General features: G+C 41.5%; 47 protein-coding genes, 1 pseudogene and 1 riboswitch. Of the genes and pseudogenes, 7 read left to right on the forward strand and 41 right to left on the reverse strand.

Translation table 11 applies throughout. From position 1 onward, the window contains the following. Positions 1 to 120: 120 nt before the first annotated feature. The 23 genes from UB32_RS04700 to UB32_RS04810 form a co-directional block, all read right to left on the reverse strand. The gene (locus UB32_RS04700) at positions 121 to 819 is read right to left on the reverse strand and encodes a polysaccharide deacetylase family protein (protein ID WP_044391645.1); all 699 of its coding nucleotides are present in this window, start codon (positions 817 to 819) and stop codon (positions 121 to 123) included. Then, complete coding sequence (locus UB32_RS20680; protein ID WP_277813876.1) at positions 804 to 935, reverse strand: hypothetical protein; 132 nt, start codon at positions 933 to 935, stop codon at positions 804 to 806. The genes UB32_RS04700 and UB32_RS20680 overlap by 16 nt, the downstream gene beginning before the upstream one ends. A gap of 16 nt (positions 936 to 951) precedes the next feature. Beyond that, the gene (locus UB32_RS04705; protein WP_044391647.1) at positions 952 to 2124 is read right to left on the reverse strand and encodes an MGDG synthase family glycosyltransferase; all 1173 of its coding nucleotides are present in this window, start codon (positions 2122 to 2124) and stop codon (positions 952 to 954) included. A 202-nt stretch (positions 2125 to 2326) separates the two neighbouring features. After that, positions 2327 to 2926, reverse strand: a complete 600-nt coding sequence (locus UB32_RS04710) for a DedA family protein (RefSeq protein ID WP_044391649.1) — start codon at positions 2924 to 2926, stop codon at positions 2327 to 2329. A gap of 111 nt (positions 2927 to 3037) precedes the next feature. Next, on the reverse strand, positions 3038 to 4447 hold the full coding sequence (locus UB32_RS04715) for a HAMP domain-containing sensor histidine kinase (RefSeq protein ID WP_044391651.1): 1410 nt from the start codon (positions 4445 to 4447) through the stop codon (positions 3038 to 3040). Next, complete coding sequence (locus tag UB32_RS04720; protein ID WP_044391652.1) at positions 4444 to 5118, reverse strand: response regulator transcription factor; 675 nt, start codon at positions 5116 to 5118, stop codon at positions 4444 to 4446. The genes UB32_RS04715 and UB32_RS04720 overlap by 4 nt, the downstream gene beginning before the upstream one ends. Positions 5119 to 5284: 166 nt before the next feature. Beyond that, positions 5285 to 5959, reverse strand: coding sequence for a PepSY domain-containing protein (locus tag UB32_RS04725; RefSeq protein WP_044391654.1), 675 nt, complete (start codon positions 5957 to 5959; stop codon positions 5285 to 5287). 92 nt (positions 5960 to 6051) lie between these two features. Continuing rightward, complete coding sequence (locus tag UB32_RS04730; protein ID WP_044391658.1) at positions 6052 to 6273, reverse strand: aspartyl-phosphate phosphatase Spo0E family protein; 222 nt, start codon at positions 6271 to 6273, stop codon at positions 6052 to 6054. After that, positions 6266 to 6805 carry a hypothetical protein gene (locus UB32_RS04735; RefSeq protein WP_044391659.1) on the reverse strand — a complete coding sequence of 180 codons (540 nt, stop codon included), beginning with the start codon at positions 6803 to 6805 and terminating at the stop codon, positions 6266 to 6268. Before UB32_RS04735 ends, UB32_RS04730 begins: the two co-directional genes overlap by 8 nt. 1 nt (position 6806) lies before the next feature. Then, entirely contained in the window at positions 6807 to 7562 is a 756-nt protein-coding gene (locus UB32_RS04740; protein ID WP_044391660.1) for an ABC transporter permease, read from the reverse strand. Beyond that, positions 7562 to 8320, reverse strand: coding sequence for an ABC transporter ATP-binding protein (locus UB32_RS04745; RefSeq protein WP_052806953.1), 759 nt, complete (start codon positions 8318 to 8320; stop codon positions 7562 to 7564). Before UB32_RS04745 ends, UB32_RS04740 begins: the two co-directional genes overlap by 1 nt. Before the next feature lie 520 nt (positions 8321 to 8840). Further along, positions 8841 to 9650, reverse strand: coding sequence for an undecaprenyl-diphosphate phosphatase (locus tag UB32_RS04750; protein ID WP_044391718.1), 810 nt, complete (start codon positions 9648 to 9650; stop codon positions 8841 to 8843). Positions 9651 to 9677: 27 nt separating this feature from the next. Further along, positions 9678 to 10295 carry a DedA family protein gene (locus UB32_RS04755; RefSeq protein ID WP_044391661.1) on the reverse strand — a complete coding sequence of 206 codons (618 nt, stop codon included), beginning with the start codon at positions 10293 to 10295 and terminating at the stop codon, positions 9678 to 9680. Between the two features lie 193 nt (positions 10296 to 10488). After that, a complete protein-coding gene (locus tag UB32_RS04760; RefSeq protein WP_044391662.1) occupies positions 10489 to 11139 on the reverse strand; it encodes a phosphatase PAP2 family protein in 651 nt (216 codons plus the stop codon). 181 nt (positions 11140 to 11320) lie between these two features. Continuing rightward, positions 11321 to 12211: an acyl-ACP desaturase gene (locus UB32_RS04765; protein ID WP_044391664.1), complete on the reverse strand. Its 891-nt coding sequence runs from the start codon at positions 12209 to 12211 to the stop codon at positions 11321 to 11323. A gap of 231 nt (positions 12212 to 12442) precedes the next feature. Next, positions 12443 to 13438, reverse strand: a complete 996-nt coding sequence (locus UB32_RS04770) for a histidinol phosphate phosphatase domain-containing protein (protein ID WP_044391666.1) — start codon at positions 13436 to 13438, stop codon at positions 12443 to 12445. Further along, positions 13410 to 14225, reverse strand: a complete 816-nt coding sequence (locus UB32_RS04775) for a DeoR/GlpR family DNA-binding transcription regulator (protein ID WP_044391668.1) — start codon at positions 14223 to 14225, stop codon at positions 13410 to 13412. The genes UB32_RS04770 and UB32_RS04775 overlap by 29 nt, the downstream gene beginning before the upstream one ends. 31 nt (positions 14226 to 14256) lie before the next feature. After that, positions 14257 to 15273 (reverse strand): ABC transporter ATP-binding protein, encoded by a 1017-nt coding sequence (locus tag UB32_RS04780; protein WP_044391670.1) that lies wholly within the window; start codon positions 15271 to 15273, stop codon positions 14257 to 14259. Then, a complete protein-coding gene (locus UB32_RS04785; RefSeq protein ID WP_044391671.1) occupies positions 15270 to 16160 on the reverse strand; it encodes an ABC transporter permease in 891 nt (296 codons plus the stop codon). The genes UB32_RS04780 and UB32_RS04785 overlap by 4 nt, the downstream gene beginning before the upstream one ends. Further along, entirely contained in the window at positions 16157 to 17005 is an 849-nt protein-coding gene (locus UB32_RS04790; protein ID WP_241768422.1) for an ABC transporter permease, read from the reverse strand. The genes UB32_RS04785 and UB32_RS04790 overlap by 4 nt, the downstream gene beginning before the upstream one ends. Then, positions 16983 to 17840 carry an alkaline phosphatase family protein gene (locus UB32_RS04795; protein ID WP_044391672.1) on the reverse strand — a complete coding sequence of 286 codons (858 nt, stop codon included), beginning with the start codon at positions 17838 to 17840 and terminating at the stop codon, positions 16983 to 16985. The genes UB32_RS04790 and UB32_RS04795 overlap by 23 nt, the downstream gene beginning before the upstream one ends. Then, complete coding sequence (locus UB32_RS04800) at positions 17830 to 18918, reverse strand: ABC transporter substrate-binding protein (RefSeq protein ID WP_044391673.1); 1089 nt, start codon at positions 18916 to 18918, stop codon at positions 17830 to 17832. Before UB32_RS04800 ends, UB32_RS04795 begins: the two co-directional genes overlap by 11 nt. 346 nt (positions 18919 to 19264) lie before the next feature. Then, entirely contained in the window at positions 19265 to 19462 is a 198-nt protein-coding gene (locus UB32_RS04810; RefSeq protein WP_044391676.1) for a hypothetical protein, read from the reverse strand. 132 nt (positions 19463 to 19594) lie between these two features. Between UB32_RS04810 and UB32_RS04815 the strand changes: the two genes are divergently transcribed. Beyond that, complete coding sequence (locus UB32_RS04815; protein WP_044391677.1) at positions 19595 to 20224, forward strand: TetR/AcrR family transcriptional regulator; 630 nt, start codon at positions 19595 to 19597, stop codon at positions 20222 to 20224. Continuing rightward, on the forward strand, positions 20221 to 20631 hold the full coding sequence (locus UB32_RS04820; protein WP_044391678.1) for a Spx/MgsR family RNA polymerase-binding regulatory protein: 411 nt from the start codon (positions 20221 to 20223) through the stop codon (positions 20629 to 20631). Before UB32_RS04815 ends, UB32_RS04820 begins: the two co-directional genes overlap by 4 nt. 150 nt (positions 20632 to 20781) lie before the next feature. Here the strand turns inward: UB32_RS04820 and UB32_RS04825 are convergent, their stop codons facing one another. Together UB32_RS04825 and UB32_RS04830 are read right to left on the reverse strand one after the other, a co-directional pair. Further along, positions 20782 to 21345, reverse strand: a complete 564-nt coding sequence (locus UB32_RS04825) for a Uma2 family endonuclease (RefSeq protein ID WP_044391679.1) — start codon at positions 21343 to 21345, stop codon at positions 20782 to 20784. 225 nt (positions 21346 to 21570) lie between these two features. Further along, the gene (locus tag UB32_RS04830) at positions 21571 to 22557 is read right to left on the reverse strand and encodes a c-type cytochrome (protein ID WP_052806954.1); all 987 of its coding nucleotides are present in this window, start codon (positions 22555 to 22557) and stop codon (positions 21571 to 21573) included. A gap of 104 nt (positions 22558 to 22661) precedes the next feature. Here UB32_RS04830 and UB32_RS19320 point away from each other — a divergent pair. Both UB32_RS19320 and UB32_RS04835 read left to right on the forward strand, forming a co-directional pair. Beyond that, a pseudogene (locus tag UB32_RS19320) lies at positions 22662 to 22862 on the forward strand (PadR family transcriptional regulator); the annotation flags it as partial. 11 nt (positions 22863 to 22873) lie between these two features. Beyond that, positions 22874 to 23299, forward strand: a complete 426-nt coding sequence (locus UB32_RS04835) for a hypothetical protein (RefSeq protein ID WP_084221719.1) — start codon at positions 22874 to 22876, stop codon at positions 23297 to 23299. A gap of 167 nt (positions 23300 to 23466) precedes the next feature. Here the strand turns inward: UB32_RS04835 and UB32_RS04840 are convergent, their stop codons facing one another. The 6 genes from UB32_RS04840 to UB32_RS04865 form a co-directional block, all read right to left on the reverse strand. Beyond that, positions 23467 to 24168: a SurA N-terminal domain-containing protein gene (locus UB32_RS04840; protein WP_044391681.1), complete on the reverse strand. Its 702-nt coding sequence runs from the start codon at positions 24166 to 24168 to the stop codon at positions 23467 to 23469. Positions 24169 to 24350: 182 nt separating this feature from the next. Next, complete coding sequence (locus UB32_RS04845) at positions 24351 to 25361, reverse strand: DUF3231 family protein (protein WP_044391682.1); 1011 nt, start codon at positions 25359 to 25361, stop codon at positions 24351 to 24353. Between the two features lie 139 nt (positions 25362 to 25500). Then, on the reverse strand, positions 25501 to 25719 hold the full coding sequence (locus tag UB32_RS04850) for a hypothetical protein (protein WP_044391683.1): 219 nt from the start codon (positions 25717 to 25719) through the stop codon (positions 25501 to 25503). A gap of 587 nt (positions 25720 to 26306) precedes the next feature. Next, positions 26307 to 28370 carry a DUF4179 domain-containing protein gene (locus UB32_RS04855; protein WP_044391684.1) on the reverse strand — a complete coding sequence of 688 codons (2064 nt, stop codon included), beginning with the start codon at positions 28368 to 28370 and terminating at the stop codon, positions 26307 to 26309. A 67-nt stretch (positions 28371 to 28437) separates the two neighbouring features. Continuing rightward, positions 28438 to 29541, reverse strand: a complete 1104-nt coding sequence (locus tag UB32_RS04860; protein ID WP_044391686.1) for an AI-2E family transporter — start codon at positions 29539 to 29541, stop codon at positions 28438 to 28440. A gap of 269 nt (positions 29542 to 29810) precedes the next feature. After that, complete coding sequence (locus tag UB32_RS04865; RefSeq protein ID WP_044391688.1) at positions 29811 to 30338, reverse strand: YceI family protein; 528 nt, start codon at positions 30336 to 30338, stop codon at positions 29811 to 29813. A gap of 280 nt (positions 30339 to 30618) precedes the next feature. On the opposite strand from UB32_RS04865, the gene UB32_RS04870 reads away from it, so the two are divergent. After that, positions 30619 to 31428, forward strand: coding sequence for an N-acetylmuramoyl-L-alanine amidase (locus UB32_RS04870; RefSeq protein ID WP_044391690.1), 810 nt, complete (start codon positions 30619 to 30621; stop codon positions 31426 to 31428). A 983-nt stretch (positions 31429 to 32411) separates the two neighbouring features. Further along, positions 32412 to 33497, forward strand: a complete 1086-nt coding sequence (locus UB32_RS18950) for a Gfo/Idh/MocA family protein (protein WP_052806956.1) — start codon at positions 32412 to 32414, stop codon at positions 33495 to 33497. A gap of 81 nt (positions 33498 to 33578) precedes the next feature. On the opposite strand, the gene UB32_RS04885 is transcribed toward UB32_RS18950, so the two are convergent. The 4 genes from UB32_RS04885 to UB32_RS04900 form a co-directional block, all read right to left on the reverse strand. Next, positions 33579 to 35039 (reverse strand): protein adenylyltransferase SelO, encoded by a 1461-nt coding sequence (locus UB32_RS04885; RefSeq protein WP_044391695.1) that lies wholly within the window; start codon positions 35037 to 35039, stop codon positions 33579 to 33581. A 166-nt stretch (positions 35040 to 35205) separates the two neighbouring features. Beyond that, entirely contained in the window at positions 35206 to 35487 is a 282-nt protein-coding gene (locus UB32_RS04890) for a GNAT family N-acetyltransferase (RefSeq protein ID WP_044391697.1), read from the reverse strand. 105 nt (positions 35488 to 35592) lie between these two features. Beyond that, on the reverse strand, positions 35593 to 36123 hold the full coding sequence (locus UB32_RS04895) for a CBO0543 family protein (protein ID WP_044391699.1): 531 nt from the start codon (positions 36121 to 36123) through the stop codon (positions 35593 to 35595). A 335-nt stretch (positions 36124 to 36458) separates the two neighbouring features. Next, positions 36459 to 36950 carry a DUF1456 family protein gene (locus tag UB32_RS04900; protein ID WP_198528161.1) on the reverse strand — a complete coding sequence of 164 codons (492 nt, stop codon included), beginning with the start codon at positions 36948 to 36950 and terminating at the stop codon, positions 36459 to 36461. Between the two features lie 301 nt (positions 36951 to 37251). Here UB32_RS04900 and UB32_RS04905 point away from each other — a divergent pair, with 301 nt between their 5' ends. Beyond that, on the forward strand, positions 37252 to 38565 hold the full coding sequence (locus UB32_RS04905) for an MFS transporter (RefSeq protein WP_044391702.1): 1314 nt from the start codon (positions 37252 to 37254) through the stop codon (positions 38563 to 38565). 160 nt (positions 38566 to 38725) lie between these two features. On the opposite strand, the gene UB32_RS20845 is transcribed toward UB32_RS04905, so the two are convergent. The 6 genes from UB32_RS20845 to sstT all read right to left on the reverse strand — a co-directional run bounded on the left by UB32_RS20845 (position 38726) and on the right by sstT (position 44962). Further along, positions 38726 to 38929 (reverse strand): HepT-like ribonuclease domain-containing protein, encoded by a 204-nt coding sequence (locus tag UB32_RS20845; protein ID WP_198528162.1) that lies wholly within the window; start codon positions 38927 to 38929, stop codon positions 38726 to 38728. A 105-nt stretch (positions 38930 to 39034) separates the two neighbouring features. Beyond that, a complete protein-coding gene (locus UB32_RS04915) occupies positions 39035 to 39322 on the reverse strand; it encodes a nucleotidyltransferase family protein (RefSeq protein WP_044391705.1) in 288 nt (95 codons plus the stop codon). A 161-nt stretch (positions 39323 to 39483) separates the two neighbouring features. Further along, entirely contained in the window at positions 39484 to 40521 is a 1038-nt protein-coding gene (locus UB32_RS04920; RefSeq protein WP_044391708.1) for a ribonucleotide-diphosphate reductase subunit beta, read from the reverse strand. An 18-nt stretch (positions 40522 to 40539) separates the two neighbouring features. Next, positions 40540 to 42771, reverse strand: coding sequence for a ribonucleoside-diphosphate reductase subunit alpha (locus UB32_RS04925; RefSeq protein ID WP_044391711.1), 2232 nt, complete (start codon positions 42769 to 42771; stop codon positions 40540 to 40542). After that, positions 42749 to 43258 carry an acyl-CoA thioesterase gene (locus UB32_RS04930; protein WP_044391712.1) on the reverse strand — a complete coding sequence of 170 codons (510 nt, stop codon included), beginning with the start codon at positions 43256 to 43258 and terminating at the stop codon, positions 42749 to 42751. The genes UB32_RS04925 and UB32_RS04930 overlap by 23 nt, the downstream gene beginning before the upstream one ends. A gap of 163 nt (positions 43259 to 43421) precedes the next feature. Next, a riboswitch (cobalamin riboswitch) is annotated at positions 43422 to 43606 on the reverse strand. Between the two features lie 117 nt (positions 43607 to 43723). Continuing rightward, positions 43724 to 44962, reverse strand: coding sequence for a serine/threonine transporter SstT (sstT, locus tag UB32_RS04935; protein ID WP_044391714.1), 1239 nt, complete (start codon positions 44960 to 44962; stop codon positions 43724 to 43726). Between the last annotated feature and the right edge of the window lie 156 nt (positions 44963 to 45118).

A 45118-nucleotide genomic window follows, 5' to 3' on the forward strand; every position in this document is an offset into this window, starting at 1 on the left:
TAATTATACGCTAAAAAATTTTATCGGACAGACTCCCTAGGCGCTGAAGCTGGACAATTTTCAAAGTAAATTCATACTTAAACCACAAAAAAAGAGCAAAGGGTCTGTCCCCCCTGCTCCTCACCTTTTCAGCAATTCATCGATGCGAACGGATTTAAATCCTTTTTCCTTCACTTGTTTTAATACATCCTTCAAGGCATTTATCGTATTCCTCGGTGCATCTAACTCTGCTCCTGGGGTATCCCCGCTGTCGTGTAGCAGGATGATGTCTCCTGCTTTTATATTCGCTAATAGACGGTTTTTAATCTTTTCACTGCCACCAGAGGTACGCCAATCCTCCACGATAACGGACCAAAGAATAATCTGATAGGTCCCTCTTCGGAAAAAATCAAAAAGAGTAAGCATTCCCCATGGCGGACGGTAATAAACCGGTCTTTCCCCTGTAATCTTTTCAATAACCCTCGCTGTGTCCTCGAGTCCCCGACGAACCGTCCAAGGGAACATCAACCAGTTCGAATGATGCAAAAAATTGTGGATTCCGATTAAGTGGCCTTCCTGATGCATGCGCCTAATCAATTCAGGCTGCTTCTCTGCTTTCGAGCCGACTACAAAGAAGGTCGCTTTCACCTCGTTTTTCTTTAGTAAATCTAGCAGGATCGGCGTATAAATCGGATCTGGCCCATCATCAAATGTGAAGGCAATTTTTGATGGATCTTTGCCTCGTTTCACTACCCTTAACCCTAACCAACGGGAAAGGAGATACGGGATCACAGTATAGAGTAAAACAAGCACCATTATTGCGATCAGAAGGGAATCCATACGAACTCCCTCACTTCATTCATCATTGGCTCATAAGCCGTCGACAGCTGATCCACAGCCTTGCTGATCTCAGCTCCACGCGAATCAGTATGTCCTTCACCTAATAGACCATTCATTTTTTATCCCCCTGTACTACGCTCTTGCTAAATGGTATACATCGGATTGTTCATCCAGCCTTAAAGGCATAAGCGCTTGTTGATTCACAATTCCTGTTATCAATTCGGCAATCTGCATTGGTCCGTCAATTTCGATTCCATCTTGATAGCTTTGGATGGACTGTTCCCATTCCTTCATTTTAATAGGATCCTTCAAGACACTCTGAATTTCTTGTTCAAAGGATTTTTTATCGTTTAGCCTAAATACCAGACCCTTTTTCGTTAAATACTGCAGATTGATTTCTTCCTGTCCTGGAAGAACGGATTGAACAAAAATAGGCAACCCTTTTTGAAGTGCTTCACTTACCGTAACGCCCCCAGGCTTTGTGATGATAGCATCCATATCTTCATATAATTCGTTCATTTCCGCCCTTGATGAAAGATAAGGCAAAGGCTTAATATGATCTACATTCCATGAAAGAATCTCATCGTATAGTTTTTGATTATTTCCACATAAAACATAGTAATCTGTTTGCGTGGATGCCTTTGACTCTTCCAAAAGATTCCCGATTTCTCCCAGTCCATTATTTCCGCCAGAAATCAAAATTTTGGTCCTTTCCGCTTGATTTTGCGACCAAGTTTTCTTAGTAATTTCCTCGTGGATCGGAATACCGGTGACAATCATTCTTTGTTCCGAAATACCATATTTTTTACCGAATTCTGCCTTAAGGTCCTTGCTTGGCAGAAAATGATAGTCAATTTCACGTCTTCCCCAAACACTATTGATGAAAAAATCTGTATACACATTCATAACTGGCACATCACATTTTCTCTTTCTTTTTAACTGGCTTAAAAGATATGATGGGAAACCATGTGTACAAACAATTAAATCCGGTTGCTCTTCTGTGATCAGCTGCTCCATTTTTTTCAAAAGGAAAAAATAATACCATTTAAAAGATTGTTTGTTTGTGGACGCAGCATAGAACAATTTCTTGTAAGCAAAATCGTAAGTTTCTGGAGCATAACGAATCCATTTTAAATAACTGCTCGTAATCATTTTTTCTAGCGCTGGATTGGCGTAACTTAAAATGTCCATTTTTTTTACTATCACGTCATTTGATTGCATTGTAACAATATCCATTAAAGCCTCGGCAACTTGATGATGACCTGACCTCATTTGCAAAAAAGGCAAGAATAGTATTTTTTTCATACCTGTTTCATCTCCTGTTCAATAGGACTTTCCATAGAACTTTTCCCTAATAATGCAGTAGCTATTTTTCCATTTGCTAATCTGTGTTTCACAATATAAAGATAACAAATTAGGATTAAAATTTGGCTATTACAAGAATGAAATAATTTTCATCAAGACAAAAAAAGCAATTGGATTAGCCGTCCTAGAGGCTGCGTAACAATCATTCCTTTGCTTGCCTTTTTCTCTTGATTAAAAAACTGCCAAAAACGTAAAGCAAAAACAGGAAGAAAAGAAAAAGCCCAAAATACGGTACAATTTTTGGATCAATATGGAAAGTACTCCCTGCATAATAGCCTGCTAAAATAAATGGTAGCGTCCATAAAATAGTTCCTAACGTGCAATACACGAGGTACTGCAAAAATGAAAAGTTAGAAAGTCCTGCAAAGTAGGGACTGATTTGCCTGATCCCAGGCATGTAGAATCCAAATAAGATCGTTTTGCGGACATTTTTCCGATATTTGTTTTTTACTTTTTCCATGCGTTCTTCGGTGATGCCAACGTATTTCCCGTATTTAAGCAGAAAAGAACTGCCAATGTATTTTCCAATAGCATAAGCAGAAAGCATGCCAATAAACGCCCCGAAAAAAGCCGACAAACTTGCCGGTATGAATGCCAAATTGTGATGGTAAATTAAGATGCCAATTAAAAACAGCAATGACTCCTCCGGCGCCGGAATGCCAATAATTCCTAAAAATAAAAAGCCAAAAATAATCAAATAGCCATATAGATCAAGATAATGTAAAAGCGTATTAATATTCATATTCCCTCGTAATGTAAATTATTTGTGCACGCTTGAGGTGCCATTTCATCATTCCCTATTTAGTTAGGCATTAGTACCAAAATAGCCCATTTTCTGTTCTTCCTAATGGAGTCAAGAAGAACCATTCAGCGGGAATGTAATTTGCACCTTTGTCCATTTCCCGTAAACACTATCGATTTCTAACGTTCCTTGATATAGATCCAATAATCTTTTTGCAATCGCTAGTCCTAACCCGTTTCCACCATGCTTCCTGCTTCTTGCCTTATCCACACGATAAAAGCGATTCATCACAAAAGGCAATTCCTCTTCGGGGATGCCCTCTCCATAATCCTTTACCTCAATCTTCAATTGTCTGTTCGTATGACTTACATGAATCTGGATGAGCTTTTGTTCTGTTGAATACTTAGTGGCATTGTCTAATAGAATAATCATGATCTGTTCTAGATGACTCTTCAGGATTTTTATCGCAAAATCAGCCTCCACGTCAATCGTCGAGGAGATCGTAAAATTATGGTTTATTGTTTGAAAATTTTCGACAATATCTTCCATAACCATCCTAATATTAAGTTTTTCCAATGAGCTCTGACTGATTGTCGATTCTTCTGCTCTTGAGAGAGTCAGTAATTCTGAAACAAGGTGAATCAGTCTGTTTGTTTCATTTAAACTCAAATCAATTGAGCGTTCCAACACTTCAGGATTATCCTTCCCCCAACGATTGATGAGCGATAAATGTCCATGTATGATCGTTAACGGTGTTTTTAATTCATGAGAGGCATCTTCAACAAATTGTTGTTGTTGCTGAAATGATTTTTCGAGGTTATCCATCAGTTCATTGAACATGACTCCTAACTCCGTCATTTCATCTCGTTGCTTGTTTATCATGACCCTTTCCTTCAGCCCATTTTCTTTGATTCTCTTCATGGTTCGGATCATTGAATTAATTGGCTTAAGGAGTTGAAAGGAAATAAGTCTGCCGCCAATCAAACTAAGCAGAATCGCGCCCACACCTGCTATCAGGACTAACATAAATATTTGATTGATCAAACTTTCAAAGTTCTCTAAATTACGAATGATTTCGACTGTCCCTTTAAAGCCATTTACCTCAATTGGCTCCCGCAGAATCAATAAACGGTCTCCTTTTGGCGAAAATTCCAGCAGTTCTTCTTTCGCTACATGTTTCGGGTCTACCCAACCTTGTGGTACCTCGTCTGATATTGTAAAAAGCGGTGTATTGTTTTCCTGGACAATTCGAATCATTTGATATTTCTCGTTGAGCACATCTAAATAGTGTTCACTTTCCGAAACATTCCCTTTAAAATTCGAATCCTGTATATACGCGACTACCTCATCCATCTTTTTTTGAATGGTTTGTTTTTCTTGCTTTACTACCCAGTTCTGGATAACATAATACTGCAAAATATTATAAGAAAAAAATAAAAATAGCATTAAAAGGGCTGCCCATAAGGTTAATTTCCATTTGATATTCATGTTTTTTGGAAGGAAATCTTTTGCGTTTCTCATTCTCTCATCACATACCCCATCCCTCTCATCGTTTGAATATAATTTTCTTTATCGTCAGAGTCGAGTTTATTTCTAAGATGTCTTACGTAAACATCCACGACATTGGTTTCAATTTCAGCATCATAACCCCAAATATTTTCCAGAAGCACTTCCCTTGTTAAGACCCGATTAATATTTTTCAAAAACATAAACAATAAATCATATTCTTTTTTCGTTAATTCAATCAATTGTTCGCCTTTTTTTAGTAGTCTTGATTCTATATTTAATTCTAAATCTTTAAATGTTAACAGCAGGGTCGGCAAATCATTCCGTTTTTCCTCCCGTCTCATAATGACTCTAATTCTCGCTAACAATTCTTCAATCGCAAACGGTTTTGGGATATAATCATCCGCGCCGCTGTCGAGTCCCATTACCCGATCCATTACGCTGTCTCTTGCCGTGATCATAATAATGGGAATATCCTTCACTGCCTTTAATCTACGGCAAACTTCAATTCCGTTTAGCTTTGGCAGCATCAAGTCCAAAAGGATCAGATCCCAATTTTTTTCTAATGCAAGCTCAAGGCCCTCTCTCCCATCAAAAGCTGCTGTTACATTGTATCCTTCATGCGTTAATTCAAGGACGATAAATTCCGATAATGCTTCTTCATCTTCAATCACTAAAATATCCAAATTCGCGACCTCCAAATGTTTATATATCCCGTTCAACTTGATAAAATATCACTATTATCTTAAACCAAAAAGCAAATATATGATACAATACCCATAAAATTGAAATAAATACTAGTAAAAAATCCTACTTGCAAAAGCAAGTAGGATCTATTTGCATTTTCAAATTTTACTCTTCTTCACTGCCACTTTCGGATTCGTTTTCATCATCCGTACCGACATTTAGGACTTTTCCTGTTTTGGCGTCCACTTTTACATCATGGGCTTTTCCTTGATCGTCTGTTATTTCTACACCATATACAGCTGTGCCGTTTTCATCTTGTAGCTCGGTATTGGTTACTTTGCCTGGTACTTCTTTTAATGCAATTGCGTTACTCTCGTCAGCAGTGATTTTCGCTGATTTTGCTAATTGTTGTTGCTCTTGTTGATCGGCAGCTTCACTTTCTTTGCCTTCTTTCTCTGCCTTCTCTCCTTTTTCGCCTTCGCCTTCTTCTTTATCATCTGCCTCTACTTTTAGAACTTTACCTGTTTTGGCATCGACTTTTACATCCTGTTGCTTTCCTTGGTTATCAGTAACACTTACGCCATAAACAACTGTACCGTTCTCATCTTCAAGCTCGGTGTTAGTTGCTTTTCCAGCAACGTCTTTTAGTGCGGCAGAAATTGCTTCTTGCTTAGTGATAGTTGCTTCTTTTGCCAATTGCTGTTGCTCTTGTTGGCCTGTTACCTCTACACTATTACTGTCATTGCTTGATGCAAATGCAGAAGAGTTAACTAGAGAGCCTGCTACTCCTCCACCTACGATCGCTGCTGCTAATGCTGGTACAAGAAACTTTTTCTTCATTTTTTACTTCCTCCTCGTATTATCTAAACTGTGGTACATCTTTATCTTAGGCTTCCACCATGAAGTAAGTCTGAATGGAATTTAAAATTAACTTAATCTTTAGGTGAAAAAATTTTCATTTTTTGTTTTTTCTTCATAAGCTGATGGATGATGATGTCTAACTCTTCACTTATTTGCAGCGCCTCTTTGCTTCTTAACCCGTATTTCTGTACTGCGTCGTTTAACTTCTGTTGCGTTTCTGCCATCCGTTTTTCGATTGTATCTTCTCGTACGCTTTTCTCTTTTCCCAGAGACTTTCCTTCTTTCTTAAGCAATTCTCCTCTTTTTCGTTTTTCTAAAATTCATCCCCACCAAAATCAAAATGAGTAGTGGTGTTCCGATTGATACAACTTGTATAATCGTCGGATTTATTTTTGTATTCCCCATAATTTCAATAGGAATTCCATTGCTTGAATAGACATCGAAACTATGAGCACTTGTAGCTGTTACGTATAAATAATAATTACTCGTATAGACGAAGCGAATGGGGAGCGAGATTTCCTTTGTTTCGCCTGGTTTTAATTCTTTCACTTGCTGCGGTTGATCTGCACTGTAGTCTTCTAGATTAACCGTCCATTTTTTGCCCATATCGGCCATTGTGATATAGACGACCATATCTTTTATCGATTGGCTCGTATGGTTCGTAATTTGTGCTTTCACGGTTGTTTCTTTCCCTGGGTAATCCTTCACCTGCTGAGGAGAGATTACTTTCACCTCTACATTTGGTTGTGCCATCGCCATTGCACTTTGCCCAGTTATGACAAATCCCAGAAGGATCGCCAGAACGATTCCTGCTTTTTTTAACAAATTACTCCCCTCCTAAAAAGTCCATTTTTTTACTTGCATAGAATAAGCAAATGATCGAAATGACCAAGAAACCCAAAACAGGCAGGCTATCCAGAAAAATCGTCAAGAAACTTAATTTATTTACGAGCCAATCCTTTAAAGTCAGCATACTTGCGGAAACAGGACTCGACAGATCGATTACATGGGCAAAGCCTGATTTCTTCATTGTTGTCGACAGAAACATCGGGATCGCGGTGACCAGAAACAGAATGATCGACAGCAGCGTTGCATTTTTACTTGAAGAAATCCATGTGGAAAACGCTAATGACAGCAGTGAAAAACTGATAACTAGCGGCAATCCAATTAGATACAAATAGGCTAAAATTGTAGGCAGCATATTCGTTCCATATGTCAAGGCATAGAAATAGGGCAGCGAGATTGCAGAGATGATCAACCAAAATACCAAAATACCAATTACCTTAGAAAGGATTATTTCCACCTTAGATAAAGGGGTTAATAATAGACTTTCTAACGTTCCCTGCTCTCTTTCCCCAGAAACCATGGTTGATCCTAATATAATAGAGACTAAAATACTGATCCCAATCAACGCTTTCATAAAAGTCATGTTTACTTCGACTTGAGCGAGTAAACTTAGTTCCTTCACCGAGACGAAACTATAGGTCAACCCACTGAAAAGAATGGCAATGGCAAAGAAAATCCAAACGCCTTTTCGGGAAAAGACATGCTCCCTTATTTCCTTTTTTATTAAACTGGACATTAGATGTTCCCCCCAACTTCATCCGTTGTTAAACTGAAGAAGATATCCTCTAATGTAGGATTCTCATTCTTTAAAATTAAGCGATAGCCATCGATTAATTCTTCTAAATACCCTTCTTCCAGCAGTTTTCCTTGTTTGACTATCGCTACACGATTGCAAATTTCTGAGATTTCTTTTAATAAATGGGAAGTGATAAAAACAGTTACATTTTGTTCTTGATTTAATCTTGTAATAATCGATTGAATATCCTTTTGCCCTTGTGGGTCCAGACCTAATGTTGGCTCATCCAGAAAGATAATCGATGGTTCGTGGACAATCGTTTTCGCAATCCCGATCCGCTGCCGCATCCCTCGAGAATATTGCCCAATTAGAATATCTGCTTTCCCGGCCATTCCCACCCAGTCAAGAACCTCTTCCACCCTTGACTTCCTCCGTGTCTTTTCAACGCCATAAAGTTCAGCAAATAAGTGTAAATACTCTCGGCCGGTCATCCAATTATAGTAACCATGAGATTCCGGCAAAACCCCAATCAATTTGCTTACTGATCCATTTTCACTTTTCACGACTTTTCCTTCAATGGTTACCGATCCATTACTAGGTTCTATTAACCCATTTAACATGCGAATGGTCGTCGTTTTCCCTGCTCCATTTGGGCCAAGGAATCCATAAATATCTCCTTTATTCACTTGAAGATTCAAAGAGTCAACAGCGACAAAGCCATTGTCATATTGTTTTGTTAAGTTTGTTGCCTTAATCATTCCAAACCCTCCTCGTATACCAACTTTTTAAGTACAGATATACAATAGAGAATGACTATGAATCTCTCCCGAAGATTAAAAAAACACAAATTAAAATTTCCATGAAAAATTTTTCATAATTGAAACAAACGGTGGATGAAATCAATATGGGGAACTAAATAGAAGGAATTATATAAACTTATAAACGAACGCAAAGCCTGTCAAAACCTGTCCATCGTTGGTTCCTGTTCGGACTACTTTTCGCCTCTTCACCCTAAACCTGTCCGAAGTTGGCGCTTGTTCGGACTGCTTTCACCTTTTCACCCAAAACCTGTCCGAAGTTGGCGCTTGTTCGGACCCATTCGGAAACCGAGTGGAAGATTCAAGCCATTTAATAGTCACAAAAAGCTTAGGGATATCCCTAAGCTTTTTGTATGTGATTGATATGGTGAATTTATTTGTGAATTGCACTAAGAAACGATTCTTTTGATCGTTGACTTTTTGTACCACCTCACAAGTAATCCAGTGGTGTGTCTGTTATTTACCCAAATAGAACGACTGCGGTTCCAACGACAAAGCAATAGATGGAAAAGTATCCTAGTTTTCCTTGTTTCATAATATTTATAAACCACTTTAATGAAAAATAAGAAGCAATTAACGAGGCAATAAAAGCTAGTGTATAGGGAAGAAAGAGTTCTCCTATTCTTGGGTCGTGAATTAAATCGGAAAGCGACAGGATCATCCCGCCTACACTAACAGGTATATAAAGGAAAAAGGAAAATCTAAGAGCTGTCTCACGTTTGGTTCCTAACGCCATGGCGGATACGATGGTTGCACCTGACCGGCTGATACCCGGAATTAATGCCACAGCTTGAGATAAACCAATAAGAATCGAATCTTTGAGTGTTAATTCACCATCATCTTTCCTACCCTTCAGATTTCGAATGAACCAAAGGGCAATACCGGTTATGATTAAAGTGAAGCCAATGACCTTTACACCTTTAAAAACAGCTGCAATTTGGTCTTGGAATAAAATGCCAATAATTCCAGCGGGTATCGTAGCAACGATCAGATACACAACAAAATAAAAATCTTTTTTCATGCTTTCTGTTTTATCTGAAGCGAACAAATACGAAACACTATTGGTTGTTAATTGAATCAAGTCCGCCCGGTAAATGTACAATACAGCGAGTAACGAAGCAAAATTGACCAGCACTTCAAAGCTTAATCCTGAAATTTGCAAGCCAAAAAAATGCTCAAATAATACTAAATGTCCACTTGAAGAGACAGGAATTGGCTCCGTTATTCCCTGAACGAATCCCAAAAACACATATTTCACTAGTTCAATCATATTCACTGAATCCACTTACGTTCACTCCTAATCGTTGCTGTTCTTCGTTTTCTTTTTTATATACATCACTACTAAAATTAGGAACAACACAGCGAGGATTGCATAGGCAATATTTGAATAGATGTTCATATAATTGACAATATCATGCCAGGATGAACCAACAGCTGCACCCACTTGAACCAAAACGATATTCCAAATCATTGTTCCCACTGTTGTAAGTAGGAAAAACAGCCAAAAATTCATCCGTGCCATACCAGCTGGAATCGAGATTAAACTTCGAATTAGCGGGATAAATCTGCAAAAGAAAACCGTCCAAACGCCATACCGGTCAAACCAAGATTGCGCCTTATAAAGATCTTTTCTGGTAAGACGCAAAAAATGGCCCCATTTGTCGACGATTTTTTCGAGTCGATTAACATTAATCAGCATGCCAATAGCATATAGAACAACTGCCCCTGCTACTGATCCTATAGTCGAGGCAATCACGACTCCTAGAACACTCATACTTGTGGTCGTGGTCATGAAACCGCCGAAAGTAAGGATGACCTCAGATGGGATCGGAGGAAAGATGTTTTCCAGCATTATTAAGAGAAAAATCCCAAAATACCCATAATTATTCATAATATCGATGATCCAATTTTCCATAAAATTCTCCTTTTGTAAAAAATTAAGATAATCCTAAAACAAATTCCTCTATTAAAGTACCAAAAACGGATGAAAACATTATGTTACGATCATTAAAATTTTTTCATAAAAAATTCTGCGCCTACTTATTTGGAAAAGCATTTATCTATCCTTTGCCATCCTACCATGAATTTCACAACAAATCACTTTTTTATTAGGAACTTTTTTCCCATTGTCTTTCTTTGTACGATTGGAAGAACCATATCGCTACAGTTAGCCATGCCGCACTAGCAAAGTAACCTCCGATAATATCGCTCGGATAGTGTACCCCCAGATAAATGCGGCTCATCCCTATAAAAAGAATAAACATACTGCTTCCTATAATAAGGCTAATTCGTCCGATAGATTTCGGGATATGCCGCCAAAAAACAAAGGTTAAAATACCATAAACTGCAAAAGCGCTCATAGCATGTCCGCTTGGAAAACTATACCCGCCAACATCAATTAACAAATGAATGTCTGGCCGCGCACGATGAAACAGGAGTTTTAACAGCAAATTAATGACTTGTGTTCCGACGATAACTGCTGCTACCAAAAAAATTTCGGTCCGGGATTTCAGGACCCTGTAAAAAATAAAAGACACGATAAGAAATATCACCAATACAACAGGGAACGAACCGATAAACGTAAATAACTTCATGATCGAAGTAAGTGCAGGTGTTTCAAAACCCCGGATAAAGGAAATCAACGCTTGATCAAATTCAGCTACCTTACCAACGCCAATTAGAACCGCGATAAAACTAAACCCAATTAGGGAAATAAACCCTATGACAAGAGCGCTAATTACATGCCCTTTTTCTTTCATCCAATTAACTCCTTTCATGATAAAGTAAAATTCTGTTTTCATATTATCAAGAGTAACAATGGAGAATGAAAATTTAAAGATGGAAGGGTTAAAAAATTTTCACAATCTTTTCTTGTATCCCACTTCCAACACTATTATCGCCACTGCAAAAAACCAGCGGAGCACCCCGCTGGTTTCCTGCTCATTTTGTTCTATAAAACCGGTCTCTTACCTTTTTTAAGCGCGCATGATACCTCAAGATCTCCAGTCTTGCTTTTTCCGCTTCCGGAGCAATCGGACGCAGCTTTTCAATTTCCCAGTAGTCCACAATGACATCAAGCACTTGGTCAAAATACTCGAGTGGTCCATAGTTGGCTTCCTTGGCAATAATAGCCATCCGATCTTCAAAATCAGGCATGATCGCGCCTGGCATTTTGAAATTCATGATCACATGCCCGAGGTGATAACAGTAATTCGGCTCCAATTGCAGATGATATTTAACGACATCGCGGTAAAAAGCGTAATGCAAAGTTTCGTCTTTTGCCAGGCGCCGCAGCAGGCTTGATAAATCCCGATCGTCAGGACCTGCTACCTTTGCGACATTATTATAAAATACCATCGTCGCCAGCTCCTGCAAAGAGGTATACACCATCGTTTCAAATGGCGTGTGGAAATCTGGATTCCAGCCATTTTCAACGGTTTGCTTATGCAGCTGGTGGAGGCGGTCAGGATTGACATTCCTAGTGATTAATAGATAGGTTTCCAGCAGGTTTGAATGCTGGTCCTCTTCTGCTGTCCAGGTGTGTACAAAATCTTTGATGACCGTTAAAGAACCTTTGAATGTCTGGTCTAAATAAGAGGTAAACCACGGCAAATTCACTTCTGTTAGGAGAGCAGTTTCCACGGCAGTGATCACAGAGGCAGGTAATGTCACCTGGCTTTCATCCCATGGAACACGTCTGAAGTCCTGCGCCTTATCCCAAGGCAGAAATTCATGGTAACCCCAGTCGATTTTTTCCGCTCTCTGCTTATGTTCTTCATATAACTCCCTGACCTTTGGTTCAAGTCTGAAATCTAAATGGTTAGTTAGCAAAATACACCCTCCATGAGAATAAAGTTTGTTGTCTTTTCATTTTTATAACTAACTTATAGTACCTGTTACTAATTTCATTCTACCATATTACCACTATAGAAAACTAAGAAAAGGGATTCCGTTAAAGCATTTTAATGGTTCTAGTCAAAATAAGAAGAAAAAAGGCTAGCGAAATCGCTATCCTTTTTGTATCCAGCACTTTTCTATTCTCCTTGCGGAATCGTCTGCACCTTATAGTGGTTTCATGACTCTTTTTCTTTTTTCGAAAGTGGCAATTTCGGTTATCCCCTTTTCCATCAGCATGGTTTTGATTTGATCGGAGTAAATGCCGAGATCGTTTGGAAAATGTGAATCAGAAGACATCGTGAAGCATACACCTTCTTTGACCAGGACATCAAAAAACTGGGGGCTTGGGCACATTTCCTTGACGGGGTAGCGATAATACAAGCCTGGATTGATTTCAGTCCCGACATTGTTTTCAACTAATGCCTTCGCTACTCCTGTATACATTCCTAATAAGGACCCCTCGTTCGGTCGGTGTTTGAATACTTTCATATTATCAAGATGGGCAATAAAATCGAATAACCCGCTTTTTGCTGCCATTTTCACGGTTTCAAAATGACCTTCGTAGAGCTGGATTAAGTCGTGTTCGCAGAATTTTTCTTGAAGCTGGGGATTATCAAAGCCCCAGCCTTGATGAAAATGGACGGATCCGATTACATAGTCAAAGTCATATCCAGCCAACAGGGACTTGAGCTCTGCTTCACCGCCGACAAAATAGTCGGCTTCGATCCCCAGTTTCAATTGTACCCCTTTTGCTTTCCAGGCTTCTTTCTGGGAATGAATAAAACAGACAAATTCATCCAGGTTCCTGACCATCACCTTTTCCAGCCATTCCGCTTGTTTGACGCCAGTTTCACTTGATGATACATCCATGAACCTTCTGAAGTATGCTTCTGTTTCCTTAAATCGGTATAAATGATCGACTATCCCAACTTCTTTTATTCCCTTATTTAAAGCTTCCTGCAGATAAAGGTCCAGCCACCATTTGGACAATTCCCCTTCGGCTAACCTTCTGTTTATTTTTTCGATGCTTTCATATAGCCAGTCTTTAGAGTGCCGCAACTCTTTATTCGGTTCAAAACGCTCGATTGCCTGTAAACTTTTTTCCAAAAAGGAAAAAGAGTAAGGTCCTTCTTCAAGATGGATATGGTAGTCTACCTTCATGATTTCCATCCTTTCTCGAGGATGGATCAACACTGATCCATTCATATCGATTCTGTTGCCAGTCAACTGGCTTTTCTTGATCGCAAATGATATAGGACAGGTTTGAAATCGGTGCTATTTCAAACAGGGATTTTTTATTCAGTTTTGAGGAATCTGTCAGGAGGACGGCTTCGCGGCTTCGCTTCATCATCATCTCTGATACGAGTGATTCCTCGATATCAAAGTCAAACACTGCCTCATGAGTCAGTCCACCACAAGAAAGGAAGCTTTTATTCAAATTAAATCTTCTTAATAATTCAACTGTGTACATTCCTTTAACCGATAGCTGATATGGATTCGTGACACCTGGAAGCATAATCACCTCCGCTGTAATCCTTCCTTCTTCAATTGCCAGATTAAATCGATTGGCTGCACTCAAGGAGTTTGTCACAATCGTCAGGCTATGCACATCTTCCAGCATATCTGCAATATGCACAGTAGTCGTGCCTACATCCACCCCAATCGTATCGCCATCTTGAATCATTCCTGCTGCAATTCTGGCAATTTGTTTCTTTTCTTCAAGATGAAGGGACAGCTTCCTGGCATACACCATCTCTTTCTCCCCTGAGCTGAAAGCTACCGCTCCACCGTGAACCCGACTGACTTTTTCATTCATTTCGAGTTCGGCTAAATCCCTGCGAATAGTTTCCGGCGTTACTTCCAGACAGCTCGCCAATTCTGTCACCCACACTCTTTCCTGTTTTTGCAATTGTTCTAATATAAAGTAATGACGCTGATTTTTATTCATTTCCCTGCCCTCTATCCATCTGTCATTTCTGTTATCCCTCTATCGCGACTATATGATCCCGATGAATATACAATTCTGCATCTTGGTCCAGTTCCCTTTTCTCTAAGTCGCGATTTAACAAATCAACTGTTAGTTGCACTGAACCGGTATTGTAGTAACAGCGAATGGTACTTCCCAATGTAATCGTGTGCTCAAGCTTTCCGTGAAAGCGGATCGCTTCTTCGCCCGGAATTGGTTCAAGACGAATCGTTTCACTGCGGATTGCATATTTGTTGTTTATGCGTTTCGGTGAAAAAGCGGAATCCAACTGCTTCAGCTCATCAGCTGACAAAATATTATAATTCCCGATAAAGGTTGCGACAAACTTGCTTTTCGGCTTGGCATACAGTTCAGAAGGGCTCGCCTGCTGAACGATTTCCCCTTCACTCATGACGAAAATTCGGTCTGATAAAATCATTGCTTCTTCCTGATCATGCGTCACAAAAATCATCGTGATTCCAAGCTTTTTCTGCAGCGCTCGAATATCCATCTGCAGCTGTTTTCTGATTTTCGCATCTAAAGCACTTAAAGGTTCATCTAATAATAACACTTTAGGCTCGATTACTAGGGAACGCGCTAGCGAAACTCGCTGCTGCTGTCCGCCGGATAATTGTTCAGGATAATAATCTGCTTTGTCTTCTAAATTCACCAATTGCAAGACAGCGTTCACTTTTTCCTTGATGACTGATTTGGACAATTTTTTAACCGATAAGCCAAAGGCGATGTTCTCAAAGACGGTCATATTAGGAAATAATGCGTATGATTGAAACACCATCCCTACATTCCGGTCCCTTGGCGCCCGTTCGCTGATTTCCTCTCCGTCCAAATATATTTCTCCCTCCTGAAACGTCTCTAGACCAGCTAGTACACGAAGCAGTGTGGATTTCCCGCAACCACTTGGCCCGAGTAAGGTAATCAATTCTCCTTTTTCAATCGTAAGGGAAATATCTTTCAAAACTTTGCTATCCCCATAGCTAAGAGATACATGATCGATGGCGATAAAGTTCATATTCTCTGCCTCTTTTCTTTTTTGACTCCGATTTTTAAAATAGACACAGATTCTGCAATCGATATTCTGTTCCCAAGAATTTGATGGCGTTTCGATTTCTTTGGCCCTCTTCTATCCGGAGAAGTTAAATACGTAATCACCAGGCTGATCCCAATTAACAGGAGAAAATAAGCGACCATTATCGAGCTTGCCAGGTGGCCGTTCTCATTCATCCTTCTCAGCATATAAATTCTGATTGTTTCATAACGGCCGCCAATCAATAGGTTGGTAAGAACAAATTCGCCAAAAAAGCCGGAAAAGATCAATAAAGTTGTAATCAGCAAGCCAAGCCGTATGTTCGGCAAGATGATTCTGATGAAGGATGTCAATCGGGTGGCCCCAAGAATTTCGGCAGCCTCGATTAATTTTTTCGTTTGGATGCTCTCCAGACTATTGCGGATCCCCTGGTACATAAAGGGCAATGAACCAATAAACAAAGCGCCTACTAGCACCAAATACATCGGAATCACGGTACCGGAATACATCCTGAGCAGTCCCGTAGCTAAAATAACCCCGGGTATCGCATATGGCATGAGAACGAGCCCTTTCATGAATTGATCCACCTTCGGGAAGGACGTATATACGAGAAACACGGTTGGCACCATCACAACGAGAACAACAGCCAATGACGTGAACGTTAAGGCAAAAGACCGGATGACAGCGGCAGCGAAATTTGGATCCTCTATCAGCTGAATAAACCATTTAAAAGTAAAATCATTCGGCAGCATCGTGTTCGACCACTTTGTCGATGTCGCGTAAAAGAAAGTGGAGACAAACGGGAAAAGCATATACAAACCAAATATGGCAAGGATTAGATAACTAGTGTAATGTGTTTTTTTTGCCTTCATGCCAAATCCCTCCTAACCTTCTTCAGCAGCATTTGGGAAAGGGCCAGAATTGCCATCATGATGGCCGCAAACAGGACGGCAAGCGTGCTGCCAATCACCGGCCGTGCATAGATATCGCCTGATACAAGAGCAGCTATCCGGATGGTGACCAGGTTAATATTACTGCCCGTCAAGGCATAAGCTGTTTCATATGTGCCCATGCCATTGGCAAACATAATAATGAAGGTTCCCGCAATACTTGGCATAATATTAGGTAGTCCAACCTTTCTCCAATACGTCACACTTGAAGCCCCCAGCATGTAAGCCGCTTCCTTCCATTCCTTTTTTATTTTTTTCAAGGAAGGATAGATAAAAAGAATCCCGAGCGGTATTTGGAAATACAAGTAGGTGATCGCTAATCCCTGCCATGAATAGAGCTTAAATTCGCCGAACAGCGGGAGGTTTGCCCTTTCGAGAAATAGCGTGAATACCCCTGAATTTCCAAGGAGGATGATAAAAGCAAACGCCAGCGGAACCCCGGCAAAATTCGCGGCCAGATTGATGTATACGGTCAGTTTGTCCTGGAGCTTGTCCGGCAAATTGGTCATCGCGTAAGAGACAATGATCGCCAGTATAAGCCCAGCAATAGCGGAGAATCCAGAAATCAATCCGCTGTTCAGAAAGGACTGCGAATAGAAGGAATTGGTCAAGACTTCGAAATAATTGGCAAAGGTGAATCCTCCTGTGGTTTCGCTCGTAAAACTCGATTTCACCATGATCGCCAAAGGAATCACTAAAAACATCACGGTCATGAGAAAGAACGGCACCAGCAGCAATATCGTTTTACGCGATTGTTTCCTTTTCAAGTGAATCCTCCTCGCTTTTCAACACGCCCCAGTCTAGTTCCTGCATCTTATGCCCCTTTTCAATTCCGAGCATGCTGCAGACAAGCGGAGCTAATTGAAGCTGTTCGACTTCTTTCGAACCAGTATGTGCTCTGATACAATCTGAAAATAGGAATAACGGAACCTCTCGATGTTCCGGCATCGTACCGCCGTGATTCCCGAAATCATCCATTCCATGATCGGAGGTGACGATCAGTTGATAACCCATTTCCTTCCAAATCGGTAGGTAGATCCCTAATATCGTATCGATGCGATTGACCGCTTGACGGTATTGAATCGAATTTCCGCCGTGCTTGTGTCCTTCATCGTCAATATTCATCGAATGCACATACATAAAGTCAGGCTTGTAGGTATGAATGATATGATGAGCATCCTGAAACAGATGGGAATCTGGATAGGTATCATCCGAATAAAAGATCCCATGCTGGATATTCCGGTCCTCATCGTGCTGAATCCGATCCTCAAGCATCGAATACGGCGCCCGATTGTACAGCTCACTTACCCAGTGGTAAGCAGCAGCGCCCGTTTTCATCCCAGCTTCTTTTGCCAGGGAAAAAACACTTTGCTCTTTCGACCTTTGAACGGAATAATTGGTAAAGATTCCAGTTTCATAGGTGGGGACACCTGTCAGCAATACTTCATATAGAGGCCTCGAATTACTAGGCGTTTCAGAGCGCACCTTAAATCGGCTGGCCAATCCTTTTTCCACGAAGTGATTTAAAAATCCTAATTGCTGGATGGCAATGTCGTAACGACAGCCATCCAATGTAATCATGATCACTTTATTATTTGGCATTGACTAACACCTCTTGCTGCCATAACTGTGGTAGCTCAATGGCAGTTTGATCCCATGCACCGTAATCCTTCACTGGCTTTGCATTCTCATATGCCTTAGTTGGCAGCAGCTTAGCCTGAACCTCTTTCGGCAGCGCAACATCACGGATCGGACGGGCATATCCCTTTGCTAGATTAATTTGACCTTTATCTGATAAAATGTACTCTCTCGCTAACTTCGCTGCATTTGGATGCGGAGCATTTTTATTAATAACCGTTGTATATCCGCTTACCACTGACCCATCCGTTGGAATCGTTACTTCAAAGCGCTCAGGATCGATTTGATCACGATAATTCAACCCGTTAAAGTCCCAGATTATTGCTACATCGATTTCCCCTTTTTCTAAGTTCGCTACACTGACGTCCGCTGAAGTCAAGCGGCCGGCTTTGGCAATTCCCTTAAAATATTCTATTCCTGGTTGGATATTTTTTTCATCTCCGCCATTCGCAAGCGCTGCTGCCAGCACCCCAAACTGCGCCTGGGTCGCTTTCGTTACGTCTCCAGCTGAAATGCTATAGTCTCCATTCGCAAGGTCTTTCCAAGAAGTTGGTGCTTTGTCTACATTTTGCTTATCTGTAATGAAAGCAATCGTACCTGTATAACTTAACAGCCAGTCGCCGTTATCATCTTTGGCCCATTCAGGAATCTCATCCCAATAAGAAGTTTTGTATGGCATCGTCAATCCTTTCTTTTCTGCCAACGGCCCAAAGTTAATGCCGACATCGCCAATATCTGCTGTGCCATTCTTACCCTCTGATTCGAATTTCGCCAACTCTTCGGCACTTGACATGTCCGTATCAGTCTGCGTAATTCCGTATTCCGCTTCTATTCCGTTCCATGTATCAATCCAGTTCGCCCATGTATCCGGCATGCCTACAGTCGCGATCTCTCCTTCTGTTTTCGCTTTTTCTGTGATTGTGTCAACCGAATCCTTTTCATTCACATTTGATGCAGTACTCTTCTCCCCGCTTCCACAGCCTGCTAACGCTAGCGAAATCATCCCTATTCCCACTGCTGCCTTAAATTTGGTCCATTTCATGATAATCTCTCCCTGTCTTTGTTTTATTCAGTCTATTGATCGATGATTTTTTTCCTTTTTGGATATTCACAACGCACCTTAGCGGAAACCTATACAGACTGCCTCCTTACGTTTGAAGTGAAAAGCTCGTAAGCAAACCTTTTTGCTTTTTGTTTGTTTTATGTTTGTTTACACCTATTAATCTACTAAACAAATATAAAGCAGACATTGATTGTTCATTAATGTTGCGTAAATGTTTGTTAAGGTTGTTTACATGAATAAAAAAGCCTGATTTCCCGATTATTCTCGAGAAACCAAGCTTTTTCACTATCAATTTAAGCTGGTGAAACATTAGTTTGAGGCATCCCTAAGCACTAGCACCAATTTCCCCGAGTTTCCTATATTCACCAATAAAGACCAAAAATGCACCAATCACCAGAATTGCGGCACCAAGAACAATGATACTTTGGGTAGAATAGCTCTCCACTTGCGCACCTCCATAAATCATTCGCCCAATATCGTATTCTTTGCGCCTTAAGGTTGTGCAGGTCTGTTCATGAGACATATCAGATGCTCCTCTGCTCCAGCCGCTTTCTTAAGAAATATGATGTCGTCATTGACATATGACACAGTGTCATATATTATTTACTTATAAATATATGACATCGTGTCATACCGCTGAACAGAGGTGATGACTATGCCAAAGCAAACGTTTTTTAATTTGCCAGAGCAGAAAAGAAACATGCTTCTGAAAGCAGCTGAAATGGAGTTCACGCGGGTGCCCTTTTTCGAAGCTTCCATCGCGAATATCGTAAAAACTGCGGCTATATCAAGAGGCAGCTTTTACCAATATTTCGAAGATAAAGACGATTTATATTTCTATTTATTAGAAGATAAATTGAAAATGGCCAAAACCTATTTCAGCGTGCTATTGGAAAAACATCAGGGAGATTTAATCGAGGCTCTGATTGAATTGCAAAATTTCTTTTTACTCGCTTTATCGGATGAAGAAGAGAAGCAATTTTTAAAAAATGCCCTGCTGTACACGACACATAGAGTGGAAAGCTCCTTCGCAAGTATCTGGGATACCTATCTAGAACAAGAGGAATTCAAGAAGGTCGGAAAACTGATTGATCAAGACCTTTTGAATATCCATGCAGAAAAAGAATTGCTGCATATCTTCAAAATCGTTTCTGCAATCGCGTTTAACAACCTGATCGAAAAAACCGCAAAGGGTTTATCGGATGAAGAGGCAATCGAATCATTCAAACTTAGCATGAGTTTATTAAAACACGGAATCTACAATTCGGAGGTGCAGGATAAATGACTGTAACGATTTATGGATTAGGATGCAGGTCAACAAAGAAAGCAAGCAAATGGATGATCCATAACCAGGTCCCTTTCGTCGAAAGGAATATGATGGAGGAGCCTCTAACCGTCGGTGAACTTCAGGAGCTATTGCGAATGACAACGGATGGTACCGATGACATTATTTCTAAGAGATCTCTTCCCTATAGGACTCTCGATATTGATTTCGACAAACTTTCCTTAATTGAGTTACTGGAAATTGTCCATCAACATCCACGGTTATTAAAAAGCCCGCTGATCGTGGACAACAAGAAGCTTCAAGTTGGCTATAACGAAGATGAAATCCAACAGTTCCTTCCAAGGAAGATTCGTAAGCGCCGCTGGCTGCAATGGAAAATGGAACACTTATACCCTTCGGAAGGTTAAGCTGGGAACTTTAACTTCAAGGGCAGCGTACAAATGGAAGAATTGGCTCAGCAGGATACAATGAAGAGGATAGCTCAAACGCTATCCTCTTATTGTATACACTAATTGTCTCGGCCTTCGCTTGTTCTAGCGGCACGAACTATCCAAAAATTATGCAAAGATTTTCTCTACATCAACATGGAAATCTTTCATGACAACCGACCTTATAATGCCTTTATCTTTAGCAATGTCATGCAATTTGAATGTATCCTTTTCATCTAAAACATACACTTGGATGGTATGGAGGAGCGGATTCACGATCCAATATTCCTTTACACCAAACTGCATGTAAAGGCTCAGTTTGAAAACCAGATCATGCGATTGATTCGAAGGACTAATAATCTCAATGATTAGTGAAGGAACTCCTACATATCTATTTTCCAGAAATCCTGTTTTGTCGCATATAATAGAAAGATCAGGGATGACAATCCTCGTGCCTTCCATATGATTACTCTTTAGCTCTACATCAAAGGGCGCTTGGAACACCTCGCAATCTGAACCATCAAGCAGATGGAACAACCGAGCATGTAAACGTCCTGAAATTCTTTGATGCTTCGTGGAAGGAGAAGGAGTCATAAAAACCATACCGTCAATATACTCCAGTAGCTGGTCAGAATCTTCTCTATATCGATAAAATTCATCCAGTGAAATATGTCGATCTTCGGGCAAGCTCATGATTTCACCCTCCCTGCTTTTTCATTTCATATATAATATATGCTCTATAAATGATGATTTTTATCAAGCTAACAACCGTTTTCTGATATCTGTCACATCACTTCCATAATACCACAAAATGACAGACAGAGACATAGGAACTAGACAGGTTTTTGAGCTCTTTTAGTCGGTCCCAATAAAAGAAGCAGCCAGGTGTGATTTTGCTCCTAGCTACTTCTTTTCGGATTAATCTGGCTGGATGACATTATCAATCTCAGACCAGTCAAAGGTTCCTGCACGAATCTTTTCGCGGCGCTCTTTGGTAATGATATCTGTCGGTCTGCCACCATTTGGCCAATCTTTATCATGGCCTTCCCAGACCGGGCGATCTTGGGATAGGATGAAGGCTGCCAGATTGGCTGCTTCCGGATCCGTTAAGGTACCACCGTTCGGCGGCATATTATTTTGAATATACCCCGCTATTTTTGACAATCTTCCCATTCCTGCCCCGTCATTGAAGGAGTTTTCTCCCCATAGAGCGGGTCCAACCGTCGCGCCCTTTCCTTCGCCATTTTGGCCGTGACAGGCGACACAGCCTTTTTCGGAATACAGTCTCTCGCCATCCTCGATTTTCGGCAGCGGGATTTCTTTCATTGTGTTCTGCATTCTCCATGGAAGCTCAGTTCCGACTTCAATTCCCTCTGAGATATAAGTCAAATAGGAAATCATCGCCCGCATCTCTTTGCTGTCATTAGGAAGCTTTTTCCCATTCATGCTTCGAACCATACAACCATTCACTCGATCCTCAAGTGTATAAACGACACCTTCCCTCGGCCGATATTGAGGGAATTGGGTGGTCACCCCTACCATCGAGGAAGACTTTGCAAGTCCTGCATCGGCATGGCAGCTGGAACAGGACAATTGATTCCCGATATACCCATCCAGGACCGTATCTGTTTCATGAAATACCTTTTGCCCATACGTAATATATTCAGTCATTGGATTTTTCGGATCGAGGTCGTCCATTGACGGCGGATTATAAGCAGAATCCCCGCCTTCATTTTCTCCCCCTCCCTTTTTACTGTCAGTGGCCTGTTCATTCGTCTTGCCATCGGTATTCTTGCTTTGACTCTCTTCCGGGTCCTTATTGGCATTATTATTGTCATTGCTGCAGGCTACAAATGAAAACACAAGTACCATCATCAAAAAGCTTACCCATATTACCTTCCGCATTTTTTCACCTCCTAAAAATAATCTCATATAGTAGCTTCTTAATTCTTCTGTAAAATTATTCGGCAACCAGCCTTCGAAAAGTTTTTAACCCTTGCATTACAAGATACCGTTTTAGCGAAAGGACGATCTATCCCCTGCTGTTGAGGATGCAAAAGGAAGGTCTCGTGAGCACAACGCTAAGAAAATCCACTGCCGGGCCAAAACGTAAATATTACTCATTGACGGCAAAAGGCGAACAAGAATTGGAACAATTTATCATCAGGTGGACGCAGCTGAGCGCCTCGGTAAACAATGTCTGGCGATAATCATTACTGGCATGAGCATTCTAATTTACGGCTTGTTCTTATTCAAGGTGTTGCCGAAATTCTTTCATTCTAAATGGGGCTATGTTATTTTTTCCGGTGTCTCTATAGCGGTAACCGGATTAATCGTGGTATTCCTGCTCTGGTATAAAGCACAGGAATTCGAACCCAGCTTTGTGGCATCACCCGCCCAGAACAACTGGATCATTGTCCTGTGTGCGGTTATTTTCATCGGTGCCGCACTTTACACCAAAACCTGGTTCACCGTCCTGATTCCTTTATTTATATCCATTGGTCCAATTGCCAACCGATTCATCCCGGAAGAAACACACAATGATTCACTGTACATCACGATCACAATCCTTACCTTTTTACTTGCATCCGCAGTATTAATCGCCATCTTCTTTTACCAGAGAAAAAAAGAGCAAAGGGAGATTTAAGATTTAACAAGGAGCTCAACTAAGTTAAGCTCCTTTTTGTCTTTTGCTAGAAAAACAACAAAGGCTACGATAGCGATAAGAGTCTTTGCTTTACTCATGGCTCCCCCTCCTCTAAACAACATAAAAAAGGGGATAGACTTTATGTCTATCCTCCGGAACTAACCTTCTTATGCCTTATGAATTTTCACTTTATCTTCATTGTCTTTGCGGATCTGCTCGACAAGCTTTGTGGTCTGTTCATCTTTCTTTTGTGCTAGGATTTGCTGTTCAAGTTCTGGTTTGATTTTATCCAGTTCTTCTGGCGTTTGCTTTTGACCTTCTACTTGTTGTTTGTATTGATCATACATTGCCTGAATTTCTTCATCGGATGCTTCTACCTTACCAATCTTGCTGTCGAGGTACTGAATGACGGTCATTTGCTTTTTCAGTTGGGCCATCAGTTCTTTCTCAGTCAATTCATTTTGTTTCAATGCATCTTCATACTGTTTTTCGTCTGCGAAATTGGTTTTGATCTTTTCCAATTCTGCATCGAGTTCTTTTTGTTCAACGGATACGCCATCCTTCTCTGCTGCCTGAAGAAGTAGCTCCGCATTAATCATTTGGTCCAATACAGACTGTTCAAGATCGGCTAGCATCTTGCTATCCATTTGATCTGCCGTCATGCCCTGCTGTTCATATGTCGCTTTCATCGATTCCAGTTCTTTGTCATAGTCCTTTTTGGAAATATCCTTTCCATCTACTGTGGCAACTACATCACCTGTTGTTTCTTTTTCAGCATTCTGTTTTGTACTATCATTATTGCTGCATGCGCCTAGAACCAGGACGGCAATGCTCAATAAAAGAATGCCAGAAAAAATTCGCTTCATCATTAATAAACTCCCCTTTCATTCAACATGTCCGTCATACTATCATATTTTTCTAAGAAATAGAAGTTTTTAGAGGAATTGTTATCAGATTGTAATATCCGAACAGCTTATAAATGGACCTGACGAAAACGTCCTGTGAACCACAATAGAAAGGGACCCAAAATCGATGGCCCCCCTTAACTACCTTACTTTTCCACTTTCATCAACTTGTCCCGATCCTCAAACATCGGAGGCTGCTCGAGCCAGCCTCTTTCAATGATCATCTGGGCTCCATCCTCAGAATAGGCTAAAGATCTTGCCAGAAAACCGCTATACAACGCTCCAACATCTCTTCTCATGCTCATCGACAATGCCATTCCATAAGCAGCTATGCCCAATTGAGATAGAATGCCGACTACAAAAAGCATCAGCTGGTCAGAGTATGGCGCATCTGTTGAATCACTAACGATTGTATCCCAAGACATCGAGCTCGGGACATTGCTTTCCATCATCACATGTTGGCTTCCTCTCAAAATTTTGTCACAAAGCTGGACTCCTGAAAAAAAGTAAGCTTTTAAATCAGGATCCTGTGTTACTTGCGCAAAACCTGTTAAGGTGGATTTTCCGAGCTCATTATGAATGGAGGTCAAATAAAGATGATTGACCTCACTCCCTAAAAGCGGTCGTTTTTTTCCGAACAAGCCTGTCAAAAAATATTGCTTGTCCACAAAATCCACCTTCTTGGGATAGGTCATATAAGGAGGCCGAATGTAAATCCCTTTCTTCTTCATCATCATGATGATTTTGCGATTAAGGACTGCAGCCTGATTGTGGTATTTTTCAAAAAGCGCACGGATATCCTCCCTAGATGAAGTAGCTATAGCACTGGAATGGCTTGTCAAACCAAACTTACTCATATGCTGCATGTACTCCATGTAAAAAATATCAGAAAAAAGGCGCGGAGCAGACAGATTCACGTGCTTTTCCACCGGAAATCCAACTGGCGTGACAATGCCCTCTTTCTGATAAAGTTCGCTGATGTCCTTCAAATGAGAGTCCGCTATTTCAAACGTTAGTTCGAGAAGCGGTATTACTTCTGGATCATCAACCCTTTGAAGAAAATGGGTCAGTATACACTTAACAACATTATCGTTTATATATGTAGCCCATAGATTCGATATTTCCACGCAGGTTAAATGAATATTTCGATCTTCCATCCAATCTCCTCCAGATAGTGCGGCGTAAACCAAGTTTCGTATAAAAATTCATTAAACAATTGACATTACTATTTGTCTAATCCATTCAAATTATGCAGATGGGATCAGGGGGAACTTAAAAAAGCATCCCGAAGGATACTCAAACGTAAATTTTAAGCGGTTCCACACTAATTTTTAAAACAACTGTCGAAGGGTCATGGACGAGGTTTATTTTTTCTACCATATATTCTTTCTTGTTAATCGTAACGGTATTACTTGCTCTCAACGCTGCAATATAGTGTTCCCAATGCTTGACATTGTCACTTAAAAGGCATTTTTCTTTTAGATAATATTCCACCCTGTTCGGTGCACGATTCAACTTTCCCCCTCCTCTCGATAGAGTCAATGTGTGCATGTATTGGCTTGCGAAATAGTGACCGTGCCCTTTCCTGCAAAATCTCTATCTGTTTACATAAAGATAAAGAATCAGAAAGAGAATCAATCCAATCAGGAAAACTGAGCCAAGACTTGCACTGAACACGACATAAACCTTAGTGTGGAGGATGACATGAATAAGTAAAATGAGAAGCAAACCTAAAAGCAAAAAAATGGTTACTTGTAACTTCTTGTTCCTATTCAAATGATCAGCACCTTAAGGTTCTCCATTACCCTAAAATCAACAGTTTCCTTATTCTTATATATTTGCGCACGACAAATTATATACCTATAAGAAAATCTCAATCGCCTTTATAATTGTCGCAACTTCCTAGTGGCAAGCACCTTTCTACTCGCCGTTTCCTTCTCCTGCTTTAGATGGAACTTAATCAGAACGGAGATCGTATGCTAAGTGTATTTATGTGAAAAGGGCTTTTTTATAGCGCTCATTGGCTATTTAATTGAATTGAAATTTTAATTCCCTTTAGTGTTTCTTTCGAGTATTTCGATAATTGTATCCATTTGTCAAACTTATTCTTTTTCCTCTAACAGCTGAACAGGCGCGAGATTCCAATCATCCTTCACATACTTCATGGTGTTGTATCCAATTATTTCGAGTTTCATATCGTTTTTTTCAAATCCTTCGATTCCCAATGTCTGTTCTGTGACAAAATAGCGGGGCTGCTCTATTTTTTCAAAATCGATTGGCCCTGAACGATCGTCGTATTCAACGCCATTTTTATCCATGAGCACTCCGTTAGATTCCATATTGGTGATGCTTGGTTGATCTGTCGAACCTCCTTGAAAACCGAATTGAATCGATTCGTACTCCCGATTTATTAAATCCTTATTGGTTATCACGACATTTGTCCATTGTCCATTTTTGACCTTATCGATGGCAATGTCACTCCCTGCATAGTGAATCATCCGGGGAAATGGTTGAGATCCGCCCAGGTCAATCGTTTTCTGGTCACTGACGGATAAATAAACTGATTCTAACTCCGTTCTTACCTGTTTTGGCTTTTCGCCGTAAACTGGATCGAAGTACGTTTGATATCCAATCCAGTCATTGTCCTGCTGAGTCTGGATAAAGTAACCGCCATACTGGTCAGCCTCCACTTTTTTGTTGTTTACATTTAATGAACGAAAATTCACCATTTCAATTCGCTTCTCTACATCCCGACTATTGATTGCATACTGTAAGATCGTCGTAGTTGGCGCGATTATTAATTTATCAATCCGAATCGGGACTCCTTCGATTTTCTTCTGTTGCTCGATTTTATATTCCTTGGAAGGCTGTTTGGTCGCTGAAAATTCAAACGACCAATTTCCCGTTTTGTTCTCACCGGGCAAAAAACCAAATTTAAGCTCAGGGTCATTGCTCCATTCCTGAATCTTGGTTACCCTTAGCTTGATTAACCCCTCCTCTTTTTTTAGCGGGTTTAGGGAAACCTTACCGTAGTATGTATTTTTCTTGGTTTCGTTGTTCCATCCTGTCCCATTATCACTTAGCGTAGAATACAATGGATACGATTGGGTTTTCATAATCTCAAATTCATTTTCAACGGAAATTCCATCCTCAAAATGGATAAAATATTGTTTGTCTTCTTTTAAAGCATGAATTTCATAAAAAACCAGCGTCCGGATATCATCGGCAACTACCCCGTTGATTTTTATCAATACATCCGCATTTTCTGCTTCCAAGTTTAGCCTTTTACCAAACCCTTGCTGTAAAAAGGGGCGTAATTGCTCATTCTCTTCGGCCACCGCATAATAGACTTTCGGCAGCACACCCGTCATGAAACCAAGAGCGATCACGAATGCAAAAGCACTTGCAGCAAGCACGGCCCATTTTTTTCGTTTTTTGTTCTTCCCTTTTCGCTGTTCCTTTTTTTCTGTCAATTTTTTCTTGATAGGATCGAGAATCTGTGGCGGTACTGTAGGCTCTTGCAGCTCGTCAAACCTGAACATCATTACTTCTTGAAAGCTCGCCAAATCGGCCTGACATGCCGGACAATGATAAAGATGGACCTCAAACTCGATTTTTGCCGGTCGATCCATCGATTTCAACAAGTAATCGATATAATGTGTCTGATACTCTTCACAACCATGATAATCTTTTCCGTAAAGCTCGTTTCGGACGGACTGAATCCCAGCGTATAAATCACCCTTAATTTTCCCCACTGTCATGCCAAGGATCTGCGCTGCCTCCTCAAGAGAAAAGCCTGCAACTTGAGTAAGGATCAGCGCTTCCTTTTCCTCCATTTTCAGGTGGTCAATTGCTTTGTATAGATCCTGACGTGAATCTTCAGGACCTTTTAATCCGTCCTCTCTCGAAAGCTCACGGGCGCTCTGAATAAAATTTGCTGTCATCCACATTTTATGTGAATTATTTCCTTTATACTTTGGCCAATCCTTATGTACCTTCCCAATGAATCGGTAAAACAGTTCCTCCATCTGAAGCTGATTCTGTACGTAGAAACAACCAAGCGTATAAAAATATTGCTTATGCACATCTACCCAATCAACGACAAATTCAATCCCTTTCTCCTGAATCGCTGTCCCCGTAATCGGGTCTAGTTTTTTCAATATCATCCCTATTCCCCCCGGGGACAGAGGCCATTCCACTGTCCCAAAATGCATTGGCAAAGAAGACTATTGTTTATTTAACGTCCACAGACATACTTGCTCGCTTTCTGGCTCGTAAAAATTTTACCAAATTCAAAATGATTGTTTTGATGACTGCATAGGTCGGTACTGCCAATACCATCCCCAGGATTCCGGCCAGATTCCCGGCAGCCAGTAAAATAATGATGATCGTTGCCGGATGGGTATCCAGTGTTTTTCCTAGAATCAGTGGAGATAGCAGATTCCCTTCGATCTGTTGCGCCACTAGTATGACCACAACAACGAGCAACGCCTTCGTCGGGGAATCAAAGAAACCAACCAGCACGGCCGGTGCTCCTCCGATAATCGGACCAACATACGGTATGATATTTGTAAAAGCAACAATGAGCGCCATAATTAGTGCATAGCGCAAATCAATGATCATATAGCCGATAAACGCGAGAATACCCACAACGGAAGCGACAGTAACCTGTCCTTGGATGTAAGCAGAAAGAGTCTCCCCTGTTTCCTTCAGGATTTTCAGCCCCTCTTCACGGTATTCTTTCGGAATGAGCTTAGACACAGCTTGTGGGAAACGATGACCATCCTTGAACATGTAAAACAATAAAAACGGCACGGTCACGAGAATAATCGCGATGTTGGTGACAACGCCAAGAAAACCCATCAGACCATTCGTCAGACTGTTCGGCAACGTATTTGCATATTCAATCAGCCGCTGCTGTACGGAATCAATCGTATTTTGTTGCTCAACCCTGAAGTTTTTAAATTCGGATGAACGAACTATATTATAGAAATAATCCGTCGTCTTGTTAGCTAAATCGGGAAGATCATTTGCAAGCTCGGTTGCCTGTTTGGAAACAGCTGGAACTAGATTTCCGATCGCAAGGACAAGCAGTCCCCCAAATACTACATAAATGATCAAGATCGCAAGTACCCTCGGAACTTTTTTGCGATGCAGAAAGTCGACTACCGGATTCAGCAGAAAATAGAGGAAACCCGTAATCAAAATCGGGAAAAACACCGTCGAGATAAAAACCCCGATCGGTTGAAAGATAAATGAAATCTTCGTAGAAACATAAAGGATAGATGTGATAAGCAAAATCTGAATCAGCCAGAACTGCACTTTTGATTTATTCAATATATGTACCTCTCACCTTAGATTATTTTGGTAAAATTATACCAAGTTTTCATTCTAAAGTATATCAGTGTTTCGAAATATAAGTGGCGGTTGATTTTTAAGTAAGCTCCGGTGGACAGTTTCTCGTTTCTCACCAAACCTGTCAAGATCATCCAAATTCCCCCTCAAACATCTAACCAAGCCTGCCAATATCTTCCCAATCACCTTCAAATACAAATAAAAAAACCATCCAGAGACATCAAATCACTGAATGGTTTTTAAAATCTAACTTATGCTGCCGGGTTTACTTCAAGTTCTACTTTAATCTTAATGTCTTTCCCAACCATGACACCGCCTGTTTCAAGTGCTGCATTCCAGGTGAGACCGAATTCTTCGCGGTTTACTTTTGCTTCTGCTTCGAAACCGTATACTTCGATGCCCCAAGGATTTGTTCCTTTGCCGCCGTATTCGACATCGAATGTGATTGGCTTTGTTACGCCTTTGATCGTTAGGTCGCCTGTTACTTTGTAATCCGCACCATCACGAGTAATGTTAGTTGATGAAAATTCGATAGTTGGGTTATTTTCGATATCAAAGAAGTCTGCTGATCTGAGGTGATTATCACGGTCCTCGTTGCGTGTATCAATGCTTGCAACGTCAATGTTGATTGCAATGGAAGCGGTAGTTAAATCTGTCAAATCTGCTGCTTCAATATCCGCGGAATAAGAATTGAATTGTCCTTTTACCTTTGATACCATCATATGTTTCACTTCAAAGCCAATTGCTGAGTGTGCCGGATCGATTGCGAATTTAGTCATTCCAAAATCCTCCTATTTTACTTTTAATTCGAGATATTATTCCAAAAAATAAATCTCTAAATCAATTATTTTTAATTCGAGATAAATTTAACATGAAATGAATCTAGCTGTCAACACCTATGCATCCCTCGAACGACTTCAAACTTATTTAGATTTAGGTTTTTTCAAGTTCACAAGCATTGTTCATGAAAAAATTCTCGCCACACAGGACATGCACCCTTACCAATTCATTTCTTTGACGTATCCTATAAGGAAATCTATTTTAAAAAGAGGTGATCTGATGAAACTATATTTAGATCCTGGCCATGGCGGCTCAGACCCAGGAGCACAGGGAAATGGTCTTCTTGAAAAAAATTTGACCTTAGATATTGCACTGAGACTCCGTTCGATTCTAGAAAAAAACTATCAAAATATCGAAATCAAAATGAGCAGGACAAGCGATTTGACCAAAAGTCTTATCCAGCGTACTGATGAGGCTAATTCTTGGGGGGCTGATTTTTATCTGTCCATTCACATTAATTCTGACAAAGGTTCAGCGAGTGGATACGAGGACTACATCTATAGTGGCCTTTCAAATAATTCAGCAACCGCTCAATACCGTGATCTTATCCATTCCGAGGTGATAAAATTAAACAAGCTCCCTAATCGCGGCAAAAAAATAGCCAATTTTCATGTACTTCGTGAATCATCAATGGCTGCGATGCTCTCAGAAAACGGCTTTATCGATCATGCCCATGATGCCGCGCTTATGAAGCAAGAATCCTGGCGGCAAAGCGTTGCTCAGGGACATGCGAACGGGATTGCGAAGGCGTTCAAACTTTCACCAAAGAATCGCACAAATCCAGCCCCGGGCAGCAGACAATCTTTGCACAAAGTGATTGCCGGTTCTTTCCAGGACCGAACAAATGCGGAGCATCAACTCTCAGTCCTGAAAGCAAAAGGGTTTGAAAGCTTTATTGCAACGGTGGAGATTTCAGGCGAGAAATGGTACCGTGTACAAGCAGGTGCATTTTCAAACCGTGATTCTGCCGAAGCTCGCGTCCGCGAAATGGAAAGCCAGGGAATCCATGCATTTATCATCACAGAGTAACACAGACAAACAGCCGAATCCTTTAGAAGGATTCGGCTGTTTTATTTTCAAGTTTTTTTCATAGGACTGCACGAGAAACCATAAGCAGAAGTGGAATTGAGGTATTGACCAAAAGCAGGGAACGAAAGTGTTAAGATGGAACACACGATTTAATCAAACGTTTGAATAGTTATTCTTACCGCTGCATCATCGGAAGTTCTCTTTCCTTTTTTCCTTTTCGGGCACATGTTGGCCTTTCTTGTGACCGTGCTCTCGCTTTTTCTTCCTTCTCGGGCACATGTTAACCTTTCTTGTGACCGTGCTCTCACTTTCTCTTCCTTTGCGGGCACATGTTGGCCTTTCTTGTGACCGTGTTCTCGCTTTCTCTTCCTTCTCGGGCACATGTTGGCCTTTCTTGTGACCGTGCTCTCACTTTCTCTTCCTTTTCGGGCACATGTTGACCTTGCTTGTGACCGTGCTCTCGCTTTTTCTTCCTTTTCGGGCACATGTTAGCCTTGCTTGTGACCGTGCTCTCACTTTCTCTTCCTTTTCGGGCACATGTTGGCCTTTCTTGTGACCGTGCTCTCGCTTTTTCTTCCTTTTCGGGCACATGTTGGCCTTGCTTGTGACCGTGTTCTCGCTTTTTCTTCCTTATCGGGCACATGTTGGCCTTTCTTGTGACCGTGTTCTCGCTTTTTCTTCCTTATCGGGCACATGTTGGTCTTGCTTGTGACCCTGCTGAATAATTATCAAAGGTAAAACAACCATCCCTAGCAGTCAGACTAGTATAAAAAACTTTTCTTCATATACTCCCGCAAAAAATAATAAGAGAAGCAAATTTCTGGTGTGTTGATTTTTACCTGTAGATCAACATCAATTCCTTTTCAAGCCCCTCCCAGATTGTAACCTGTACCTTTCTGGGTATTAAAAAATCTGAAAATTATTTTACTTTCTACCCCTGCTGGATTTACTATTAAACTATACTAAGGACAGAGGTGTTATTTTTGAAAAAGTTTAGAGTAGGTATCATCGGGACGGGTTTTGGCGCAAAGGTACATGCGCCAATGATGGCACAACACGAAGGATTCGAGGTAGCAGCAGTCTCGAGCGTTTCAAGGGGCAATATTGAGGAAGCCAGGAACGCCAGCGGAATTGAAAATGTCTACACTGACTGGCGACAAATGCTTGAGGAAGAAGCTCTCGATTTAGTAGTGGTCTCTTCTGCAGTGAATTTGCATAAAGAAATGGTTGTTGCCGCTTTTAAAAAGGGCATACATGTAGTTTGTGAAAAACCAATGGCTATGGATGTTGCCGAAGTAGAAAAAATGATTGTGGAGCGGGACAAAGCGGGAAAACTTGGGCTGATCAACCATGAATTCCGTTTCTTGCCGGCTCGTACAAAGGTAAAAGAAATTTTGGAGAACGGGCAACTAGGGGATATTTTACATGTCCGTTACCTGTGTTCATTTGCGAGCTATAATGGTCTGGTTTCAAAACCACGTGGCTGGCTCGGGCAGGAAGATAAGGGCGGCGGCATGCTTGGAGCGATCGGCTCCCATATGACGGATTCTCTTCATTGGTGGCTGGATAGCACATTTAAACAAGTTTTTGCTCAGCTTCCTATCCATGTTCCTATTCAAGCGGCTGATAATGGGCATACAGAACACCGGACAGCGGACGACGCTTTCCAAATCATCGGTTCTCTGGAAAACGGTGCGACTGTAACATTGGAGCTCCTTTCCGCAGCGCGCAAAACCGAGAACACATGGCGTCTTGAAGTATTCGGTACGGAAGGAACACTTGTAATGCTGGATGACAATAAGGTCCTCCTCTCCGCCGGAAATTCGCCATTCGAAGAAGTGGAGCTAGCGCGTGATTTACAAGCTCCTTCTGGGATGCCAGAGGTTGCAGCCCGATACTATAATGGCTTTCAACGGGCTTTGAACGCACTCCATGAAACGCTTCTTTCCGGTGAGAAGCACCCGTATCTCGCAGATTTCGAGCATGGACGTTCGACGCAAAAAGTATTGGACGCAGCCAGGATTTCAGCGCGTGAAGGGCAAAAAGTAGAAGTAAAAGGCAATCCCTGATGGGACTGCCTTTTTTCATGACTAACGATGTTCTCGATTCCGGTAATGGACATTTTTCACGATTCTAGCCATAAAAACACATCATGTTCCGCAAAAAGTCCGATATGGATTAGAGGATGGCGGGGCGGGCTGGCAGAATTCTGCTTGCTCCGCTGAGTGCTCATATGGGTTCGCCAGGATTTCAAGCAGGTTCAGCATGACGCTCATGTCGCCTTTTGTCGCTGCCTCCAATGCTTCTTCTACCCGATGATTTCGCGGGATGACCGCTGGGTTGTTGTTTTGCATCAATTCCTGGGCATCTTCCTCTGATTCTTCCTGACGTCCGAGTCTTTGTTGCCACTTTTCATGCCACTGGATAAATGCTTCTGTTTTAAATAGCTCCGATCCTTCCAGCTTTCCAAAGGTCAAAGCTTTAAACGTATTCGTATAGTCGGTCTTGTTGTTATTCATCAAGTTAAGGAGTTCAGAAATTAAGGTTTTGTCTTCTTTTTCCTCATGAAAAAGTCCAAGCTTCTGCCTCATACCTGTTAGAAATTCCATTTCGAAAGTATCGGGATATGCTGAGAGGGCTTCCTCGGCTAGCTTCACGGCTTCCTCCTCGTTCTCATGAAGCAATGGCAGCAAAGCTTCTGCAAGTCGAGAAAGATTCCAGCCGGCAATATACGGCTGATTTCCATAGGCATATCGCCCCTCTTGATCTATCGAACTGAATACAGTTGCTGGGTCGTAATTGTCCATAAATGCACAAGGACCATAGTCGATCGTCTCTCCGCTTATCGACATATTATCTGTGTTCATAACACCGTGGATAAAGCCGACGTGCTGCCACTTTGCGATCAAAGCTGCCTGCTTGGTAATCACTTTTTTCAAAAACGAAAGGTATAGGTTCTCCTCTCCGTCGAGTTCAGGATAATGGCGCTTGATGGCATAATCAGCCAGTTCTTTGAGGTCTTCTTTCTTTCCCCAGTTGGCAGCGAATTGGAATGTACCGACTCTTAGATGGCTTGCGGCTACACGTGTCAGCACCGCTCCAGCCTGAATTGTCTCCCGGATGACTTCTTCTCCTGTCGAAGTCACAGCGAGGCTTCTCGTTGTCGGAATCCCCAAGCCCGTCATCGCTTCACTAATGATAAACTCGCGCAGCATCGGTCCAAGTCCTGCCCGGCCATCGCCGCCTCGGGAATACGGCGTCCGGCCTGAACCTTTCAACTGAATGTCATACCTTTTCCCATCAGGAGTGATTTGCTCACCAAGCAACACAGCCCTTCCATCCCCCAACATCGTGAAATGGCCGAACTGATGTCCAGCATAAGCCTGGGCAAGGGGAACCCCTCCATTTGGAATCTCATTTCCGCCGAAGATGGCAGCTCCTTTGTCATTTTGAAACGGCTCGCAGTTCAACCCTAATTCTTCCGCAAGCGACTCATTAAAAATCACCACTTCAGGTGCTTTCACTTTGGTCGGTTTTTGCTGGCGATAGAATATGTTTGGCAGCTGCAAATAACTATTATCCATTTTCCAGCCAGCTTGGTTATCCGTCATTGCTATTCCACCCTTCTCCCATAATCTTGTATTCGGTTATCTATCCAAAAATATCCCTTTGAATTAATATACCCTACTGATGGAGTGGTAACGCTATTTTCACGAAGAAAAGATCTTAATCAAACGTTTGATTAAGATCTTCAAAAGGATCATTAGTCCCTAAGACTCAATTTTTTAAAATCCCACTGTATTTCGGATCCGTCTCCAGTTCTTTTTTTGCATACGTACAAACAGGATCGATTTTCAAGCCTTCATTTTTCGCCTTTTCGGCAACATGGCGGACCAGTTCTCCCGCAATACCATGTCCCCGGTACGCTGGATCTACCCCAGTGTGATTGATGACCAACACCTTATCACCATTCCTTGTAAAGGTCACTTCTCCAACCTCTAGCCCGTCTTCATCCTTCGCAACAAAGCGGCCAGCTTCTTCAGAAATTTGGAATGACATCCTTACACCTCCAAAAAATACTTTCAAGATATACTTAATTATACCTTTCTGACCGCCAATCATGTAACAATTCCGCTTCCACATAAAAGTCCGCGCCCAAATCGTTCATCGAAAAACACTGGCAGGCACATCAAACTTGTTCCATAGAAACACGATAAACACGGCGGAAACAATCAAGGCAAATAGCGGATTATGAAAATGGATTTTTAAAACAAGGAACATCACAGAATCGAACAGCACAGACCACCATAGGTTCCAGCCATTAAAATACTTCATTAGCCCGAGGTGGACATCTACCAGTTCATTCAAAAAATAGACACTTATCCATGCAAAATAATAAACGACTTTCTTCATGCGCCCGTCCCTCGGAAAATGGGCCAAATAGGCGAAGCAGGTAGCTGGATATTTGACAGCCATAATGAAAAAAGAAATATGAGTATTCGTGATGCCAGCATGCTTGTCCCCTGGCACAGGATTATACTTCCACATCGGGTAATGTTCAGATAATAAGTACATGTACAGAAAATCACCAAGGATGAAAAAGAGAACCGTTGGATAGTACTTTCTCCAGTTCTGCCAGTCTCCCCACAGCACAAAAATACCAGCCCATATTAACCCATAAATTACATTAATCATACACTCGCCTCATTTTACAAATAAAGGAAATTTACCTTAGTATAACCATGTGATCTAGTTAACAGTCATCAAAAAACAAAAAACGCTGATTCGCATACGTTGCGATCAGCGTTTTTTCTTGTCTTTTTTATCAGTAGCCTGCTCAAATAGTTGAGTTACATACCCCTTTAGCTCAAAGCCCTCTTCACTCATAAACTCGGTGATTTGTTTCATGATGATCTACCTCCGTTTTAAAGCGTGTTACGCTTATTATTCCCACTCTAGCAATCTTTTAATCAACCAAAGATTGGCAGAAAAATAATTAGGCTGGCCGATCAGGGTTTTCGACGGCTTCCTTATTCCCTGTACTTCAAGGTCAAACCTTTTAGGAAGTTACGGGCAAACTTATCGCCGCATTCTCGGTAATTTTTATGGCCAGCCTTCCGTAAAATGGCACTTAGCTCCCCTTTGGAAACCCGGACACCGGCAAGTTCAAGAAGCCCTAGCATGTCCTCACTTGTCAGCGACAAGGCAATTTTTAGCTTCTTCAATAGCTGGTTGTTCACATTTTCCCCGCTCAAAGGGGGAGAGCCATTTTCTCCTGGCCGTTTCCCTCTTTTAAAGGTAACTAGACCATTTAAGAACTGCTCCATCATTGCATTGTTGACCCTTATATAATCCTCGGACAACCCATCGTCTTCCTCTTCGTCTACTTTCTTCAGCATCAGCTGCACATCATCTTTTCTCAAGTCCACGCCGCCTAGCCTGAACATCTCCACCATATCTGTATCCTTGATATCCAGGGCATATCGCAAACGGATCAGTATATCATTGTTAAGCATTTTCAATCCTCCTATAGCTTGCCTTGTCACTAGTATTGCTCCATTGTAGCATATTTACTTCCTGTGCTGAAAAATGGTGAACGCATCGGTGTTTCTCCCTATTCCATTTCAAACTGCTGAAACCCGTTGCACCAAATCTCGATACCCCTATAGGCATTGATGATGCCCTCTTGTCAAAAAATGTTCAATACTTTTTGACAGAATTGTGTTGGTGTTTTCAGATGTGAAGTTCGTCACAACTACTGTGTGATATAAATGGTTTATTAATCTTATAAACACCTACTTAAAAATATTTGGAGGAATGAAAATGGCTCGCATAAATAAATGGAATCCGGAAGACAATCGTTTTTGGCAATCCGAAGGCAAGAAACACGCCCAACGGAATTTATGGATTTCTGTTCCTTCCCTGATGCTCGCTTTCATTGTCTGGCAGATTTGGTCTGTAGTTGCCATTCGCTTAAATGATATTGGCTTTAGCTTTACGGATCAGCAGCTTTTCACTTTAGCAGCCATGCCTGGTCTTGTTGGTGCAACTTTACGATTTGTCTACACCTTTGGAGTCGGGATGATGGGTGGTCGTAACTGGACCGTCCTGTCGACGGCAGTGCTTGCGATTCCGGCAATTGGCATCGGTTTCGCTGTCCAGAACCCTGATACACCTTATTCGGTTATGCTTTTACTCGCAGCACTTTCTGGCCTGGGTGGCGGAAACTTTTCCAGTTCTTCCTCCAACATCAGTTTCTTTTTTCCGAAAAAGGCACGTGGAACCGCACTTGGAATCAATGGTGGTTTAGGCAATATGGGGGTCTCTGTCGTTCAATTTGTAACACCGTTAATCATTACAACTGGAACTTTCGCTTTTATCGCTGGCGATGGGCAGCAATTATCCAACGGCCAGCAGGTATGGCTGCAAAATGCAGCTTTCATCTGGCTTGTACCAATTGCAATTGTCACGATCGCAGCATGGTTCGGCATGGATAACCTGCCTGGAACAAAGCAATCATTCTCAGATCAATTCGTGATTGTAAAAAGGAAACACACTTGGATCATGACATGGCTTTATGTTGCAACATTCGGATCTTTCATTGGGTATTCAGCAGCATTCCCACTATTATTGAAAGCACAGTTCCCTGAATATATTTCTTTTGCCTTCTTAGGTGCCTTCCTTGCCGCAGCATCACGCCCTGTCGGCGGATGGCTTGCTGATAAAATGGGCGGAGCTAAGCTGACGTCGATCGTCCTGATAGTGATGATGGCTGGAGCTGGTAGTGTCATTTATTTTCTAGGCACAAAGCAGTTCGGCGGATTCTTGGCATCATTCTTGATTCTGTTCATTGCGTCTGGTATGGGCTCTGGTTCCACCTTCCAGATGATCCCTGAAATCTTCGTTCCGAAAGAAGCGGCACCAGTCCTAGGGTTCACCGCGGCCTTCGCGGCGTACGGATCCTTCCTGATTCCGAAGCTGTTCGGCTGGTCCGTTACTATTTCCGGCGGCTATGTGCCAGCATTCTCGCTTTTCATTGGTTTCTATGTATTGTCGATCATCTTAAACTGGTATTACTACCAGAGAAAGACTTCAGAAGCAACAAGTACCCAGAAAAAGGCAGCAACCACAGCTTAGAAAAGCCTAACAAAAAGCCTTATCCGTTCTGAAAAACGGGTAAGGCTTTTTGTATTTCAGTTCTATTCTCCAAGTATTTCCCACTTCAAACAGGAACAATTTTGTAAGTGAATTAGCAATAAAAAGGCTTTAGATTCCTTAAATCCCAAGCCTTTACGTATTAAACGTATTTATCAAGAATAACGGTTATTTTTTCTTTCAAAAGTGGTATTTCTTTTTCAACCACGTTCCATACTATTCCATTATCTACTCCAAAATAATCGTGAATTAAAACATCTCTTAATCCCGCCATCTCACGCCAAGGTACATGGGGATTTTGCTTTCGAAAATCTATTGTAACACGTTTAGTTACGAATGACCGCATCTTGAATTAGTTTAGAACTAAAAAAGTCACTTTCACCATTTGAAATATATAATTCAATATTTTCTATGCACTCCAAAATATGAAGCAAATAGATTTTGTCCTTTTTCATAATTGAATAGCTCCGTTTACCACATCTTCTTTCATACCCCAATGAATCGCGTTCTCTGTTACAACATCGACTTTAATACCGAGTATGTCTTCAATCTCTTGTTTAAATCGAACCAGATCAAACAAACTTCTGTCTTTCTCAAATTCTACAAGTAAATCAAGGTCACTTGTAGGTCCATCTTCATGCCTTGCAACTGAACCAAAAACCCGTACATTATAGATGCCATGATCATCTGCAATTTTTAATATTAAATCACGCTTTTCTTGAAGAACATCATATAACATAACGAATCCCTCACATTCTTCCTTACTATTAATACCATTATATCATGTCTTTTTATAAAAGTTCATTCTTTGGAGCAGGACATCTTTTTATGTATGCCTGTTTAAAAAGCGCGTTAATCCTTCTGGATCAACGCGCTTTTCTTTTGTTTTCGATGGCAGTCTTATAGTTCATCAAACCCATTCTCATCGGAGGTTTTCGTGTACTGTCTTGATTTTTGCTCAAAGAAGTCCGTTTTGCCAAGGTCCACTTCCTGATAGGCGATAATCCATCTTAATGGATTGGTTCGATGCCCTTCGAAGGGGGCAGTAAAGCCTAGTTGTTCTGCCCGTTTGTTTGCCATGAACTTGATATATGCTTCCACGTCTGACAAAAGTAGCCCGTCGATCTCGTTGCCGATAATGTATTCAGCCCACTCAGTCTCCAATCGTGCCGCTTTTTGGAAGGCTGTCGTTCCAAATTCTCTCAGTGATTCTGTGTCATATTCTGGATTTTCAAGGAGAATCTCTTTGAAAATTTTTTCAAATAACCCTACATGCAGCTGTTCGTCCCGGTTGATGTAGTTAATCATCGTGCTGGTGGCGACCATTTTCTGATTCCGCGCAAGGTTATAAAAGAAGGCGAAGCCCGAGTAGAAAAACAGGCCTTCGAGAATGACATCATAGATGATGGAATGCAACAAATTTCCTATGCTTGGATGTTCCGCGAACCCTTTATAGCCGTCCGTGATAAATTCATTCCGCTTGCGCAGGATCGGTTCTGTCCGCCAGTAGTCGAACACTTCCTCTTGCTTCGACTTGGATACGATGCTTGATAACACGTAGCTGTAGGAATGGTTATGGATTACTTCCTGCTGTGCCAAAATGATCATTAATGCATTTAAACTGGAATCGGTGAGATAATCGGCAACTTTGCCAGCATAGTCTGTTTGAATGCTGTCAAGGAGTGCCAGCAGACCGATGATTTTCAAAAAAGCATCCTGTTCTTTTTCGGAAAGCATGGAAAATTGCTTGATATCCTTTGACATATTGATCTCAAAAGGAGTCCAGAAATTCCCCAGCATTCTCTTGTATTTTGGATAAGCCCAGGGGAAACGGACATCATCCCAATTCAATATATTGGAACTCTGGCCATTTAAAATGCCAGTTGAAGCATTGGGAGCTCCAACGTCTACAAGGTTTCTTTTCTTCAATTGCGTCATTGATTTTCATCCTTTCTTTTAACTATGGCAGCTCTCACATTCAGCAAACTCACTGCTGGAGGTGGAGCGGACGTAATACGTCGTTTTCAGTCCGGACTTCCATGCATCCATATGCAGCTCCAGCAGCGCTTTTGCCTTAATGTTGTTTGTGACGTAGAAATTAAACGAAATCCCCTGATCGATATGGCGCTGTCGGCGGGCATTCTGTCTGATGCTCCAATGCTGATCCACGTTATAGGCTGTCTTATAGAACCACATCGTTTCGGCCGATAAATCTGGTGCGGTCACAGGGATTTTATAATCCTTCTTCTCCTCGGAGTATTCCAACCTAAAAACCGGATCAATACTTGCTGTCGAACCAGCTAGAATCGAAGTGGAAGAATTTGGAGCTACCGCCATCAGATACCCATTTCTGATTCCATTCTGCTTTACTTCCTCAGCCAGGTTGTCCCAGCTGTCACCAATGTATTGTCTTTTTTTGAAAAATTGTCCTGTTGACCAGTCCGATCCTGCGAAATAAGGGTATGCCCCTTTTTCTTTTGCCAGCTCGAGACTTGCGCTGATAGTGAAAAAGGCAATCGATTCATAGAGACGATCACAATACTCGACCGCTTCTTCACTTTCCCATTTAATCCCTTGAAGAGCCAGTAAATGATGCCACCCAAATGTACCCAGTCCGATTCCCCTGTAGTTCTGGTTGGTTATTTGCGCCTGGAGGACAGGAATTTCATTGATATTGATAACATTATCGAGCATCCTAACTTGGATGTTGATCACTCTCTCAAGTACATCATCTATCACGCTCTTTGCTAAAGAAATCGAGGATAAGTTGCAGACAACAAAGTCCCCCGGTTTTTTATAGATTACTATCTTTCCGTCCTGCACCGTTTCCTCTTCAAGGAGGGTAGGGCTCATATTCTGGGTGATTTCTGTGCAGAGATTGCTGCAGTAAATCATCCCTTTATGGTGATTTGCATTGAGCCTGTTGACCTGATCCCTGTAAAACATGTAGGGGGTGCCGGTTTCGAGCTGAGAAATCATGATGGATTTAAAGATTTCAATAGCAGGAACCACTTCGTGTGACAAACCAGATTGATGGACGCAAGCCCAATATTTTTCGCGAAAGGAGCCAGCCCCCTTCTCCTCATCAAAATGATCTTCAAGGGAAAATCCCATGACCCTCCTTACTTCATGAGGATCGAACAGATACCAGTCCCCACGGTTTTCCACCTGTTCCATAAATAAATCCGGGATACATATGCCTGAAAATAAATCATGCGTCCGCTGGCGCTCGTCTCCATTGTTCAGCTTGGCATCAAGGAATGAGAAGATGTCTTTATGCCACACATCGAGATAAACAGCAATCGCCCCTTGACGCTGTCCTAATTGATCAACCGAAACAGCGGTGTTATTCAGTTGTTTCATCCACGGAATGACTCCCGAACTGACCCCTTTAAAACCTTTGATATCACTGCCGCGACTTCTGATCTTTCCAAGGTAAACGCCAATTCCGCCCCCGTTTTTGCTTAAGGTGGAAATATCCGTATTCGAGTCGTAAATACTTCTTAAATCATCAGCAACTGTATCAATAAAGCAGCTCGATAACTGGCCATAGCTTTTGCCAGCGTTCGATAATGTCGGTGTGGCGACTGTCATATATAAATTGGAAAGCGCCCAGTAAGCCTCTTCCACTAATGGAATCCGCTTTTCCTTTGGTTCTTCAGCTAACAATGTCATCGCGATCATCATGAATCGCTCCTGTGGAAGTTCGGCAATATCACCATTTTGTGTGCGTGCCAGATACCTTTCCGCCAAGGTTAAAAGCCCTATATAGGTAAACAGCTTGTCTCTCTCTGGATCGATGACTTTTTCCAGGTGATCTATTTCGTCACGTGAGTAGGATGCTAACACTCGATTGTCATAGATCCCAATCTCTATTAAGCTATTGATCAACTCATAGAATGAACCGTAACCAGATTCTATTCTTCCATTTCGGAAATGGGCACTAAGTCTGTATAATTTTTTTAAATAAAACCCCGCAGCTACATATGTCCATTCAGGCTCGTCCCGGTTAATTCGTTCCACTGCGGTCAAAATCAACATGTTCTCGATCTGATCATCGGTCATATCCTTCACTTCAAGGGCTTGGTCCACCTTTGCTTTGAAAAATGGAAAGTCCAATTTAGGGAACGCAAACTCTATTTCTGCGATCAGTTTTGCTGCATTTTCATCCTTTGCTTGGATACTCATTGATTATCCCTCCAACTTGATTGCTTTTTCTTGCTTCCAGCCTGCGCTTCCTTCGCATATCGGCAGTATTGAACATCTCCCGTTCTTGATCGTTTTCTGGAATGACCCTTGCGACTGGCTCCGGTTTACCATTCTCATCCTTCGCGATCATCGTAAGAATTGACGTGGTCGTCAGCGTTCTCCTGCTTGTTTTCAAGTTTTCACTTTCCACTTTCACGAATACTTCCATTGATGTTCTGCCTGTTGAAATGACCACCGCTTCGAGTGTTAAAATATCGCCTACTACCGCGGCAGACAGAAAGTTAACCGAGTCAATCGAGGCGGTGACAACTGCCCTCCTGCTGTGTTTCATCGCGGCAATTGCGGCGATTTCATCAATATAGGACAGCACGGTTCCGCCAAAAATCGTGCCAAGATGGTTTGTATCTGGCGGCAGGACGAGCCTGTTCTGAAATGTCCTTGACACATTTGCTGATAATCCTTCCATGTCCGACCTCCTGTGTGTAAAAAATGCTCCCTGAAAAATAAGAAAAACCCATCTCGAAAGATGGGTTTAAGTAACGTTGATATCCTAACAGCTCATATAAAGCACCAAAAACAGCATGAGACTATCAATTTATCCCCGTATACCTTCCCTATTCCCGAAGAAGATAACACGAATAAATATGGCAGGTCTCCTGACTTGTGCATCACCCTATTTTAAGGCCTTCCCATCTATTTGTTAGACAGTGGTTCATCCTTATTTCGTCAGCACTTACAGTTGCGGGAACAGTTCTGGATTCACACCAGATTCCCTATTAAGTCTTATTCAGACACCATACTTATCGGCAATTTCAATATTTAGATGTAAAAATCTCTTACTAACACAATATATTGTGTTATATGAATTGATAGTAAATCATCTTACCTGCTTTTTCAACTATTTTTCACTATTCATTTGAATATTTGACAGTTAAGATGTCTTCTTGATGTTGATTACTTTTCCTTCTTGGCGCCATTTTCTGAATTCTACAGCAGCCGTAAAAAGAACGTCTGTCGATGAGTTAAGTGCCGTTTCAACAGAGTCTTGCACAACGCCAATGATAAAACCTACAGCAACCACTTGCATCGCGACATCATTTGGGATGCCAAATAAGCTGGCTGCGAGAGGGATCAGCAACAATGAGCCGCCAGCAACACCAGAAGCACCGGCTGCACTGATGGCAGCCATCACACTAAGAAGGATGGCGGTTGGAATATCCACTTGAATGCCAAGTGTATGGACAGCAGCCAGTGTCATCACGGAAATCGTTACAGCTGCTCCTGCCATATTAATCGTTGCGCCTAACGGAATCGAAACAGAGTAGGAGTCTTTATCCAGCCCTAATTCTTCACAAATTTTAATATTCACAGGGATATTAGAAGCTGAACTTCTTGTAAAGAAAGCGGTAATCCCGCTTTCTTTTAAGCATTTAAACACAAGCGGATATGGATTTTGCCTTATCATCGTGTACACGATAAGGGGATTGACGATAAGCGCAACGACCAGCATACAGCCTATTAAAACCGCAAGCAATTTTCCATAACCAAGCAAGGAACTAAGCCCGTTTGTCGTAATGGATTCAAATACTAGACCCATAATGCCAAGCGGAGCAAATTTTATAACCCAGGCGACAATCTTGGACATAGCATCGGCTAAATTGCCAATCACCACTTTTGTTGAATCTGCTGCACTTCTCAGAGCAAAACCGATCAGGACTGCCCAGGCTAAAATTCCGATATAATTAGCATTTATAAGAGCGTTAACCGGATTGTCAACAATATTGAGCAATAATGTTCTAAGAACCTCTACCACACTTCCTGGAGGCGTCATTCCTTCGGTGCCAGCTGTCAATTTCAAGCTTACCGGAAACAGGAAGCTAGCAATAACGGCGATAAGTCCCGCCAAGAACGTTCCTAAAAAATAGAGGAAAATAATCATTTTCATGTTTGTTTTCTGTCCGCGTTTATGCTGGGCAATCGCCGACATAACCAGGAACAATACCAAAATGGGAGCAACTGCTTTCAGAGCCCCTACAAATAATGATCCAAAAATGGCAACAGGCTTTGCAACTCCAGGGATTGCAAGTGCCAGGATCACCCCGATTACCAGACCAGCAATGATCTGCTTCACCAGGCTTACTCGGTTCAATTTCTTTAGTAAATTGTTCATCGTCCTCTCCCTCACAAGTATCTTTTTGTTTGCCATAAGAGCCGTTTCATGTAATCTGTATTATAGATACTGAAATATCATAATACAATTTGTGAACTACTCCCACCACTTACCACCCTTACAGGTCGCTTGAAGTGGGGGCTTCTCGACTTATCG

The sequence above is a fragment of the Mesobacillus subterraneus genome, from assembly GCF_000934845.1.
GTDB lineage: Bacteria > Bacillota > Bacilli > Bacillales > Cytobacillaceae > Mesobacillus > Mesobacillus stamsii.

What these genes read in the sequence shown, in the direction of transcription:
- UB32_RS04870 (WP_044391690.1), top strand. Translation starts at nt 30,619, where the DNA reads ATGAAACTATATTTAGATCCTGGCCATGGCGGCTCAGACCCAGGAGCA.
- UB32_RS04830 (WP_052806954.1), bottom strand. Translation starts at nt 22,557, where the DNA reads ATGCGGAAGGTAATATGGGTAAGCTTTTTGATGATGGTACTTGTGTTT.
- UB32_RS04865 (WP_044391688.1), bottom strand. Translation starts at nt 30,338, where the DNA reads ATGACTAAATTCGCAATCGATCCGGCACACTCAGCAATTGGCTTTGAA.
- UB32_RS04895 (WP_044391699.1), bottom strand. Translation starts at nt 36,123, where the DNA reads ATGATTAATGTAATTTATGGGTTAATATGGGCTGGTATTTTTGTGCTG.
- UB32_RS04760 (WP_044391662.1), bottom strand. Translation starts at nt 11,139, where the DNA reads ATGAAAGAAAAAGGGCATGTAATTAGCGCTCTTGTCATAGGGTTTATT.
- UB32_RS04785 (WP_044391671.1), bottom strand. Translation starts at nt 16,160, where the DNA reads ATGAAGGCAAAAAAAACACATTACACTAGTTATCTAATCCTTGCCATA.
- UB32_RS04835 (WP_084221719.1), top strand. Translation starts at nt 22,874, where the DNA reads ATGAGCATTCTAATTTACGGCTTGTTCTTATTCAAGGTGTTGCCGAAA.
- UB32_RS04700 (WP_044391645.1), bottom strand. Translation starts at nt 819, where the DNA reads ATGGATTCCCTTCTGATCGCAATAATGGTGCTTGTTTTACTCTATACT.
- UB32_RS04820 (WP_044391678.1), top strand. Translation starts at nt 20,221, where the DNA reads ATGACTGTAACGATTTATGGATTAGGATGCAGGTCAACAAAGAAAGCA.
- UB32_RS04795 (WP_044391672.1), bottom strand. Translation starts at nt 17,840, where the DNA reads ATGCCAAATAATAAAGTGATCATGATTACATTGGATGGCTGTCGTTAC.
- UB32_RS04715 (WP_044391651.1), bottom strand. Translation starts at nt 4,447, where the DNA reads ATGAGAAACGCAAAAGATTTCCTTCCAAAAAACATGAATATCAAATGG.
- UB32_RS04725 (WP_044391654.1), bottom strand. Translation starts at nt 5,959, where the DNA reads ATGAAGAAAAAGTTTCTTGTACCAGCATTAGCAGCAGCGATCGTAGGT.
- UB32_RS04780 (WP_044391670.1), bottom strand. Translation starts at nt 15,273, where the DNA reads ATGAACTTTATCGCCATCGATCATGTATCTCTTAGCTATGGGGATAGC.
- UB32_RS04740 (WP_044391660.1), bottom strand. Translation starts at nt 7,562, where the DNA reads ATGTCCAGTTTAATAAAAAAGGAAATAAGGGAGCATGTCTTTTCCCGA.
- UB32_RS04745 (WP_052806953.1), bottom strand. Translation starts at nt 8,320, where the DNA reads ATGATTAAGGCAACAAACTTAACAAAACAATATGACAATGGCTTTGTC.
- UB32_RS04915 (WP_044391705.1), bottom strand. Translation starts at nt 39,322, where the DNA reads ATGTTATATGATGTTCTTCAAGAAAAGCGTGATTTAATATTAAAAATT.
- UB32_RS04755 (WP_044391661.1), bottom strand. Translation starts at nt 10,295, where the DNA reads ATGGAAAATTGGATCATCGATATTATGAATAATTATGGGTATTTTGGG.
- UB32_RS04845 (WP_044391682.1), bottom strand. Translation starts at nt 25,361, where the DNA reads ATGGAAGATCGAAATATTCATTTAACCTGCGTGGAAATATCGAATCTA.
- UB32_RS04705 (WP_044391647.1), bottom strand. Translation starts at nt 2,124, where the DNA reads ATGAAAAAAATACTATTCTTGCCTTTTTTGCAAATGAGGTCAGGTCAT.
- UB32_RS04800 (WP_044391673.1), bottom strand. Translation starts at nt 18,918, where the DNA reads ATGAAATGGACCAAATTTAAGGCAGCAGTGGGAATAGGGATGATTTCG.
- UB32_RS20845 (WP_198528162.1), bottom strand. Translation starts at nt 38,929, where the DNA reads ATGCGGTCATTCGTAACTAAACGTGTTACAATAGATTTTCGAAAGCAA.
- sstT (WP_044391714.1), bottom strand. Translation starts at nt 44,962, where the DNA reads ATGAACAATTTACTAAAGAAATTGAACCGAGTAAGCCTGGTGAAGCAG.
- UB32_RS04810 (WP_044391676.1), bottom strand. Translation starts at nt 19,462, where the DNA reads ATGTCTCATGAACAGACCTGCACAACCTTAAGGCGCAAAGAATACGAT.
- UB32_RS04825 (WP_044391679.1), bottom strand. Translation starts at nt 21,345, where the DNA reads ATGAGCTTGCCCGAAGATCGACATATTTCACTGGATGAATTTTATCGA.
- UB32_RS04840 (WP_044391681.1), bottom strand. Translation starts at nt 24,168, where the DNA reads ATGATGAAGCGAATTTTTTCTGGCATTCTTTTATTGAGCATTGCCGTC.
- UB32_RS20680 (WP_277813876.1), bottom strand. Translation starts at nt 935, where the DNA reads ATGAATGGTCTATTAGGTGAAGGACATACTGATTCGCGTGGAGCTGAG.
- UB32_RS04775 (WP_044391668.1), bottom strand. Translation starts at nt 14,225, where the DNA reads ATGAATAAAAATCAGCGTCATTACTTTATATTAGAACAATTGCAAAAA.
- UB32_RS04855 (WP_044391684.1), bottom strand. Translation starts at nt 28,370, where the DNA reads ATGATATTGAAAAAACTAGACCCGATTACGGGGACAGCGATTCAGGAG.
- UB32_RS04930 (WP_044391712.1), bottom strand. Translation starts at nt 43,258, where the DNA reads ATGGAAGGATTATCAGCAAATGTGTCAAGGACATTTCAGAACAGGCTC.
- UB32_RS04750 (WP_044391718.1), bottom strand. Translation starts at nt 9,650, where the DNA reads ATGATTGAACTAGTGAAATATGTGTTTTTGGGATTCGTTCAGGGAATA.
- UB32_RS04920 (WP_044391708.1), bottom strand. Translation starts at nt 40,521, where the DNA reads ATGACGCAATTGAAGAAAAGAAACCTTGTAGACGTTGGAGCTCCCAAT.
- UB32_RS04890 (WP_044391697.1), bottom strand. Translation starts at nt 35,487, where the DNA reads ATGTCATTCCAAATTTCTGAAGAAGCTGGCCGCTTTGTTGCGAAGGAT.
- UB32_RS04815 (WP_044391677.1), top strand. Translation starts at nt 19,595, where the DNA reads ATGCCAAAGCAAACGTTTTTTAATTTGCCAGAGCAGAAAAGAAACATG.
- UB32_RS04905 (WP_044391702.1), top strand. Translation starts at nt 37,252, where the DNA reads ATGGCTCGCATAAATAAATGGAATCCGGAAGACAATCGTTTTTGGCAA.
- UB32_RS04925 (WP_044391711.1), bottom strand. Translation starts at nt 42,771, where the DNA reads ATGAGTATCCAAGCAAAGGATGAAAATGCAGCAAAACTGATCGCAGAA.
- UB32_RS04885 (WP_044391695.1), bottom strand. Translation starts at nt 35,039, where the DNA reads ATGACGGATAACCAAGCTGGCTGGAAAATGGATAATAGTTATTTGCAG.
- UB32_RS04770 (WP_044391666.1), bottom strand. Translation starts at nt 13,438, where the DNA reads ATGAAGGTAGACTACCATATCCATCTTGAAGAAGGACCTTACTCTTTT.
- UB32_RS04710 (WP_044391649.1), bottom strand. Translation starts at nt 2,926, where the DNA reads ATGAATATTAATACGCTTTTACATTATCTTGATCTATATGGCTATTTG.